The 55,740-nt window shown below is 75.3% G+C and carries 58 protein-coding genes (2 of these 58 cut by a window edge); 45 read left to right on the forward strand and 13 right to left on the reverse strand.

The window, feature by feature from the left end; genetic code table 11:
• The 3 genes in view from BLS67_RS23645 to BLS67_RS03425 are tightly spaced (at most 38 nt apart) and all read left to right on the forward strand, a layout consistent with a single transcriptional unit that may run on beyond the window.
• On the forward strand, positions 1-1,310 hold the 3' portion of the coding sequence (locus BLS67_RS23645; protein WP_165617454.1) for an AAA family ATPase. Its footprint begins 520 nt before the window's first position; the window shows 1,310 of its 1,830 coding nt (coding positions 521-1,830); its start codon lies beyond the left edge, outside the window; the stop codon is at positions 1,308-1,310.
• 38 nt (positions 1,311-1,348) lie between these two features.
• Complete coding sequence (locus BLS67_RS03420) at positions 1,349-2,056, forward strand: response regulator transcription factor (RefSeq protein WP_091239782.1); 708 nt, start codon at positions 1,349-1,351, stop codon at positions 2,054-2,056.
• The gene (locus BLS67_RS03425) at positions 2,056-2,976 is read left to right on the forward strand and encodes a sensor histidine kinase (protein WP_091239785.1); all 921 of its coding nucleotides are present in this window, start codon (positions 2,056-2,058) and stop codon (positions 2,974-2,976) included. The genes BLS67_RS03420 and BLS67_RS03425 overlap by 1 nt, the downstream gene beginning before the upstream one ends.
• Here BLS67_RS03425 and BLS67_RS03430 read toward each other — a convergent pair.
• Entirely contained in the window at positions 2,961-3,641 is a 681-nt protein-coding gene (locus BLS67_RS03430) for a DUF4232 domain-containing protein (RefSeq protein ID WP_165617455.1), read from the reverse strand. The genes BLS67_RS03425 and BLS67_RS03430 overlap by 16 nt on opposite strands.
• A gap of 150 nt (positions 3,642-3,791) precedes the next feature.
• The gene (locus BLS67_RS03435) at positions 3,792-4,058 is read right to left on the reverse strand and encodes a GlsB/YeaQ/YmgE family stress response membrane protein (protein WP_207500231.1); all 267 of its coding nucleotides are present in this window, start codon (positions 4,056-4,058) and stop codon (positions 3,792-3,794) included.
• A 197-nt stretch (positions 4,059-4,255) separates the two neighbouring features.
• Here BLS67_RS03435 and BLS67_RS03440 point away from each other — a divergent pair, with 197 nt between their 5' ends.
• The 16 genes from BLS67_RS03440 (at position 4,256) to BLS67_RS03515 (ending at position 18,204) form a co-directional block, all read left to right on the forward strand.
• Complete coding sequence (locus BLS67_RS03440; protein WP_091239792.1) at positions 4,256-6,430, forward strand: putative bifunctional diguanylate cyclase/phosphodiesterase; 2,175 nt, start codon at positions 4,256-4,258, stop codon at positions 6,428-6,430.
• A gap of 48 nt (positions 6,431-6,478) precedes the next feature.
• Positions 6,479-7,096: an RNA polymerase sigma factor gene (locus BLS67_RS03445; protein WP_207500233.1), complete on the forward strand. Its 618-nt coding sequence runs from the start codon at positions 6,479-6,481 to the stop codon at positions 7,094-7,096.
• Positions 7,093-7,542, forward strand: a complete 450-nt coding sequence (locus BLS67_RS03450) for an Asp23/Gls24 family envelope stress response protein (RefSeq protein ID WP_091239795.1) — start codon at positions 7,093-7,095, stop codon at positions 7,540-7,542. Before BLS67_RS03445 ends, BLS67_RS03450 begins: the two co-directional genes overlap by 4 nt.
• A 106-nt stretch (positions 7,543-7,648) precedes the next feature.
• Entirely contained in the window at positions 7,649-8,098 is a 450-nt protein-coding gene (locus tag BLS67_RS03455; protein ID WP_091239799.1) for an Asp23/Gls24 family envelope stress response protein, read from the forward strand.
• Complete coding sequence (locus BLS67_RS03460) at positions 8,095-8,409, forward strand: hypothetical protein (protein WP_091239802.1); 315 nt, start codon at positions 8,095-8,097, stop codon at positions 8,407-8,409. Before BLS67_RS03455 ends, BLS67_RS03460 begins: the two co-directional genes overlap by 4 nt.
• A 4-nt stretch (positions 8,410-8,413) precedes the next feature.
• A complete protein-coding gene (locus tag BLS67_RS23145) occupies positions 8,414-8,680 on the forward strand; it encodes a hypothetical protein (protein ID WP_207500234.1) in 267 nt (88 codons plus the stop codon).
• 24 nt (positions 8,681-8,704) lie between these two features.
• Positions 8,705-8,896 (forward strand): hypothetical protein, encoded by a 192-nt coding sequence (locus BLS67_RS03470; protein WP_091239806.1) that lies wholly within the window; start codon positions 8,705-8,707, stop codon positions 8,894-8,896.
• A complete protein-coding gene (locus tag BLS67_RS03475; protein WP_091239811.1) occupies positions 8,893-9,297 on the forward strand; it encodes an Asp23/Gls24 family envelope stress response protein in 405 nt (134 codons plus the stop codon). Before BLS67_RS03470 ends, BLS67_RS03475 begins: the two co-directional genes overlap by 4 nt.
• On the forward strand, positions 9,298-9,828 hold the full coding sequence (locus tag BLS67_RS03480; RefSeq protein ID WP_091239814.1) for a DUF6286 domain-containing protein: 531 nt from the start codon (positions 9,298-9,300) through the stop codon (positions 9,826-9,828).
• On the forward strand, positions 9,825-10,430 hold the full coding sequence (locus tag BLS67_RS03485; protein WP_091239820.1) for a hypothetical protein: 606 nt from the start codon (positions 9,825-9,827) through the stop codon (positions 10,428-10,430). Before BLS67_RS03480 ends, BLS67_RS03485 begins: the two co-directional genes overlap by 4 nt.
• Positions 10,431-10,519: 89 nt before the next feature.
• A complete protein-coding gene (locus BLS67_RS03490) occupies positions 10,520-11,722 on the forward strand; it encodes an iron-containing alcohol dehydrogenase (protein ID WP_091239823.1) in 1,203 nt (400 codons plus the stop codon).
• Complete coding sequence (locus tag BLS67_RS03495) at positions 11,719-13,014, forward strand: sensor histidine kinase (RefSeq protein ID WP_131801666.1); 1,296 nt, start codon at positions 11,719-11,721, stop codon at positions 13,012-13,014. Before BLS67_RS03490 ends, BLS67_RS03495 begins: the two co-directional genes overlap by 4 nt.
• Complete coding sequence (locus BLS67_RS03500; protein ID WP_091239830.1) at positions 13,007-13,654, forward strand: MadR family response regulator transcription factor; 648 nt, start codon at positions 13,007-13,009, stop codon at positions 13,652-13,654. The genes BLS67_RS03495 and BLS67_RS03500 overlap by 8 nt, the downstream gene beginning before the upstream one ends.
• A gap of 75 nt (positions 13,655-13,729) precedes the next feature.
• Positions 13,730-15,514 carry a SpoIIE family protein phosphatase gene (locus tag BLS67_RS03505; RefSeq protein WP_091239833.1) on the forward strand — a complete coding sequence of 595 codons (1,785 nt, stop codon included), beginning with the start codon at positions 13,730-13,732 and terminating at the stop codon, positions 15,512-15,514.
• Positions 15,511-16,869, forward strand: a complete 1,359-nt coding sequence (locus BLS67_RS03510) for an FAD-dependent oxidoreductase (protein WP_091239836.1) — start codon at positions 15,511-15,513, stop codon at positions 16,867-16,869. The genes BLS67_RS03505 and BLS67_RS03510 overlap by 4 nt, the downstream gene beginning before the upstream one ends.
• Before the next feature lie 120 nt (positions 16,870-16,989).
• On the forward strand, positions 16,990-18,204 hold the full coding sequence (locus tag BLS67_RS03515) for a cysteine desulfurase-like protein (RefSeq protein WP_091239838.1): 1,215 nt from the start codon (positions 16,990-16,992) through the stop codon (positions 18,202-18,204).
• Here BLS67_RS03515 and BLS67_RS03520 read toward each other — a convergent pair.
• From BLS67_RS03520 to mdo, 3 genes are all read right to left on the reverse strand, one after another.
• Positions 18,182-19,690, reverse strand: coding sequence for a VWA domain-containing protein (locus BLS67_RS03520; RefSeq protein WP_091239841.1), 1,509 nt, complete (start codon positions 19,688-19,690; stop codon positions 18,182-18,184). The two genes, BLS67_RS03515 and BLS67_RS03520, sit on opposite strands and share 23 nt — an antisense overlap.
• Positions 19,690-20,889: an AAA family ATPase gene (locus BLS67_RS03525; RefSeq protein WP_242653798.1), complete on the reverse strand. Its 1,200-nt coding sequence runs from the start codon at positions 20,887-20,889 to the stop codon at positions 19,690-19,692. Before BLS67_RS03525 ends, BLS67_RS03520 begins: the two co-directional genes overlap by 1 nt.
• Before the next feature lie 70 nt (positions 20,890-20,959).
• Complete coding sequence (gene mdo, locus BLS67_RS03530) at positions 20,960-22,252, reverse strand: NDMA-dependent methanol dehydrogenase (RefSeq protein WP_091239846.1); 1,293 nt, start codon at positions 22,250-22,252, stop codon at positions 20,960-20,962.
• Positions 22,253-22,423: 171 nt separating this feature from the next.
• Here mdo and BLS67_RS03535 point away from each other — a divergent pair, with 171 nt between their 5' ends.
• On the forward strand, positions 22,424-23,377 hold the full coding sequence (locus BLS67_RS03535; RefSeq protein ID WP_207500236.1) for a serine/threonine dehydratase: 954 nt from the start codon (positions 22,424-22,426) through the stop codon (positions 23,375-23,377).
• Positions 23,378-23,424: 47 nt separating this feature from the next.
• On the forward strand, positions 23,425-24,024 hold the full coding sequence (locus BLS67_RS03540; protein ID WP_091239852.1) for a class I SAM-dependent methyltransferase: 600 nt from the start codon (positions 23,425-23,427) through the stop codon (positions 24,022-24,024).
• Positions 24,025-24,147: 123 nt separating this feature from the next.
• Here BLS67_RS03540 and mftR read toward each other — a convergent pair whose 3' ends face one another.
• Positions 24,148-24,732 (reverse strand): mycofactocin system transcriptional regulator, encoded by a 585-nt coding sequence (gene mftR / locus BLS67_RS03545; protein WP_242653800.1) that lies wholly within the window; start codon positions 24,730-24,732, stop codon positions 24,148-24,150.
• A 96-nt stretch (positions 24,733-24,828) separates the two neighbouring features.
• On the opposite strand from mftR, the gene mftA reads away from it, so the two are divergent.
• The 9 genes from mftA to BLS67_RS03585 all read left to right on the forward strand — a co-directional run bounded on the left by mftA (position 24,829) and on the right by BLS67_RS03585 (position 32,236).
• Positions 24,829-24,942 carry a mycofactocin precursor MftA gene (mftA, locus tag BLS67_RS03550; protein WP_091239858.1) on the forward strand — a complete coding sequence of 38 codons (114 nt, stop codon included), beginning with the start codon at positions 24,829-24,831 and terminating at the stop codon, positions 24,940-24,942.
• Positions 24,943-24,946: 4 nt separating this feature from the next.
• Complete coding sequence (mftB, locus tag BLS67_RS03555) at positions 24,947-25,282, forward strand: mycofactocin biosynthesis chaperone MftB (RefSeq protein WP_242653802.1); 336 nt, start codon at positions 24,947-24,949, stop codon at positions 25,280-25,282.
• A complete protein-coding gene (gene mftC / locus BLS67_RS03560) occupies positions 25,279-26,511 on the forward strand; it encodes a mycofactocin radical SAM maturase (RefSeq protein ID WP_091239860.1) in 1,233 nt (410 codons plus the stop codon). The genes mftB and mftC overlap by 4 nt, the downstream gene beginning before the upstream one ends.
• A gap of 9 nt (positions 26,512-26,520) precedes the next feature.
• The gene (locus BLS67_RS03565; protein ID WP_242653804.1) at positions 26,521-28,368 is read left to right on the forward strand and encodes a mycofactocin system FadH/OYE family oxidoreductase 1; all 1,848 of its coding nucleotides are present in this window, start codon (positions 26,521-26,523) and stop codon (positions 28,366-28,368) included.
• Positions 28,365-28,511, forward strand: a complete 147-nt coding sequence (locus BLS67_RS23650; RefSeq protein ID WP_165617456.1) for a hypothetical protein — start codon at positions 28,365-28,367, stop codon at positions 28,509-28,511. Before BLS67_RS03565 ends, BLS67_RS23650 begins: the two co-directional genes overlap by 4 nt.
• A gap of 72 nt (positions 28,512-28,583) precedes the next feature.
• Positions 28,584-29,399 (forward strand): mycofactocin-coupled SDR family oxidoreductase, encoded by an 816-nt coding sequence (locus tag BLS67_RS03570; protein WP_091239867.1) that lies wholly within the window; start codon positions 28,584-28,586, stop codon positions 29,397-29,399.
• Positions 29,396-30,232, forward strand: coding sequence for a mycofactocin-coupled SDR family oxidoreductase (locus BLS67_RS03575; RefSeq protein ID WP_091239870.1), 837 nt, complete (start codon positions 29,396-29,398; stop codon positions 30,230-30,232). The genes BLS67_RS03570 and BLS67_RS03575 overlap by 4 nt, the downstream gene beginning before the upstream one ends.
• 51 nt (positions 30,233-30,283) lie before the next feature.
• Positions 30,284-31,246, forward strand: coding sequence for an AAA family ATPase (locus BLS67_RS03580; protein ID WP_091239874.1), 963 nt, complete (start codon positions 30,284-30,286; stop codon positions 31,244-31,246).
• 60 nt (positions 31,247-31,306) lie between these two features.
• Positions 31,307-32,236 carry a vWA domain-containing protein gene (locus BLS67_RS03585; protein WP_165617457.1) on the forward strand — a complete coding sequence of 310 codons (930 nt, stop codon included), beginning with the start codon at positions 31,307-31,309 and terminating at the stop codon, positions 32,234-32,236.
• A gap of 197 nt (positions 32,237-32,433) precedes the next feature.
• Here BLS67_RS03585 and BLS67_RS03590 read toward each other — a convergent pair whose 3' ends face one another.
• Positions 32,434-32,916 (reverse strand): pyridoxamine 5'-phosphate oxidase family protein, encoded by a 483-nt coding sequence (locus BLS67_RS03590; RefSeq protein ID WP_091239877.1) that lies wholly within the window; start codon positions 32,914-32,916, stop codon positions 32,434-32,436.
• A gap of 107 nt (positions 32,917-33,023) precedes the next feature.
• On the opposite strand from BLS67_RS03590, the gene BLS67_RS03595 reads away from it, so the two are divergent.
• On the forward strand, positions 33,024-33,248 hold the full coding sequence (locus tag BLS67_RS03595) for a hypothetical protein (protein WP_091239881.1): 225 nt from the start codon (positions 33,024-33,026) through the stop codon (positions 33,246-33,248).
• A gap of 44 nt (positions 33,249-33,292) precedes the next feature.
• Complete coding sequence (locus BLS67_RS03600) at positions 33,293-34,159, forward strand: alpha/beta fold hydrolase (RefSeq protein WP_091240636.1); 867 nt, start codon at positions 33,293-33,295, stop codon at positions 34,157-34,159.
• On the opposite strand, the gene BLS67_RS03605 is transcribed toward BLS67_RS03600, so the two are convergent.
• Positions 34,156-35,130, reverse strand: coding sequence for an ABC transporter substrate-binding protein (locus tag BLS67_RS03605; RefSeq protein WP_207500239.1), 975 nt, complete (start codon positions 35,128-35,130; stop codon positions 34,156-34,158). The genes BLS67_RS03600 and BLS67_RS03605 overlap by 4 nt on opposite strands.
• 53 nt (positions 35,131-35,183) lie before the next feature.
• Here BLS67_RS03605 and BLS67_RS03610 point away from each other — a divergent pair, with 53 nt between their 5' ends.
• The 10 genes from BLS67_RS03610 (at position 35,184) to BLS67_RS03655 (ending at position 48,229) form a co-directional block, all read left to right on the forward strand.
• Complete coding sequence (locus BLS67_RS03610) at positions 35,184-37,070, forward strand: oxidoreductase (RefSeq protein ID WP_091239886.1); 1,887 nt, start codon at positions 35,184-35,186, stop codon at positions 37,068-37,070.
• Between the two features lie 11 nt (positions 37,071-37,081).
• The gene (gene mftE / locus BLS67_RS03615) at positions 37,082-37,777 is read left to right on the forward strand and encodes a mycofactocin biosynthesis peptidyl-dipeptidase MftE (protein WP_242653806.1); all 696 of its coding nucleotides are present in this window, start codon (positions 37,082-37,084) and stop codon (positions 37,775-37,777) included.
• Positions 37,774-39,174 carry a mycofactocin biosynthesis glycosyltransferase MftF gene (mftF, locus tag BLS67_RS03620; protein ID WP_091239893.1) on the forward strand — a complete coding sequence of 467 codons (1,401 nt, stop codon included), beginning with the start codon at positions 37,774-37,776 and terminating at the stop codon, positions 39,172-39,174. The genes mftE and mftF overlap by 4 nt, the downstream gene beginning before the upstream one ends.
• A 7-nt stretch (positions 39,175-39,181) precedes the next feature.
• Positions 39,182-40,537 carry a multidrug effflux MFS transporter gene (locus tag BLS67_RS03625; RefSeq protein ID WP_242653807.1) on the forward strand — a complete coding sequence of 452 codons (1,356 nt, stop codon included), beginning with the start codon at positions 39,182-39,184 and terminating at the stop codon, positions 40,535-40,537.
• An 89-nt stretch (positions 40,538-40,626) separates the two neighbouring features.
• Positions 40,627-41,946, forward strand: a complete 1,320-nt coding sequence (locus BLS67_RS03630) for a sigma-54-dependent transcriptional regulator family protein (protein ID WP_242653808.1) — start codon at positions 40,627-40,629, stop codon at positions 41,944-41,946.
• A 43-nt stretch (positions 41,947-41,989) separates the two neighbouring features.
• Positions 41,990-43,192 (forward strand): MFS transporter, encoded by a 1,203-nt coding sequence (locus BLS67_RS03635; protein ID WP_242653809.1) that lies wholly within the window; start codon positions 41,990-41,992, stop codon positions 43,190-43,192.
• 219 nt (positions 43,193-43,411) lie between these two features.
• Positions 43,412-43,897 (forward strand): (2Fe-2S)-binding protein, encoded by a 486-nt coding sequence (locus tag BLS67_RS03640; protein WP_091239896.1) that lies wholly within the window; start codon positions 43,412-43,414, stop codon positions 43,895-43,897.
• Positions 43,894-46,365 carry a xanthine dehydrogenase family protein molybdopterin-binding subunit gene (locus BLS67_RS03645; protein ID WP_091239900.1) on the forward strand — a complete coding sequence of 824 codons (2,472 nt, stop codon included), beginning with the start codon at positions 43,894-43,896 and terminating at the stop codon, positions 46,363-46,365. Before BLS67_RS03640 ends, BLS67_RS03645 begins: the two co-directional genes overlap by 4 nt.
• On the forward strand, positions 46,362-47,222 hold the full coding sequence (locus BLS67_RS03650; protein ID WP_091239902.1) for an FAD binding domain-containing protein: 861 nt from the start codon (positions 46,362-46,364) through the stop codon (positions 47,220-47,222). Before BLS67_RS03645 ends, BLS67_RS03650 begins: the two co-directional genes overlap by 4 nt.
• Positions 47,223-47,320: 98 nt before the next feature.
• Entirely contained in the window at positions 47,321-48,229 is a 909-nt protein-coding gene (locus tag BLS67_RS03655; RefSeq protein ID WP_091240654.1) for an SRPBCC family protein, read from the forward strand.
• 112 nt (positions 48,230-48,341) lie between these two features.
• Here BLS67_RS03655 and BLS67_RS03660 read toward each other — a convergent pair whose 3' ends face one another.
• The 4 genes from BLS67_RS03660 to BLS67_RS03675 all read right to left on the reverse strand — a co-directional run bounded on the left by BLS67_RS03660 (position 48,342) and on the right by BLS67_RS03675 (position 52,086).
• Positions 48,342-48,956 carry an alpha/beta hydrolase family protein gene (locus tag BLS67_RS03660; RefSeq protein ID WP_091239905.1) on the reverse strand — a complete coding sequence of 205 codons (615 nt, stop codon included), beginning with the start codon at positions 48,954-48,956 and terminating at the stop codon, positions 48,342-48,344.
• Positions 48,953-50,626: a MinD/ParA family ATP-binding protein gene (locus BLS67_RS03665; protein ID WP_165617458.1), complete on the reverse strand. Its 1,674-nt coding sequence runs from the start codon at positions 50,624-50,626 to the stop codon at positions 48,953-48,955. Before BLS67_RS03665 ends, BLS67_RS03660 begins: the two co-directional genes overlap by 4 nt.
• 84 nt (positions 50,627-50,710) lie before the next feature.
• Positions 50,711-51,385 (reverse strand): HAD family hydrolase, encoded by a 675-nt coding sequence (locus BLS67_RS03670; protein WP_091239911.1) that lies wholly within the window; start codon positions 51,383-51,385, stop codon positions 50,711-50,713.
• Positions 51,382-52,086, reverse strand: coding sequence for a DedA family protein (locus BLS67_RS03675; RefSeq protein WP_091239914.1), 705 nt, complete (start codon positions 52,084-52,086; stop codon positions 51,382-51,384). Before BLS67_RS03675 ends, BLS67_RS03670 begins: the two co-directional genes overlap by 4 nt.
• 35 nt (positions 52,087-52,121) lie before the next feature.
• Between BLS67_RS03675 and BLS67_RS03680 the strand changes: the two genes are divergently transcribed.
• Entirely contained in the window at positions 52,122-53,420 is a 1,299-nt protein-coding gene (locus BLS67_RS03680) for an amidohydrolase family protein (protein WP_091239920.1), read from the forward strand.
• The gene (locus tag BLS67_RS03685; protein ID WP_091239924.1) at positions 53,417-53,791 is read left to right on the forward strand and encodes a hypothetical protein; all 375 of its coding nucleotides are present in this window, start codon (positions 53,417-53,419) and stop codon (positions 53,789-53,791) included. Before BLS67_RS03680 ends, BLS67_RS03685 begins: the two co-directional genes overlap by 4 nt.
• 6 nt (positions 53,792-53,797) lie before the next feature.
• On the opposite strand, the gene BLS67_RS03690 is transcribed toward BLS67_RS03685, so the two are convergent.
• A complete protein-coding gene (locus BLS67_RS03690) occupies positions 53,798-54,310 on the reverse strand; it encodes a low molecular weight protein-tyrosine-phosphatase (RefSeq protein ID WP_207500240.1) in 513 nt (170 codons plus the stop codon).
• Between the two features lie 44 nt (positions 54,311-54,354).
• Here BLS67_RS03690 and BLS67_RS03695 point away from each other — a divergent pair, with 44 nt between their 5' ends.
• Positions 54,355-55,740 carry the 5' portion of a TldD/PmbA family protein gene (locus BLS67_RS03695; protein WP_091239930.1) on the forward strand. It continues 129 nt past the right edge of the window, so 1,386 of the gene's 1,515 nt are visible here — the first part of the coding sequence; it begins with the start codon at positions 54,355-54,357; its stop codon lies beyond the right edge, outside the window.

Here is a 55,740-nt window from a genome sequence, read left to right on the forward strand (position 1 = left end):
GCGCCATCGTCAGCCAGGTGACCGGGGCCGACCCCCGGCTGGTCGTCCTGGCCGTGGCCCTCGTGCGGGCCACCCGCGAGCACCGCGACCTGCGCACCGGGTCCTCCGTCCGCGGGGCCAACGACCTGGTGCTCCTGCTCGACGGCCTGCTGCGCATGCGCGGCGAGGAGCTCGTGGACGGGCGCGGCACGGTGCGCGACGCCCTGCATGCGGCGCTGTCGGGCCGGGTCAAGGTCGTGGACGGCGTCGACCGCACCCCCGAGGCGGTGCTCGACCAGATCCTGGACGACCTCTGGCCGGCCGACGCCCCACCCCCCGAGGAGCAGGAGGACGAGGAGCGCGACCCGGGAAAAGCTGAGGGCCCGCAGGCGCAGCAGCCTGCGGGCCCCGACTCCCCGAGCTCGTCGAGCCGCGACCGCAAGAACGCCCAGCGCTCCCGGTCCACCCCGCGCCAGCAGCTGCGGCGCCAGCACGAGCAGTTCGACCAGGTCAGCCCCGAGGTCGGCGAGCTCGACGAGGGCGCCTTCTCCGCCCTGCTCGCCGAGCGCCCCGACGAGGCCGCCGCCCTGCTGGCCGACCTGGGCCGGGCCACCGACCGCGAGCTGCGGGCCGCCGCGCACCGGCTCGCGCGCCGGGTCTTCGTGCAGGTCGCCCGCGTGGGGACGACGCGCTCGCGCGGCACCCGCCGGCTGGTGCCCAACCGGCGGGCCGACGGCGACCTCGACCTGGACCGCACCCTCGACCGGTGGACCGGGCAGTGGCCGCCGGCCGCCGAGGACCTGGTCACCCGCACCTGGACCGGGCACCGCCGGGCCGTCTGCCTGGTGGTCGACGCGTCGGGCTCGATGCAGGGCCTCGGCGTGGCCATCGCCGCGGTGGCCGCCGCCGGGGTGGTGCTGGCCGCGGACGAGAAGCTGACCACCAGCGTGCTCAGCTTCGCCGGCGACGTCACCGAGCTGCAGCCGCTGGGCCGCCGGGTACCCCCCGAGGAGCTGGTCGGCCGCCTGGTCTCGCTGCGCGGCCACGGGATGACCGACCTGGCCGGCGCGCTGCGGGCCGCCCGGCTGCAGCTGGCCCCGGCCGTGGTGGACGAGCGGGTCGTCGTCCTCCTGTCGGACTGCCTGCACACCGCCGGCGCCCCGCCCGAGTCGGCGCTGACCGGCATCGACACGCTGCACGTGCTCTGCCCGCTGCCCACCGAGGAGGCCGAGGACGCCGCCCGCGCGCTGGCGGCCCGCGGCGCCGGGCGGGCCGAGATGGTGCGCACGGTGACCGACACCGGCCCGGCGCTCACCCGGCTGCTGGGCTGACCGGCCGGGCCGGGCCGGCGGGGTGAGAATCGGACACCGTGTCCACCATCCTGCTCGTCGACGACGAGACGGCGATCACCGACAACCTGCAGCCGTTCCTGGTGCGGTCCGGCTTCGAGGTGGTGGTGGCCGGGGACGGCGACACCGCCCTCGCGCGGATCGCCGACGCCGCGCCCGACCTGGTGGTGCTCGACGTGCTCATGCCCGGCCGGGACGGACGCTCGGTGCTGCGGGAGGTGCGGCAGAGCGGCGGGACCGTGCCGATCATCCTGCTGACCCAGATCGGCGAGTCCGGCGAGCGGGCGATGGCGCTCGAGGAAGGCGCGGACGACTACCTCAACAAGCCCTTCGACCCGCACGAGCTGGTCGCCCGGATCCGGGCGGTGCTGCGCCGGGGTGCCCCGCCGTCCGGTCCGTCGCTGGCCGGTGCCGACCGGCTGCGCAGCGGCCGGTTGGTCGTGGACCGCACCTCGCAACGGGTGCTCCGGGACGGCGCCGAGGTGGTGCTGACCCCGCGGGCCACCACCCTGCTGGCCTACCTGATGAGCCACCCCGGTGAGACGGTGTCCCGCGAGCGGCTGCTCGAGGAGGTCTGGGGCTGGTCGTTCCACACCAGCACCCGCACGGTCGACACCCGGGTCGCCGAGCTGCGCCGGGTGGTGGAGGTCGACTCGGCCGACCCGCAGCTGGTGGTCACCGTGCCCGGCGAGGGCTACCGCTTCGTCGGCCCGGTCGAGGCCGGCTGATGCGCCGGGTCGCGAGCTGGTCGCTCGCCCTGCTGCCGCTGGTGGCCGGGGTGGTGCTGGCCGTGCTGGGCCGCTCGGGCCGGCTGCCGGGTGACCGCTTGTTCCTCAGCGCGCTGCCGGGGGACTGGGCCCTGGCCGCCGGGGTGGCGGTCACGGTGGTCGCCGTCCTCGGCCTGCTGGTGGCCGGCGGGCGCGACCGGCGCTGGCGGCGCCGGCTGGCCGCGGTGTCGGCGTCGGCCGCGCAGGACCGCCGGCTGCTGCTGTCCCGCCTGGACCACGAGCTGAAGAACCCGCTGACGGCGATGCGTGCGGCGACGGCCAACGTCGCCGCGGGCTCGGACCCCTCCCAGGCCGCCGCGGTGGGCACCATCGAGGAGCAGGTGCTGAGGCTGAGCCGGCTGACCACCGACCTGCGCAAGATCGCCGACATCGAGAGCGCGCACCTCGACCGTCGTCCGGTGGACCTGACCGACCTCATCGAGGAGATGGTCGACGTCGCCCGGGACCTGCCCGGCGCGGCCGAGCGCGACCTGGTGCTGGACCTGCCACGTGCGCCGTGGCCGCTGCCGCCGGTGCCGGGGGACGCCGACCTGCTCTCCCTGGCCGTGGCCAACCTGCTGGACAACGCGCTGAAGTACACCCCGCCCGGCGGCCGGGTCGAGGTGCGGGCCCGGGAGTCGGCCGGCTCCGTGGTCGTGGAGGTGGCCGACACCGGTCAGGGCATCCCGCCCGACGAGCTGCCCCAGGTGTGGGAGGAGATGTACCGTTCGCCCTCGGCCCGGTCGGTCCCGGGCAGCGGCCTCGGGCTGCCGCTGGTCCGGGCCGTGGTCGAGCGGCACGGCGGCCGCGTGCACGCCGACAGCCGCGTCGGCGCAGGCACCGTCGTGCGCGTCGAGCTCCCCGTTCAGGCCGCCGCGTAGGGGGTCTGCTCGATGAGGCCCATGTCGCAGACGGGGCCGTAGGTCCACGTCACCGAGAGGCTGTCGGTCTCGTTGGGCGGGATCACCGTGAGCACCGCCGGGGTCGCCTCGCAGTCACCGGTGGTCGGTTCGGGACCGGTCGCGACCACCGTCCAGTGCAGGGTGGCCGCCACCGCCTGGCCGGGCTGCAGGGTCGTGCGGCTGCCGCCGGAGCCGTCCGGGCCGGCCACCCGCGACTGGCGGCTGGGCACCACGCTGCCGCCCTGGCCCACCAGGCCGAGGCCGCCGTAGCCGTAGACGGTGCAGACCTCGCCGCCGGTGTTCGTCAGGGTCAGCGTGGCGTACCGGTTCCCGGCCGCGCTGTCGCCCTGGGAGAGCGAGCCCGTGAGCTCGCTGGTGTGGCAGCGGTCCGGCCCCCCGGCGGTGGTCGGCTCGGGGTCGGCGGACTCGGGGGCAGGGGTCCCGCCCGACGCGGCGGAGGTCGCCGCCGCCGGCACCGTGGTGCTGGCCGGGGAGGTCGTCGCCGAGCTCGTGGTGGCCGACGGCGTGGTCGTGGTGGCGGGGCCCGCGGCGTCCTCGGTGCCACCGGTGAAGGAGCAGGCGCTCAGCGCGAGTCCACCGGCGAGCAGCACGGGCAGGGCCAACCGCTTCGTCAGGTTCGTCATGACCACCATGTTGCCCCGCGCAACCGTCGTCCTCACCTGCACGGACGTCACGGTCCGGTGGACCTCGTCACCGATCCGTGACACCCGGGTGCGGACGTGCGACGGCCCCGGATACCAGCACGCATCCGGGGCCGTCGGGTCGAGGGTGGCTCAGCTGCGCACGGACCGCTTGCCGGAGACGCCCTCGGCGACGCCGATCAGCAGCACGGCGGCGACGATCGCGACGATCGCACCCAGGATGTTCAGCTCGGTGAACGAGCCGGTGCCCAGCAGGGTGGCCACGACACCGCCGATCAGCGAGCCGACGACGCCCAGGCCGAGGGTGGCCAGGATCGAGAGGTTCTGCTTGCCGGGCTTGATGAGGCGTGCGACGGCGCCGACGACAAGCCCGAAGACGAGAAAGCCGATGATGCCCATGGTTGGTGCTCCTGACGTGGGGTGACCGCACATGCATGACGGCCACGGGTGGAGCACGGCTACCCGGCCGGGGTCGCCCCCAACCCTCGGCGGCCGGGCTCACCCGGTGGGGTCAGGCCGGTCGCGCGGGGTCAAGGGCAGACGTTCCTGTGCCGAAACCCCGTGCGAGGTGCCGAGGGGCACCGCACGGAGGCACCATGACGCAGCACGAGGACGCCGGACCGACCCCGCAGGGGTCGCCGTGGCGCATCCTGCTCACCGTGCTCGGCACCCTGGCCGTGATCGGGGTCGAGTTCGTCCTGCTCTACGGCGTGTACGCCCGGGCCACGCCCGTCGCGCAGCAGCGCGTGGTGGTCGCCGAGCTGGCCGGGACGCTGGACTCGGCACCCCGGGACCTGCCCGCCCTCCTGGACGCCGCGGCCGCCCGCCTGGCCGCCGCGGGCGCCGACGGCGACCAGGTGCAGGTGCTCCGCGCCGCCGCCGACGGCTCGGTCGACGAGGCGCGCGCGGACGTCGCGGCGCTGTCCGCCGACCTCGCCGACCACAGCTCGTCGCTGGACACCCAGGCCGCCCTCGCCTACACGGGCATGCTCGTCGTCGCCTCGGTGGGCTGGATGTTCTGGTTCCGCCGGTTGGTCTCGCGGCACCGCCGGCTGCAGGCCGAGGTCACCGAGCAGGCGGCGCTGGTGGCCAGCGAGGGCCGCCTGGCCAGCCTGGTCCGGCGCAGCGCCGACGTCATCGTCGTGCTGGGCACCGACGGTCGGGTCAGCTACGCCACGGACTCCGCCGCCGGCCTGTTCGGCGTCCCCGTCGCCGAGCTGCTGGGCACCGCCATCCACGACCGGGTGCGGCGGGCCGACGCCGAGCCGCTGGTGGCGCTGCTGGACGCCCGCCCCGAGGGCGACGCCGAGGTCGGGTTCCGGCTCACCCGGGACGACGGCCGCACGGTGCACGTGGAGGGCGTCTTCACCAACCTGCTCGCCGACCCCGGCGTGGCCGGTCTCGTGCTGACCCTGCGCGACGTCACCGCCCGCGTGGAGCTGGAGACGCAGCTGACCCACCAGGCCCTGCACGACCCGCTCACCGGCTTGTCCAACCGCCGGCTGCTGGGCGACCGCCTCGAGCACGCCCTGCGCCGTCGGGGGTCGCGCGACCTGACCGTGGTGCTCTGCGACCTGGACGACTTCAAGGACGTCAACGACCGGCTCGGGCACGCCGCGGGCGACCAGCTGCTGCTGGAGGTCGCGTCCCGGCTGCGGACGGTGGCCCGCGAGGGCGACACCGTGGCCCGGCTCGGCGGTGACGAGTTCGCCCTGCTGCTGGAGGACACCGGGCTGGCCGGTGCCCGCGAGGTCGCCGACCGCATCCACGAGTGGCTCGCGCAGCCGGTGGTCGTCGAGGGCGAGACGGTCTCGGTCAGCGCCAGCATCGGGCTGGCCGACGTCCTCGCCGAGGGCGTCACCGCCGAGGAGCTGCTGCAGCACGCCGACGTGGCGATGTACCTGGCCAAGGACGGCGGCAAGCGGGCCACCGCCGTCTACGAGGCGTCGCTGCACTCGGCCGCCCTGGAGCGGCTGCAGCTGCGGGCCGACCTGGAGCGCGCGCTGGGCGCGGGGGAGCTGGTGCTGCACTACCAGCCGACCATCACCCTCGGGCTGGACGACGGCCTCGCGCCCACCGTGCACGGCTTCGAGGCGCTGGTCCGCTGGCAGCACCCCGAGCGGGGGCTGCTGGCCCCGGTGCACTTCGTGCCGCTGGCCGAGGAGTCGGGGCTGATCGTGCCGCTGGGCACGTGGGTGCTGCAGGAGGCCTGCCGCTCGGCGGTGGCGCTGCAGCAGCCGGGCCGCCCGGACGTCGCCATGTCGGTGAACGTCGCGGTCGCCCAGCTCACCGCCCCGGGGTTCGTCGACCTGGTGCACGCGTCCCTGGCCGAGAGCGGGCTCGCCCCGCACCTGCTGGTCCTCGAGATCACCGAGACCGCGGTCCTCGCCGGTGCCGACGTGGTCGCCCCGCTGCTGGCGCAGCTGCGGGCCACCGGGATCCGGATCGCCATCGACGACTTCGGCACCGGCTACAGCTCGCTGTCCTACCTGCGCGACCTGCCGGTCGACGTCCTCAAGGTGGACAAGTCCTTCGTCGACCACGTGGTGCGCGACGAGCAGGGCGCCTCGTTGGCCGAGGCGATCATCGCCATGGGTCACTCGCTGCACCTGACGACGGTGGCCGAGGGGGTCGAGGACCGCGACCAGGCGACCTGGCTGACCTCGGCCGGCGCGACCTACGGCCAGGGGTACCTGTGGTCCCGGCCGGTGCCGCTGGTGCAGGCGGCTGCCCTGCTGAACGGCGCGGAGCGGGGGGTCCCCGCCCCCTGATCCCGCCCAGGGGGTTGACCACCCCGCCGCCGGGGCAGGGGTCGGGGCGTGACCGGGTGGGGTGCGTCGTCGCCCGGGAGGTCGCGCGGGACGGCCCTCCCGTCCGACGTCGACGCGGCCTTCTCCGACGGTCGCCACCTGGACGACGACTACCTCGTCCGGCGGGCCCAGGGCGGGTCGGTCGCGGCCTTCGAGGTGCTCGTCGCCCGGCACCAGCAGCAGGTCTTCCGGCTCGCCCACCGGTTGGTCGGCGAACGGGCCGCCGCCGAGGACGTCGCCCAGGACGCGCTGGTCTCGGCCTGGCGGGCGCTGCCCGGCTTCCGCGGGGAGGCCGGCTTCGCGACCTGGTTGCACCGGATCACCACCAACGCCGCCCGCCAGCTGCTGGCCCGGCGCCGGTCCACCGTCCCGCTGACCGGGGAGGAACCCGTGCCGGAGCACGAGCAACCCGAGGCCCGAGCCCTCACCACCGCCCGCACCGACGCCCTGCGGGTCGCCGTCCGGGAGCTGCCGTTCGAGCAGCGGGCCGCCCTGGTCCTGGTCCAGTTCGAGGGCCTGTCCTACGCCGAGGCCGCCCGCACCCTGGAGGTGTCCGAGCCCACCCTGCGCGGCCGGGTCGCCCGGGCCCGGCGGTCCCTGCTCGAGCAGCTGCGGGGCTGGCGATGACCGGCGACGCGCTCCGCCACGACGAGGAGGACCCCGTCGACGGGGCCGAGCTGGACGGCGCGCTGCGCGAGCTGGCCGCCGAGGCCGAGCCGGTGCCCTCCGGGCTGGCCGGCCGGGTCGTCGAGCGCGTCGACGGGCTGGCCGGCCACGACTGGCACGCCGTGCTGGTGCAGCCCGGCGGGCGTACCCGGGTGGCCGGCTGGGTGGTCGCACTGGTCGCCCGCCGGGCCGCCGCCGCGGTCGACGGCGTCGGCGGGGCGACCAGCCGGGCGTCGGCGGACGGCGTCGACGGGGTCGTCGTCGAGCTGGGGCTCACCGTCCGGGCCGGCGTCCCGCTGCCGTCGCTGGCCGAGCAGGTGCGCCGGTCGGTCGTCGGTGCGGTGCGGGAGCTGACCGGCGTCGAGGTGGTCGCGGTCGACGTCCACGTCGACGACCTGGTGGAGTGAGGCAGGTCACACCACGTCGGCGTGAGGAATGCCGCCCGGGCGACTCCAACCCATCGAGCACCCCTGAACCGGCCTGCGCTCGGGCCAGCAACCGAAGGGACCGACGATGACCGAGTCCACCAAGTCCGACGCCGCGAAGACCTCGACCGAGCTGGTCTCCAGCCAGGGCAAGACCACGATCGCCGACACCGTGGTGGCCAAGATCGCCGGCATGGCCGCGCGCGAGGTGCACGGCGTCTACCGGCTCGGCGGCGGCACCGCCCGCGCGTTCGGCGCCATCCGCGAGCGCATCCCGGGCTCCGGCGGCCCGAACGTCAGCCAGGGCGTCTCGGTCGAGGTCGGCGAGACCCAGGCCGCCGTCGACATCGACGTGGTCGTCGAGTACGGCGTGGCCATCGCCGACCTCGCCGCGGGCATCCGCCGCAACGTCATCCAGAGCCTGCAGCAGATGACCGGCCTGCAGGTGGTCGAGGTCAACATCGCCGTCGACGACATCCACCTGCCCTCCGACGAGTCCGGCGACGACGCCGAGCCCACGCCGAGCCGGGTCCAGTGACCTCCCCGGGCCGCGCCCTCGTCGCCGGCGTCGACCCGCAGGTCGTCGCCGCGGCGGTGCTCGCGTGCCCGGCCGTCGTCCGGCTCTCCGGCGGGCCGTTCGGCGCCGCCGGCACCTACCTGCCGGGCGGGCGGGTGACCGGGGTCGTGGTCCGCGAGGTGGCCGGCGGCGGAGCGCCCGACGTGGCCGTGCACCTGGTGGTCCGCGCCGGGGTGCCGGTCGCCGAGGCGGCCGAGCAGGTCCGGACCGCGCTGGTCGTGGTCGTCCCCGGCTCGCGGGTCGACGTGCACCTCGAGGACGTCGAGGACTGATCCCGTGACCACCCCCGGACCCGACCCCGCCGCCCTGCGTTCCCGGCGCGCGGCCGAGCGGGCCTTCGTCCGGGCGCACCACCCCGACGTCGGCGGCGACCCGGTGGCCTTCGCCGCCGGGCTCGCCGCCCTCCGGGCCGGCCGCACCCCGGCCTCGGCCCCGCCGGTCACCGTCGTCGCCACCCGGCGGCTGCGGACGGCACCGGTCCGGTTGCTGCGTCGCTGGCGCCGGGCCCGCCGGACGGCCTCCCGCTCCACCCGGCTCAGCTGAACCACCTACCTCCAGGAGACCCCCATGCGTCCCAGCACAGTCGGACTCGTCGTCGGGATGGTCCTCGGCATCGCCGGGGCCTTCGGCGGCTTCGGCGCCTTCGTCCTCGTCGCCGTCCTCGCCGCGCTCGGCTTCGTGGCCGGCAAGGTCGTCGAGGGCCAGCTCGACCTCTCCTCCCTGATGGGCTCCGGCGACCGCTCCCGCCGGGACCGGTGACCACGCCGACCGCAGCGGTCCCGGCCCCGGCCGCCGACCCGCTGCCGGAACCGGAGCACCGGGGTCGCACGACGATCGCCGACCGGGTGGTCGAGCGGATCGCCGCCGCGGCCGCCGCCGAGGTGGACGCCGCCACCGGCACCGCCCGGCGCGTGCTGGGGGTCGCGGTGAGCAGCGCCGACCGGCCCCGGGTGTCCGCCCGGGTGCACGGCGAGGAGGCCACCGTCGAGATCGACATGTCCGTGTCCTGGCCGGCTCCGGTCCGCCAGGTCACCCGCCGGGTCCGCGAGCACGTCGGCGAGCGGCTGGTCACCCTGGTCGGCCTGCGCAGCGCGCGGATCGACGTCCACGTGGCGGCGCTCGTCGTCGAGCGCGCCCCCGAGCAGAAGAGGGTGGTCTGAGTGCGCAGCGTCGACCGCGTCCTGGCCCTCGTCCTGGGCCTGGTCGGTCTCGCGGGCGGGATCCTGGTGGCCGCCGAGGTGGTGCAGGGCCTGCTCGGCCGGCCCGGCCACCTGCTCGTGCCCTACGAGGGCACCGCGTCCTGGCTGCGCGACCACACCTGGTCCAGCGGCGCCGTGCTGACCATCGGCGGCGTGCTCGCCGTCCTCGGCCTGCTGATGCTCGTGCTGGAGCTCAAGCCCCGCCGCAGGACCCTGCTGGTCGTGGCGACGGAGGACGACGACGTCGTCACCGCGGTCTCCCGCACCGGCGTGGGCCGGGCCCTCGAGCAGTCGGTGGCCGGCCTGTCCGGCGTCGACGGCACCCGGTCCTCGGTCGGCCGCCGCACGGCCACGTTGACCGTGCGCACGGCGCTGCGCGAGACCGGCGACCTGGAGTCCGTGGTGCGCGAGCGGGCCGGCGTCGCGCTGCAGTCCCTCGGGCTGGTCGCCGCCCCGAAGCTGGACGTCGACCTGCAGCGGGTGTCGGCATGAGCGGCCCCGCGGCCCTCGCGCCGGTCACGCGCACGCCCGGCGCCGTCCGGGTCAACCGCTCGGTGCTCACCGTGCTGGCCCTGCTCCTGCTCGCCGCGGGGGCCTTCACCCTGCTGGTCGGGCTGGGTGTGCTCGGTGCCGACCAGGCCGACCGCGCCGTGGTCGACCCACCGGTCGACGACGTCGCCCGCACGGGCTGGTTCTGGCCCGTGGTCGGGGTGGCCGCGCTGCTGGTCGCCGCGCTCTCGGCGTGGTGGCTGGTGGCGCAGGCCCGCACGGACCGGCTCGCCCGGCTCCGGCTGGACGACGACCCCGCCGGCGGCCGCACGCTGCTCGAGGGGACGGCGCTGACCCGGGCGGTCGAGGACGAGGTGGGCGACCTGGCCGGGGTCACCCGGGCGTCGGCGCACCTGTCGGGCACCTCCTCGGCGCCGCGGCTGCACCTGCGGGTGCGGCTGGACGGCCGGGTCGACCCCGCCCAGGTGCACCGGGCGATCAGCGGCGAGGTGCTGGCCCATGCCCGGCAGGCGCTCGAGGTCGAGCGGCTGCCCGCGCGGGTGGAGCTGGACCTGCCCCGCAGCACGGCCCGGGCCCTGGGCTGACGTTGCACGGACGTGACGGCGGTCACCACCGGCGGTCCTGACGGGATAGCCTCGGGGACCGCCGTCCGACCACGGTCTGGAGGTCCGCCATGACCGCCGTGCTGGGCACGTCCGGGCTGCCGGCCCCGCCGGTGTCGGCCGCCGGCCCGTTCAGCAAGTACCTGGTGCCCGAGGTCGTCTTCGGGTGGGGGGCCCTCTCGGAGGCCGGGCACGCCGCCCGTCGGCTGGGTGCCCGGCGTCCCTTCGTCGTCACCGACGACGGGCTGCTCGCGGCCGGGTGGTGGGGGGAGCTGGAGCAGCACCTGGCCGCCGCCGGCCTGGTGGGCACGGTCTGGCAGGACCTCACGCCCAACCCGAAGGACCACGAGGTGGCGGCCGGTGCCCGGGCCTACGCCGAGAGCGGCTGCGACGTCGTGGTCGGGCTGGGCGGCGGGTCGGTCATCGACGCGGCGAAGGCCATCGCCGTGGTGGCCAGCAACGGCGGCGCGATCGGCGACTACGAGGGCGTGGACAAGGTCGGTCTCGCCCTGCCGCCCACCCTCATGTGCCCGACGACCGCGGGCACCGGCGCCGACGTCTCGCAGTTCGCCGTCATCACCGACACCGCCCGGTTGGTCAAGGCAACGCTGATCGGCCGGGCCCTGGTGCCCGACATCTCCATCACCGACCCCCGGCTGCTCACCACCATGCCGGCCGACCTCGCCGCCGCGACCGGCCTGGACGCGCTCACCCACGCGGTCGAGGCCTACGTGTCCCGGGCGCACGGCCCGCTCACCGACGTGCACGCGCTGCACGCCGTCGAGCTGATCGCGGCCAACCTGCGCCGCACCCTGAGCCACCCCGACGACGCGGCCGCCCGCACCGCGATGGCCCAGGCCAGCCTCGAGGCGGGCCTGGCGTTCACCAACGCGATCCTGGGCGCGACGCACGCGATGAGCCACCAGGTCGGCGGCCTGCTGGACCTGCCGCACGGCGTGGTCAACGGGGTGCTGCTGCCGCACGTCATGCGCTTCAACGCCCGTACCGGCCCCGACCGGTTCGGCCCGGTCGCCGCGGCGCTGGGGGTCGACACCGCGGGGCTGTCCCCGGCCGCCGCGGCCGAGGCCGCCGCCGACGCGGTGGCGACGCTGGCCGCCGACCTCGGGTGCCCCGGCGGGCTGGCCGAGCTCGGCGTGCGCCCCGCCGACGTGGCCACCCTGTCGGTGACCACGCTGGCCGATGCGTGCCTGTCGACCAACCCGCGGGAAGCGGACGCCGACGACGTCGCCGAGCTCTTCCGGGCGGCGATGTGACCGCGCCGGGCATCAGCGAGCTCACCGGGCTGCGCTCGTCCAAGCCCTCCTGGTACGCCGAGTACCGGCACACCGCCGACAAGCTGACCCGCGCGCTGGGGTCGCTGGACCACATCGCCCAGGTGCTCAGCGCCACCGGCCGCGGCGCCGACGCGCTGTGCCGGGCCGTCGTCGACGCCACCGCCGAGCACCTCGGCGCCGCCTGGGTGGTGCTCGCGCTCGGCGAGCAGGCGCTGCCGTTGGCCCGACCCCGCCTGGTCGCCCGTGGCCCGTCCGGCGACCCGGTGCACGAGCTGGCCGAGCTGCCCGGCGGGGTGCGCCGTGCCGTCGCGGGGGCGCTGGCCGCCGGGGTGGTCGAGCCCTGGCAGGACGCCGACGGCGCGGTCGTCGTCCCCCTGGTGGTCGACGACGGGTCGACCGGCGCACTGGTCGCCTGGGTCGGGCCGCGGTCGCCGGCCTCCCCGGCGGACCTCGCCATCCTGCGGATCGTGGCCAACCAGTCGGCGGTGGCGCTGCTGAGCGACCACCTGCTCGCCGGGTCCGAGGCGCTGCGCCGGCAGACCGAGCAGCTCTACGCCGAGGCCGAGCAGCGGGCCCGGGACCTCGCCGAGCGGCACCGGCAGCTGGCCGAGGCCGAGCGTCGGCTGGACGACGCGGCCCGGCGCGAGGCGGTCGACGTCGAGCGGCACCGCATCGCGCGCGAGCTGCACGACAGCGTGGCCCAGCACGTGCTGTCGGCCGGCATGACCATCGAGTGGTGCCGGCCCGAGGTCGAGCACCACCGGGAGGTGCACGAGCGCCTGGGGCACGCCAAGGCGCTCACCCGGGAAGCGGTCGAGCGGCTGCGCGGGGCCATCCACGCGCTGTCCAGCGACCACGACGACCCCGGCCTGCCCACGCTGCTGGCCCGGCTCCCGGCCGAGCACCCCGAGCTGGCCGTCGCCGTGCGGGTGGAGGGCCGGCCGGTCGAGCTCACCGCGGCCGTCGTCGAGGCGATGTCGAAGATCGCCGCCGAGTGCCTGTTCAACGTCTCCCGGCACGCCGGGGCCACCCGGTGCACCGTGCGGTTGGCCCACCGCCCGGGGGAGCTGCGGCTCTCGGTCTCCGACGACGGCCACGGCTCGCCCGAGACCCTGCGCCGGGCCCTCCGCGAGGACGCCGGCCAGCACCGCGGACTGGTCAACATGGCCTCCCGGGCCCGCGAGGTCGGCGCCGTGCTGACCATCGCGCGGGCCCGCATGGGTGGCGTCCGGGTCGAGGTCCGGCTCCCGCTGGAGGTGGGCGGTGGCTGAGGCCATCCGGCTGGTCGTGGTCGACGACCACGCCATCGTGCGGCAGGGGCTGCGGTCGATCCTCGAGCGCGAGGCCGACATCCGGGTGGTCGGCGAGGCCGCCACCGCCGCCGAGGCGCTGGACCTGGTCGCCCGCGAGCGACCGCACATCGTGCTGCTGGACCTCAAGCTGTCCGCGGAGTCCGACGTCGCCGGCCTGGCCCTGTGCGGCGAGCTCACGAGCACCGTCCCGGCCCCCGGGGTGCTGGTGGTGACCACGTTCCTGGACCAGCGGCTGGTGCTGCAGGCCATCCAGGCCGGCGCCCGGGGGTACGTGCTCAAGGACGTCGACGCGGTCGCGCTGGTGGCCGCCATCCGGGCGGTCCGCCGCGGGGAGTCGGCCTTCGACAGCCACAGCGCGGCGGTGGTGGTGCGGTCGCTGGCCACGCCGTCGTCGGGTCCCGACGGGTCCGACCTCACCGGGCGGGAGAGGGAGGTGCTGGCGCTGCTGGCCCGGGGCCTGTCGAACGAGGGGATCGGCCGCGAGCTGTTCATCTCGGCGACCACGGCCAAGTTCCACGTGGGCAACGTGCTGCGCAAGCTCGCGGTGTCCCGCCGCGCCGAGGCGGTCTACGCGGGCTCCAAGCTGGGGCTCATCTGACGCGGCCTCCGGGCCGGTTGCCCTGTCGTGGGGCATGATCGAGGGGGTTCACCGGACCGGACGACGGGGGAGCAGGTGCCGGACCAGACCGCGACGCTGTTCACCCACGGGATCGACGACGAGATCCGTGAGCTCGTGCTGGCCACCGACTGGGAGCGCACGCCGCTCGGGCCGGTCAGCGGCTGGTCGGACTCGCTCCGGGCCGCGGTCGGGATCTGCCTCAACAACCCCTTCCCCATGCTCGTCATGTGGGGGCCCGAGCTGGTCATGGTCTACAACGCCGGCTACGCCCCGATCCTCGGCGACAAGCACCCGACCGCGATGGGCCGGCCGTGCGCCGAGGTCTGGGCCGAGCTCTGGCCGGTCCTCCGCGACCGACTCGAAGGCGTGCTGGCCGGCACCGCCACCTACGACGTCGACCTGCCGCTGCTCATGCACCGGCACGGGTTCGACGAGGCCACCTGGTTCACCTTCGCCTACTCGCCGATCGTCGAACCCGACGGCACGGTGGCCGGGGTGCTGAACACGACCACCGACACCACCGGCCGGGTCCTGGGGGCCCGTCGGATGACGGCGCTGCAGGGGTTCGCGGGCATCGCGGCGGGCCGGCACGGTGACCGCGACCTCGCGGCCCAGGCCGCGATGGCTTCGCTGGCCGGCGCGACCGAGGACGTCCCCTTCGGCCTGGTCTACCTGCTCGACCCCGACGGCCGCGCCGCCCACCTCGCGGCCACCACGTGGGGCTCCACACCGCCCCCGGTCCCGCTGGTCGACCGGCTGCCCTCGGGCACCGTCGCCGACTGGGCCTGGCGGGCGCTGACCAGCGGGTCACCGACGGTCGAGTCCGGGCTGGCCGAGCGCATGCCCGGGCTGGTGCCCCCCGGCCCCGACGCCCTGGGCTCGGCCGGGGTCGACACCGCTGTCGCCCTCCCGCTGACGGTGGCCGGGCAGTCCGCGCCGGTCGGCGTGCTGGTCGCCGGGATCGCCCCGAACCTGCGGTTGGACGAGCCCTACCTGGCCTTCCTCGAGCTGGTCGCCGGACAGGTGGCCGCGGTCGTCACCGACGCGCAGGCCTATGAGGCCGAGCGCCGCCGGGCTGCCGAGCGGGCCGAGGCCGAGCGCGAGGTCGCCCGGGCGGCCACCGAGGTGTCGGTGACGCTGCAGCGGTCGATCCTGGGCCGGGTCGAGCTGCCCGCCGGGTTCGCCGTCCGGTACGAGCCCGCGGCCAGCGCGCTGGAGGTCGGCGGCGACTGGTACGACGTCGTCGAGCTGGCCGACGGCGTCTTCGGCGTCGTCGTGGGCGACGTCGTCGGCCGTGGGTTGCCGGCCGCCGCCGTGATGGGGCAGCTGCGCAGCGCCGGTCGCGCGCTGCTGCTCGAGGCCAACGGGCCGGCGCAGGTGCTCTCGGCCCTCGACCGGTTCGCCGCGCTCGTGCCCGGCGCGACCTGCAGCACGGTGTTCTGCGCGATCGTCGACCGCACCGCCGGCACGCTCCGCTACAGCAGCGCAGGGCACCTGCCCGCCGTCCTGACCGGGGCCGGTGGCGACGTCGCGATGCTCGACGGCGCGCAGTCGCTGCCGCTGGCCGTGCTGCCGGGCCGGGTACGGCCCGAGGCGGAGGTCCCGCTGCGGGCCGGCGACAGCCTGCTGCTCTACACCGACGGCCTGGTCGAGCGCCGGGCCGAGGCGTTGGACGAGGGCATCGGACGGGCCGTGCGGGCGGTGGTCGACGGCCGGGCCCTGGCCCCGGACGTCCTGGCCGCGGTGCTGGTGGACCAGTTGCTGGCCGACGACCAGGATGACGACGTCGCCCTTCTGCTGTACCGGCACCCCGCCGAGGTGCCCGCGTCGACCCGGTGACCGTCGGTCGGGTGGTCGTCGTGGGGGCCGGGCCCGTCGGCCTCACCGCGGCCCTGCTGCTGGCCCACCGGGGGCACGAGGTGCAGGTGCTGGAGCGGCGGGCCGAGCCCTCGACGCTCCCGCGCGCGGTGCACCTGGACGCCGAGGCGCAGCGGGTGCTGGCCGACGCCGGCGTGGACTTCGCGCGGATCAGCGCCCCGGGTGCCGGGCTGCGGCTGCTGGACGCCGACCACCGGGTGCTGGCCGAGTTCCCCCGCGACCCCGGGGCGGCCGGGATGTTCCACCAGCCCGACCTCGAGGACCTGCTGCGGGCCGCGCTCGAGCGGTCGGGCGCGGAGCTCGTGACCGGTGTCGAGGTGCGCTCGGTGCGGCGCACCCGCCACGGTGCGCGGGTCGTGACGGACCGGTCCGAGCTGGTCGCCGACGCCGTGCTCGGGTGCGACGGCGCCCGCAGCACCGTGGCCCGCGCGGTGGGCCCGCGCCCCCGCCGGATCGCCCGCCCGGACCGGTGGCTCGTCGTCGACCTGCTGGCCGAGCAGCCGCTGCCCGTCTGGCCCGGGGTGCACCAGGTGTGCGGGCCCGGGCGGGCGGCCACCTTCATGCCGGTCGCGGGCCTGCGCTACCGGGCCGAGTTCCGGCTGGCCGACGGCCCGGTCGACCTGCCCGCCGAGCTGGCCCGGTTCGGGGCGTCGTCGTGCGAGGTCGTCCGGGCGGCGGAGTACACCTACGGCGCGCAGGTCGCCCGGCGGTGGCGGTCGGGCCGGGTCCTGCTGTGCGGGGACGCCGCCCACCTCACCCCGCCGTTCATCGGCCAGGGCCTGGGGCTGGGGCTGCGCGACGCGCACCAGCTGGCGTGGAAGGTCGACGCCGTCCTCGCCGGGGCGCCGGACTCCCTGCTGGACACCCACGGTGCCGAGCGCGCGGCGCACGCCCGGTCGCTGGTCCGGCTGGCCGCGCTGACCGGCTGGCTGATGACCGCCGGTGGCCCCCGGGCCGCCCGGCTGCGGCGGCTGGTGCTGCGGCTGCTGCCGCGCACGCTGCTGGCCGCCGGGTCCCCACCGCTGCGGCGCGGGCCGTGGGTCCGCCGTCCCCGCCTGGGCCCGGCGCACGGGGTGGGCCGGCTGGTGCCCGACGTGCCGCTGAAGCGGGGGCGCCGGCTGGACGACGTCCTCGGCCCGGGGTGGGCCTTGCTGGTCTGCTCCACGGAGGTGCCGGTGGTGCCGCCGCTGCCCGGTGGGGCGCGGCCACGGGTGCTGCACCGCGGCGCGCTCCCCGACCTGGGCCCGGCGCTGCGCGACCGCTGGGTGCTGGTCCGCCCGGACCGCGTCGTCGCCGCCGTCGGCCCCCGAGCCTGACCCCACCCTGCCCGTCCAGCGATGATCAGGGCCCCTGGTCCACCTCACGCCTCCGCCACCAGGTCTGGTGGCGGAGGACGGACTTCGGCGGGGGAGGACGGCGAGCGGGAGGATCGGCGCATGAGCTTCGACGTCGCCGTCCTCCGTGCGCAGTTCCCCGCCCTGCTCGGGGGTGCGGCGCACTTCGACGGGCCCGGCGGCACGCAGGTGCCCACCGCGGTGGCCGACGCCGTCCACGCCGCGCTGGTCCAGCCCACCGCCAACCGCGGGTCGACGACGCAGGCCGAGCGGAACGCCGACGACGTCGTGGTGGCCGCCCGCCGGGCGATCGCCGACCTGGTGGGCGGGGACGCCGGGGGCGTGGTCTTCGGCCGCAGCGCCACGCAGCTGACCTACGACCTCGCCCGGGTGCTGTCGGCCGGGTGGGGCCCCGGCGACGAGGTCGTGGTCACCCGGTTGGACCACGACGCGAACATCCGGCCATGGGTGCAGGCGGCGGAGCGGGTCGGGGCGACCGTGCGGTGGGCGGGGTTCGACCCCGCCACGGGCGAGCTGACCGCCGACGACGTCGCCGCCGTGGTCACCGACCGCACCCGGCTGGTGGCCGTCACCGGCGCCTCGAACCTGATCGGCACCCGGCCCCCGCTGCAGCGCATCGCCGGGGTGGCGCACGCCGCCGGGGCGCTGCTGCACGTGGACGGCGTGCACCTGACCGCGCACGCCCCCGTCGACCTGGCCGACCTGGGCTGCGACACCTTCGTCTGCTCGCCGTACAAGTTCCTGGGCCCGCACTGCGGTGTGCTGGTCGCCGACCCGGAGTTCCTGCGCACGCTGCACCCGGACAAGCTGCTGCCCTCCACCGACGCCGTGCCCGAGCGGTTCGAGCTGGGCACGCTGCCCTACGAGCTGCTGGCGGGGACGACGGCCGCGGTCGACGTCCTGGCCGGGATCGCCGGGCCGGACGGCACCCGCCGCGAGCGGCTGCTGGCCGCGATGCAGGCGGTCGAGGAGCACGAGGACGCGTTGCGGGTGTCGCTGGAGGCGGCGCTGCTCGCGCTGCCGGGGGTGACCGTGCGGTCGCGGGCCGAGCACCGGACGCCGACCCTGCTGGTCACCTTCGACGGTCTGGACTCCTCCGACGCATACCGCTACCTGGCCGCCCGGGGCGTGAACGCGCCGGCGGGGTCGTTCTACGCGCTGGAGTGCTCCCGCCACCTGGGCCTGGGCGACACCGGCGGTCTGCGGATCGGGCTGGCCCCCTACACCGACCAGGGGGACGTCGACCGCCTGCTGGACAACCTGCGCGGCTTCCTCAGCGAGCGTTCGCCCGGGTGACGACGTCGGTGGCGAAGCCCTCCAGGCCGGACATGTCGCGGATGACCTCGACCCGGTCGCACGAGTCGGCGTAGGCCGGCAGGTCGCAGCCGCCCAGCGCCCACGAGTACCTCGGCTCCGGGGTCAGCCAGATCGTCTCGCGCACCCGGCGGGCCAGGTCTGCGAAGACGTCGACCCGCGGGGCGTTGCCGTTGCCCCGGCCGTCGCCGAGCACGAGCAGCGTCGTCCGGCGGGTGAAGGCGCCGCTGTGCTCGCCGGCGAGCTTCGCGAACACGGTGCCGTAGTCGCTGGTGGCGTCCACGTCGATGACGTCGCCGCCGAACACCAGGCCCAGGGCGTGCTCCAGCGGGTGCTCGTCGAACAGGTCGGTGATCTCGACGACGTCGTCGACGAACGCGAAGGTGCGCACCTGGGCGAAGAGGTCCTGCAGGGCGTGCACGACGTGCAGGGTGAACCGGGCCGTCGTGCGCACCGACAGCGAGACGTCGGCGACGACGACCAGCCGCGGCTTGTCCTCGCCCAGCCGGGTGGTGACCGGCCGGAACGGGACGCCGTCGTAGCGCATGTTCGACCGCATCGTGCGGCTGACGTTGATCCGGCCCCGGCTCGAGCGCTGCTTCTTGTGCGTCAGCCCGCCGTGCAAGGAGGTGGCCAGCCGGCGCAGCGACTCCTCGATCCTGGCCCGCTCGGCCTCGGTCACCCGCTGCACCGGGGCGGCCCGCAGCTCGCGCTCCTCGATGGCCAGGTCGGTCATCTCGGCCAGCTTCTGCAGGTGGGCGGCCAGCAGCTCGGGCAGGTCGTCGATGACCCCGGCCAGCTGGCGGCGCAGGGCCTCGGCCACCTCGGGGTCCAGGTCGTCGACCGGGTTCGCCAGCCAGTCCCGCAGCGCCTGCTGCTGGGCGACCGACAGCTCGACGTCCAGCTGGGTGCCGCCGGCCCGCACCAGGTCGCCGGGCAGCCCCGGGTCGTGCAGCCGGCCGACCTCGACCTGCACGTTCTCCTGGCCGTCGGCGCTGCCGACCGGCTCGCTGCTCAGCACGATCTGCTGGGTGAGCGAGGCCAGGTCGACCTTGTTGGCCTCCTGGTGCAGGTTGTACTGCTGGGTGAGGTCCTCGGCGTCGAAGTAGTCGCGGATGTCCATCGGCTTGCCGTGGCTGTGGCCCTGCTCGGGCTCGGCCCCGGGCTCCTGGGACCAGGTCATGCGGGTCAGCTCGCCCTCGTCGACCAGGTCGTCGTGGGCGTGGCTGTGGCCCTCGTCGTCCTCGGTCACCTTCCGCAGGGTGAAGAACCTCGCGAAGGTGTCGGCGAAGACCTCGGTGTCCCGGCGGTCCTTGAGCAGCGCGGCACCCAGCGCGGCCTCCAGCGCCGCCCGGTCGCTGACCTCCACCGCGGCGGCCGCGGCGAACGCGTCGACGGCCTCGGCGGTCGAGATCCGCATGCCGCGCAGCCGGAGCAGCCGGACGAACCGGTGCAGCGCGCCCTCCATCAGACCGGACGGCGGCGGGCGCTGCCGCGGAAGGACCGGGAACCCTGGGACGACGTGACCCCGCGGGTGGTCGGCGGGATCTCCCGGGCACCGCCGGCCTTGTCGTCGCCCGACCCGCTGGCCCGCTGCCCGTAGTACTCGTCGTCGTGCCGGCCGGGCTGGTCCTTGGCGGCTCGCCGGGCGGGGCCCTCGTCGTCGTCCCCGTGGCTGTGTTCCCCGTGGCTGTGGGAGTGCGCCCCGTGGTCGTGCCGGTGCTCCGGGACGACCGCGTTGGGGTCCAGCAGCTTCGGCAGCGCGGCGCGGGAGCGCTCGACGTCCCGCTCGTACTTGGCGACGACGGAGACGGTGTCGGCCAGGACGCCGGCCTCCAGCTCGGTCACCCCGAGGACGGCGAGCGTGCGCGCCCAGTCGATGGTCTCCGAGATGCTCGGCGACTTGCGCAGGTCCAACCCACGCAGCCCGCGGACGATGTCGACCAGCGTCGTGGCCGCGGCGTCGTCCAGGCCGGTCTTCTTGGAGCGCAGGATCTCCAGCTCGCGCTCGGCGTCGGGGTACTCGAGGAACAGGTGCAGGCAGCGGCGCTTGAGCGCGGCCGACAGGTCGCGGGTGTTGTTGCTGGTCAGGATCACGTAGGGCGCGTGCTCGGCGACGAAGGTGCCGATCTCGGGCACCGACACCTGGTACTCGGCGAGCATCTCCAGCAGCACCGCCTCCAGCGCCTCGTCGGCCCGGTCCACCTCGTCGATGAGCAGGACGACGGGCTCGGGGGAGCGCACCGCCTCCAGCAGCGGGCGGGCGGCGAGGAACCGCTCGGAGAAGAAGGCGCTGTCCTGCTCGGCGACCCGGTCCACGGCCTCGGCCATCGACGCGGTGTCGACCAGCAGCTCGGCGGCCTTGTCCCGCAGGATCTGGGTGTAGAGCAGCTGCTTGCCGTAGTCCCACTCGTAGAGCGCCTTGGTCTCGTCCTGGCCCTCGTAGCACTGCAGGCGCAGCAGCTTCCGGCCCGTGGCGCGGGCCAGCGTCTTGGCCAGCTCGGTCTTGCCCACCCCGGCCGGGCCCTCCAGCAGCAGCGGCTTGCCCAGCCGGCTCATGACGAACGTGGTGGTGGCCAGCCGGCGGTCGGTGACGTAGCCGTGCTCGGCGAAGGCGCGGGCGACGTCGTCGACGTCGGTGAAGTCGTCGGGGCGGGGGTCGGGCACGGGCGCTCCAAGGGGTTGGTGGAGTCCCAGCGCATCGTTCCCCGAGCGCTGGGACTCCATCAGGGGTGGGTCAGGAGAGGAGGTCGTCCAGGTCGCCGTTCATGCAGTGCTCGACCACCGGGCGCACCGTCTCGAACGTGCACTCCTTGGGGTTGCCGGGGGTGCAGGCGTCGCCGAGGACGTGGTTGGTGATGCGGTCGACGTCGGCGGCGTCCCCGGCGATGACCCCGGTGTTCTCGTAGAACTTCGTGGGGCCGGTGCCCAGCCGGTTCTTCGAGTAGCTGTCCTTGGTGACCTCGGTGAACTTCTCGGTGATGCCGACGTCGCGGAGCAGCCGGATGGCCGCGGCCAGGGCGGCGTCGGCGGCCTGGACGTCGGTCATGCCGTAGGTGTCCACGCCCATCGCGGCGCCCATCTCGGCGAACCGCTTGTACTGGGTGGGCATGTTGAACGCCCAGACGCGGGGCAGCGCGATGGCGTTGTTCAGGCCGTGGTGGGTGTCGTAGAAGGCGCTCACCGCGTGGCTGATCGAGTGGATGATCCCCAGCCCGCCCGAGTTGAAGGCCTGGGCGGCGATGTACTGGGCGTGCATCATGCCCTCGCGGCCCTTGAGGTCCTGGCCGTTCCAGACCGCTGCCCGCAGGTTCTCGGCGGTCAGCTTCACGGCGTACAGCGCGTTGCCCATGGACGGCGGGAAGTTCAGCCGGCTCACGTAGGGCTCCGACGCGTGCGCCAGGACGTCGAACCCGCACTGGGCCGTGTAGTCGACCGGGCAGTCGTAGTAGAGGACCGGGTCGTCGATGGCCAGCGTGGTCACCGAGGTGTCGTCGAAGGCGACGTACTTGTGCGGGTTGTCCGGGTCGGTGGTGGTGTCGGTGATGACGTAGGCCCAGGACGTCTCCGAGCCGGTGCCGGCCGTGGTCGAGACGGCGATGTGCGGCGGGTTCTTCGGGTTCTCGCTCTGGTTGAAGCCCTCGAACTCGTTGACGCTGCGGCCGTCGTGGGCCACCGAGATGCGGGCGCCCTTGCAGGCGTCGTGGCTGGAGCCGCCACCGATGGAGACGAAGCTGTCGCAGGAGTTCTCCTGGTAGAGCTTCACGGCGTCCATGACGTTGTAGTCCTTGGGGTTGGACTCCACCTGGTCGTAGACCACGACGTCGAGGCCGTGCCACTTCATGGACTCGCTGATCTTCTCCACGATGTTCGTGCCGCGCAGGCCCGAGGTCATGATCAGCGTCTTCTTGAAGCCCAGCTTGAGGGCCTCGGGGCCGATCAGCTCGTGCGCACCCGGCCCGAGCATGGCCCGGGGGAACGGGTGGAACTCCTTGATCGGGAACGGCTTGAGCAGTTCTTCGACCTGCATGGGTGGATCCCTCCTCGAACGGCGGCGGTGCCGGGTCGGGCGGACCGTATGGCCCAGCTCACACCGCCGGGGAGGGGTCGGAGGTGCCTACCGGCCGGTCGGAGCCCGAGGTCCGCCCGGTCGGGCAGGTGCACCTGCCCGACCGGGCAGCTCCCCGGGCATGCTGGGCCGGTGCCGATCACCACCGACGACGTCGACGCCGCGGCGACCCGGATCGCCGGGGTGGTCCGACCCGTGGCGCTGCTCCCCGCCGACCGGCCCGACCGGTGGTTCGCCGCCGAGCACCTGCAGCACACCGGCACGTTCAAGGCCCGGGGCGCGGCCAACCTGGTCGCCGCGCACCTGGCCGCCGGGACCCTGCCCGACGCCGGGGTGGTCATCGCCTCCGGCGGCAACGCCGGGCTGGCCTGCGCCTGGTCCGCGGCCCGGCACGGCGTCCCGGCCACCGTCTTCGTCCCGGAGACCGCGCCCGCCGTGAAGGTGGACCGGCTGCGCGGCTACGGGGCCCGCGTCGTGCAGGTCGGCACCGAGTACGCGCACGCCGCCGAGGCGGCCGCCGAGCACGTCGCGGCCAGCGGCGCCCTGGCCTCGCACGCCTACGACCACCCCCTGATCGCCGCGGGCGCGGGCACCCTGCTGACCGAGGTGCTCGCGACGACGCCCGGCGGGGTCGACACCGTGGTGGTGGCCGTCGGCGGCGGGGGTCTGCTCGCCGGGGTCGCCACGGTGGCCGCCGCGGCCGGGGTGCGGGTGGTGGCCGTCGAGCCGGTCGGCTGCCAGGCGTTCGCCGCCGCGCTGACGGCGGGACGACCGGTGGACGTCCCGGTGCGGTCGGTCGCCGCGGACTCCCTGGGCGCCCGTCGGGTGACCCCGTTGGCGCTGGCCGCCGCGGCCGCGGCCGACGTCGTCCCGGTGCTGGTCGACGACGACGCGGTCGTGGCCGCCCGCCTGCACCTGTGGGAGGAGCACCGGTTGGCCGTCGAGCACGCGGCCGCGGCCGCGGTGGCCGCCCTGGCGACCGGTGGCTACCGGCCGGCCCAGGGCGAACGGGTGGTGACGATCCTGTGCGGCGCGAACACCGACCCCGCCACCCTGGCGCCGAACGCCCCGGGCATGCCCGGCTGAGCGCCGGGGGCCGGGCACCGGAGCCGTCAGCGGCGCGTTGACCGGCCATGGCGCGCTACGACGGGCACGCGGACTGGTACGACGCCTGGTGGACCGGCGCCGGCGCCGGGGCCATGGCGGCGGCCGGGGAGGTGCTGGCCGAGCTGCTGCCGGACCGGGTCGGGACGGCGCTGGACGTCGGCTGCGGCACCGGGCGCCAGGTGGCCGTGCTGGCAGACCGCGCCGAGCGGGTGGTGGGTGTCGACCTGAGCGCCGACCAGCTCCGCCACGCCCGCGGACGGTTGCCGGTCGCCCTGGCCGATGCGACGGCGCTGCCGGTCACCGACGGCGGCGTCGACCTGGTCGCCACGGTGCTCACCCACACCGACGTCCCCGACCTGCCCGGGCTGGTCCGCGAGGCGGCCCGGGTGCTGCGGCCGGGCGGACGGTTCGTGCTGGTCGGGGTGCACCCCTGCTTCGTGCACCCGTTCGCCGAGCCGCGCGAGGACGGCGTGCTGGTGCGACCGGGCTACGCGCGCAGCGGGTGGGCCGAGCGGACGGCGCACACCGGGGACGCCGTCCGCGCGCGGGTGGGCGTGCACCACCGCACCCTGGCCGACCTCCCCGAGTTCCTCGGCCTCGCCCTCGACCGCACACGATCGAGGTGACCCCTGGGGACTCGCGACGACGGGGGGCCGGAGGCTCCCCGGAGGAGCGAGCGGATCGGCTCGGCGTGGTCGGGAACGGCTCCTGGCCGCGGTCGGAGCCCGAAGGGCGACCGTGTGCACCGCCTACCTCAGCGTCGGGAAGCCACCCGCCAACTGGTCGAAAGCGGCGTGCAGGTCGTCGGCCAGGGAGCCGTCGCCGGCCAGCCAGGTCTCGAAGGCGGTGGTGGCGGCGGCGCGGGTGGACAGCGCGACCAGGCGGGGGACCAGCGACTCGGGGCGGCACCCGGTGCGGCGGGCGACGTGCTCGGCGACCACCTGGTCGACGTCGGCGTAGCGCACCTGCGAGTGGGCCTGCAGCGCCGGCTCGGTGAGGATGAGCCGCATGCGCTCGCGCAGCAGCGGGAGGTCGGCGCCGGGGTAGTCGTTGACCTCGACGTAGGCGGCGCAGATGGAGGCCAGCACGGGCTGGTCGTCCGAGGTCGCGGCCAGCAGCTCCTCGAGCCGGACGACGTGGGCGTGGAAGTCGCCCCACACGGCGTCGGCCTTGGTGGCGAAGTGCCGGAAGAACGTGCGGCGGCTGATGCCGGCGGCGTCGGCGACCTCGTCGGCGGTGACGGTCTCGAAGTCCCGGCTGGTGAACAGGTCGAGGGCGGCTGCCTCGATGCGGGCGCGGGTGGCCTCGCGGGCATCGACGGCGGACTCGGTCACGGCGCCGATCATCCTCCCGCCGCCCCCACTTGTGGCGTGGCACTCGGTGCCACTAGCGTCCTGGTGGTCCGTGACCCAGCTCACCAGGAGGCACCCGTGCCCGAGCAGACGCAGGCCGCCGAGACCCCCGCCCCCACCGCCGAGGAGGTCCTCGTCGAGGAGTCCCTGGTGGAGGAGGTCTCCATCGACGGCATGTGCGGCGTGTACTGAGCCGTTGGCCGACACCCTCGTGACCGGGCCCGACACGGGCCCGGTCACGATCCCCGCGGATGAACTCCCCTTCGACCCGTCCCTGCCGTGGCAGAAGTCGCCGTCGGTGGCGCTGCGCCCGGAGCCGTTCGGCGCGCTGGTCTACCACTTCGGCAACCGCAAGCTGTCGTTCCTGAAGTCCCAGCCGCTGGTGGCGGTGGTGAAGGCGCTCGGCGAGCACCCCGACGTCCCCAGCACCCTGCGCGCCTGCGACGTCCCCGAGGCCCAGCACCCGGCCTACGTCACCGCGCTGGCCACCTTGTCCCGCTCGCAGATGATCACCAGGAGGGACCCGTCGTGACCGCTGTCCTGCCCACCCGCGCCCCGACCCAGCGGCCGACCGGCGGCAAGTTGATCGACCAGTTCGAGTACGGCCTGGACGCCCCGATCTGCCTGACCTGGGAGCTCACCTACGCCTGCAACCTGGCGTGCGCGCACTGCCTGTCCTCCTCGGGGCGCCGTGACCCGCGCGAGCTGTCCACCGCCGAGGCCGAGGCGGTCATCGACGAGCTGCAGCGCATGCAGGTCTTCTACGTCAACGTCGGCGGTGGCGAGCCGACCGTGCGGCCGGACTTCTGGCACCTGCTGGACTACGCCATCGGCCACGACGTCGGGGTCAAGTTCTCCACCAACGGCGTGAAGCTGAACAAGGCCCGCGCCGCCCAGCTGGCCCGCACCGACTACGTCGACGTGCAGATCTCCCTGGACGGCGCCACCGCAGCGGTCAACGACCGGGTGCGCGGCGTCGGCTCCTACGCCACGGCGATCACCGCGCTGGAGAACCTGGCCGAGGCCGGGATGAAGGACTTCAAGGTCTCCGTCGTCGTCACCCGCGAGAACGCCGGCCAGCTCGACGCGTTCAAGGCCCTCACCGACTCCTTCGGCGCCCAGCTGCGCATCACCCGGCTGCGACCCAGTGGCCGCGGGGCCGACGTGTGGGACGAGCTGCACCCCACCATGGCCCAGCAGAAGGACCTGTACCAGTGGCTGCTGGCCAACGGCGACGGCGTGCTCACCGGGGACTCGTTCTTCCACCTCTCGGCGTTCGGTGAGGCCCTGCCGGGGCTGAACCTGTGCGGCGCCGGGCGCGTGGTGTGCCTGATCGACCCGGTCGGGGACGTCTACGCCTGCCCGTTCGCCATCCACGAGAACTTCCTGGCCGGCAACGTGCGCAGCCCCGGCGGCTTCCAGACCGTGTGGCAGCAGAGCGAGCTGTTCGCCGACCTGCGCAACCCGCAGACCGGCGGCGCCTGCACCAAGTGCCAGCACTTCGACTCCTGCCGGGGTGGCTGCATGGCGGCCAAGTTCTTCACCGGCCTGCCGCTGGACGGGCCCGACCCCGAGTGCGTGCAGGGCTACGGCGAGAGCGCCCTGGCCGCCCGCGACCTGGAGCTCGTCACCCCCAAGTCGCACATCGACCACTCGCACAAGGGCCCCGTCCGCGGCCAGCCCACGCTGCTCGGGATGCCGGCGATCCCGCCGGCGAAGATCTGCGACGAGTCGCCGCTGGCCGGGCTGGACCTGCGCTAGCCCGTGCGGTTGACCGAACCCCTCCTGCTGGCCGGCAGGAGTGCGCCCTCCCGGGTGCTGTTCGGTCCGCACGAGACCAACCTCGGCGCCGGCCGGGCGCTGTCCCCGCGGCACGTCGCGTACTACGCGCGCCGTGCCGCGGGCGGCGCCGGGGTGGTCGTGGTCGAGGGCGCGTCGGTGCACCCCTCCGACCACCCGTACGAACGCGCCCCGCTGGCCGCCGACTGCGGGCCGGGGTGGGCCGCCGTCGGCGACGCCTGCCGGCCGCACGGCACGCTGGTGCTGGCCGGGCTGACGCACACCGGTGGACAGGGCTCGTCGGCCTGGACCCAGGCGCCGCCGTGGGGGCCCTCGCGGGTCCCGGACGTCGTCACCCGCGAGGTGCCGGTCCCGCTGGACGGCGGCCGCATCGCCGAGCTGACCGCGGGCTTCGCCGGGGCCGCGGCCACCGCGGTCGCCGCCGGGCTGGACGGGGTGGAGGTCGACGCCGGCCCGCGTTCGCTGCTGCGCCAGTTCCTGTCGGGGCTGACCAACCACCGGGACGACGGCCACGGCACCGACCGCGCCCGGCTGCTGCGGGAGGTGCTGGCCGCCGTGCGCACCGCGCAGGGTCCGGACCGGCTGCTCGCCCTCCGGCTGAGCGTGGACGAGTCGGCGCCGTGGGCCGGGCTCACCCCCAAGGGCAGCGCCGCGCTGGTCGGCGTACTGGCTCCGCTGGTCGACCTGCTCACCCTGGTCCGCGGCAGCGCCCTCGACGTGGCCGCGTACCGCCCCACCGCACACCGGACGCCGACGTTCCACGTGGAACTGCTGGCCGCGGCCGGCGGCACCCCGGTGGTGGCGCAGGGGTCGGTCGTCGAGGCGGCGCACGCGGAGGAGCTGCTGGACGCCGGGTTCGCGGCCGTCGAGATGACCCGCGCGCAGATCGCCGACGCCGGGTTCGTGGCCACCGTGCGCGCCGGTCGCCGTCCCCGGCCGTGCCTGCTGTGCAACCAGGCCTGCCAGGTGCTCGACACCCGCAACCCCCCGGTGAGCTGCGTGGTCGACCCCCGCAGCGGCCACGAGCTGACCGAGCCCGACACCGATGTCCCCGTCCCCGGCGGGGGACGCCGCGTGGTCGTGGCCGGTGCCGGGCCGGCGGGGCTGGAGGCGGCCCGGGTGCTGGCGCTGCGCGGGCACGACGTCGAGGTGGTCGCCCCGGCGGTCGGCGGCCTGCTGCCGCTCGTCGCGGCCGCGCCGGGCCGGGAGCGCTTCGGGTCGTTCGCCGACTGGCTGGTCGCCGAGTGCACCCGGCTGGGGGTCGCGTTCACCCCGGGCCGGGTCGAGGACGCCGACGTCGTCGCCACCGGGGGGCGGGCGGCGGTGCCCGTCGTCCCCGGGGCGGTGCCGGCGGCCGACGTGCTGGCCGGTCGAGAGCTGCCACCCGGGCCGGTGCTCGTGCACGACCCGGTGGGTGGGCCGGTCGGGGTGGGGGTTGCCGAGCTGCTCGCCGCGGCCGGCCGCACGGTCACCCTCGCCACCCCGGACGACCTCGTCGGCGCCCGGCTCGGGCCCACCGGCGACCTGGTCGAGGCCAACCGCCGGCTCGCCGTCGCCGGGGTCCGCCGGGTGACCGCGGTCGTGCTGACCGGCTGGGCCGGAGGCCGGGCGGTGCTCGAGCACCGGTGGAGCGGGGAGCGCACCGAGGTGACCTGCGCCGTCGTCGTCGACGCGGGGCACCGACTGCCCGGTCGGGTGCTGCCCGACGAGGGCCGTGAGCGGTTCGCCGGGGACGTCGTCGCGCCGCGGACGGTGCTGGACGCCGTCCTCGAGGGCCGCCGCGCCGCCCTCGCCGTCGCCGCGGCGGTGCCCGCGTGACCGCCCGGCTGGCGGTGCGGTGGCGCTCGGTGCGCCCGGCGCTGGCGTCCCTGCTGGTCAGCAAGCCCTGGTACCTGCGCGGCCCGGCGGCCTGGAGGCCGCGAACCGGGCGGCCGATGGCCGCGGCCCCGCGAGGGCCCTGACGACCCGACGCACCGATGCGTCGGGTCGCGCACCGCCACCCCAGCGGGGGACTCGACGAGGAGGAACCACAGATGGGCAAGCTCGAGGGCAAGGTCGCCTTCATCACCGGTGCGGCTCGAGGTCAGGGCCGTAGCCACGCCGTACGGCTGGCGCAGGAGGGCGCGGACATCATCGCGGTCGACCTGTGCGCGCAGATCGACTCGGTCGCCTACCCCATGGCGACCCCGGACGACCTGGCGGAGACCGTGCGCCAGGTGGAGGCGTTGGACCGGCGGATCGTGGCCAGCCAGGCCGACGTCCGGAGCCTGGAAGCGCTGCAGGGCGCCGTCCGGGACGGCGTGGCGCAGCTCGGCCGGGTGGACATCGTGCTGGCCAACGCCGGCATCGCACCGATGGGCGAGGGAAGCGAGACACCGCAGGCCTGGCAGGACGTGCTCGACATCAACCTGACCGGCGTCTGGAACACCGTGCACGCCGCGGTGCCGACCATGGTCGAGCAGGGCGATGGCGGCGCGATCGTGCTGACCAGCTCGACGGCCGGGCTCAAGGGCATCGGCGGGGACTCCCCTGGTGGGGAGGGCTACACCGCGGCCAAGCACGGCGTGGTGGGCCTGATGCGCACCTTCGCGAACACGTTGGCCAAGCACCGGATCCGGGTGAACACCGTGCACCCGACGGGGGTCAACACCCCGATGGTGGTCAACGCGGTGATGGAGAAGTTCCTGGCCGAGGACCCCTCGATCGCCAACGCGATCTCCAACCTGCTGCCGGTGGACATGATCGAGGCCGTCGACATCTCCAACGCGATCCTGTTCCTCGTCTCCGACGACGGCAGGTACGTCACCGGGACCACGCTGCCCGTCGACGCAGGGATCCTGGCCAAGTGACCGGCCGGGTCGAGGGCAAGGTCGCGTTCATCACCGGCGCGGCCCGGTCCCAGGGCCGCAGCCACGCGCTGCGGCTGGCCCAGGAGGGCGCCGACATCATCGCCGTCGACGTCTGCGGGCCGATCGAGAGCATCGGCATGTACCCGCCGGCCACCGACGAGGACCTCGCCGAGACCGTCCGTCAGGTCGAGGCGCTGGACCGGCGGATCGTGGCGACGAAGGCCGACGTCCGCGACACCGCGGCGATGAAGGCCGCTGTCGACGAGGGGGTCGCGCAGCTGGGCCGGCTGGACATCGTGCTGGGCAACGCCGGGGTGTTCGAGATCCAGCCCGCGCTGGAGCTCTCGGACGAGGCCTGGCGGGAGATGATCGACATCAACCTGACCGGCGTCTGGAACACCTGCAAGGTCGCCCTGCCGCACCTCATCGAGGGCGGTCGGGGCGGGTCGATCGTGCTGACCAGCTCGACCGCGGGCCTCAAGGGGACGCCGAACACCATCCACTACACGGCGGCCAAGCACGGCGTCGTCGGCGTGATGCGCACCCTGGCCAACGAGTTCGCCCAGCACTCGATCCGGGTCAACAGCGTGCACCCGACCGGGGTGGACACGGTGATGATCCAGAACCAGAAGACCTGGGGGCTGTTCGCGCCCGACGACCCGAACCCGTCCCGGGAGAAGGCCGCGCCGATCTTCGAGTCGACCAACGCGCTGCCGATCCCGTGGGTGGAGCCGGTCGACATCTCCAACGCGATCCTCTTCCTGGTCAGTGACGAGGCGCGGTACATCACCGGCGTGACCCTCCCGGTCGACGCCGGCTACACGGTCAAGTGATCACCGGGGCGGCCGGGGACCACCCCGGCCGCCCCCTCACGACGGGACACCATGGACCAGATCCACCGGACGACGGCGTCTGCCGCCGCCGACGTGCGCGCCGTCCGTCAGCGCGTCGCCACCCACCTGGTCGGCCGCGAGCGCGAGACCGACCTGCTGCTGGCCGCCGTCGCGGCCGGCCGCGACGTGCTCATCGAGGGACCACCCGGGACGTCGAAGTCCACCCTGCTGCGGGCGATCACCGCCGAGTGGGGCATCCCGCTGCTGTTCGTCGAGGGCAACGCCGACCTCACGCCGACCCGGCTGGTCGGGCACCACAACCCGGCCCGGGTGCTGCGCGAGGACTACACGGCCGAGAACTTCGTGGCCGGTCCGCTGGTCGAGGCCATGCGCAGCGGCGGCTTCCTCTACGTCGAGGAGTTCAACCGGGCCCCCGAGGACACCCTGAACACGCTGCTCACGGCCATGGCCGAGCGGTCGATCACGGTGCCGACCGTGGGCACCGTGCAGGCCGCCGACACCTTCCGGGTGGTCGCCTCGATGAACCCGTACGACGCGGTCGGCACCACCCGCATGCCCACCTCGGTCGCCGACCGGATGTGCCGGCTGGCCGTGGGCTACCAGGACGAGGACGCCGAGCGCGGCATCGTGGCCCGCCGCACCGGGCTGACCTCGGCGCGGTTGGTCGCCGACGCCGTCGCGCTGACCCGGGCGACGCGGGAGCGGGACGACGTCCGGCAGGGCAGCAGCGTGCGCGGCGCGATCGACGTCGCGCTCGTCGCCGCCCAGCTCGCCGCCATGCGCGGCACCGAGATCCCAGGAGCCGCGGGTTCCGGGATGCCGCCGCGGGACCTGCCGGCGGACTACACGGGCGTGGTGTGGGACGCGATGGTGGTGGCACTGAGCGGCCGGGTGCACCTGGACGAGATCGCCGAGCAGACCGCCGAGGGCGTGCTGCGCGAGATCTGGGAGGACCACTTCCTGCTCCGGCCCGCCGCGGCCGCCCCCGGTTGAAGAGCCGTCGAGGCCGACTCGCCGGTCACCCGCCGCGACCGGTCGGGGGCGCCGCGGGGGATGCGGCCGCTGCGTCGCCGTCCCAAGCAGCTGACCGAGCAGCCGAGCACCTACGAGCCGTCGCGGGGTGGTGGCGGTCTCGCGCTGTCCTCGGGTGACCGGCGCCGGCAGCGCGCGAAGGCGCAGGGCGGCGGTTCGACCCCCGGGACGACGGACGAGCCGGCCGACCTGATCGCGCTGGCCGACCTGGGCGCCCTGGCCGAGTCCGACGCGGTGACCCGGCAGCGGGCGCGGCAGATCGCCCGCCGGCTCGCCGTCCCCCGTCCGCCGCGGGACCGCCGCGCCCGCCGCGGGGTGGGGGAGCTGGCCAGCGTGCGCTGGTCCGGCGGCTCCGACGAGCTCGACCTGGAGCGCACCGTCGACGCGCTGGCCGGCAAACCCTGGCCCGAGGACGACGACGTCGTGGTGCGCGAGCGGCTGCGCCGGCGGCGGTCGGTGGTGCTGGTGGTCGACGTCTCGGGCTCGATGAAGGGCGAACGCCTGCGGACGGCGGCCGCCACGGTGGGCGCGCTGGCCAGGGAGCTGGGCCGCGACTACCTGGCCGTCGTCGCGTTCTGGTCCGACGCCGCGGTGCTGGTGCCGCTGGGCGCACCGGTCGAGCCGCTCGGCGTCGTCGACCTGCTGCTGCGTGTGCCCACCCAGGGCCTGACCAACGTCTCGTTCGCGCTCGAGACCGCGGGCCGGCTGCTGGTCGGGGTGCCGCCGCGGGACGCCCGGGTGCTGCTGCTCAGCGACTGCGTGCACAACGCCGGCCCCGACCCCCGGATCGCGGCGGCCCGGCTGCCCCGGCTGGACGTGCTGCTGGACACCAGCGGCGAGCAGGACGTCGACCTGGGCCGCGACCTCGCCCAGTTGGGCCGCGGCCGGATCCGCCTGGTCCGCGACCACGCCGACGTCGCCCGCGCCCTCACCGCCGTGTTCGCGGACTGAGCGCCGCCGCGCCCCGGGTCAGCGGCGGGGGGCGACCAGGCCGGGGGCGCCGGCGGGGGAGTGCGCGAACTCCACCGCGGTGAGCAGCGCGAAGAACGTGGCGAGCAGCGTGACGGCGATCATCGGGGCACCTCCTGGTGTGGTGCCCCCACGATCACCCCCGTCCCTGCACGTCGGCAGTGCTCTCCCTGTGCGACTCAGGTGAGCGTGACCTTCTCGTTCTCGCCGCCGCTGTAGGGCTCACCGGTCACCTTGGCCTTGGCGAAGCTCAGCACCGTGGAGATCCGCCCGCCCGGGGTGTCCCAGTACTCGGCGGAGTCGCCCTCGACCTTGATCAGCACGATCTCGTCGTCGTCGGGGCCGTCGGGGAACCAGGCGGCGACGCCGGAGTTCCACAGCTCCTTCTTCTTGGCCTCGTCGGTGACGACGGCGGCCCGCCCGGTGAGCGAGATCCAGGTGCCACCGGACCCGGCCACCACGTTGACCTGCGGGTCGGCGGTGAGGTGGGTGACCTTGCGGGAGTCGCGCGCGGCGAAGAACCAGAGGTCGCCGTCGAACTCGACCTCCTGCAGCGCCATCGGCCGGCTGGTCAGCGTGCCGTCGGCGGCGTGGGTGGTGAACATGCCGAGGCGCTGGTCGGACAGCAGCTCGGCGACCTTGCGGGTCGGGTCGTCGGTCATGGGCCCTGGGTGCCCGCTGGCCCGGGGTACGAACCACGCGGCGTACGGCTGGAGGTCGTCGTTCGGGTGTCGATGATCGTGGGGCAGACCCCCGACCGAGGAGCCCCGTGTCCACCGACATCGCGGCGTTGCAGAAGTCCGTGACCGCGGCCGAGGCCGCACTGCGCCGGCTGGAGCGGGACGGCGCCGACGCCCAGGCCCTGCAGGGTGCCCGGCAGCAGGTCACGGTGGCCTCGGTCGCCCTGGCCGACGCCCTGGCCGCGCGGGCCCAGCGGGCCCAGGACGCCGCCGCCGCGGCTGCTGCGACGGGAGCGGTCGACCTCTACGTCTGACGGTGCGCTGGCTGCGTGCCGGACCGCCCGGGCAGGATGCCGGCATGCCGACGACCTTCCCGTCCCCCGCCGACGGTCTGCCGATCGCCACGTACACCTGGGACGACGTCCCGGGCGAGCCCGTCGGGGTGGTGCAGCTCGTGCACGGGCTGGCCGAGCACGGCCCGCGCTACGACCGCTTCGCCCGCGCGCTGGTCGCCGCCGGGTTCGTGGTGTCCGCCGCCGACAACCGGGGCCACGGCGCCTCGGTGTCCGACGAGGTACCGCTGGGCAGCTTCGGGGCGGCGGGCACCGCGGGCTTCCTGGCCGACGTCGCGCAGCACTCCCGAGAGCTGGTGCAGACGCACCCCGACCTGCCGCTGTTCGCCTTCGCCCACTCGCTGGGCTCGATGGGCATGCAGAGCGTGCTGCTGGACGAACCGGTCCGCTACGCCGGCGTGGTGCTCAGCGGCTCGACGACCCTCGACGGCCTCGGCGGGGTGCTCGCCGGGCTGCCCGCCGACCAGCCCGGTCTCGCGGCGTTCAACGCCGGCTTCGAGCCGCGCACCGGGTTCGAGTGGCTCAGCCGCGACCCCGCCGAGGTCGACGCGTACATGGCCGACCCGCTGTGCGGCTTCCTCACCGAGGACGCGATCATCGGCGGGGTGCTGGCCACCGCCGAGCGCACCGCCGACCCGTCCGGTGTCCGGGCCGACCTGCCGCTGCTGCTCGTCTCGGGCGACCGCGACCCGGTCGGTGGGCCGGGTGGTGCGAACGTGACCGCGCTGGCCGACCGGTACCGGGCCGCGGGCGTCGCCGACGTGACGCTCTCGCTGTACCCGGACGCCCGGCACGAGCTGGTCAACGAGACCAACCGCGACGAGGTCACCGCCGACGTCGTGGCCTGGCTGACCGCCCACCTGCCGGGCTAGCCGGCGGCCAGCTGGTCCAGCACCACCCGGGCGGCGGCGGGGCCGGCGTTGAGGAACCACGCCTCGTCGTCCACCTGCACGGCGGTGCCGTCGGCCACGGCGGGCAACCCGGTCCACAGCGGGCTGGACAGCGCCGTGGCCTGCTCGGCCCCGGCCTGCACGCCGTAGAACAGCCGGTCGCCGCCGGCCCGCTGCAGCTCCTCGTCGGAGAGGTCCTGCGAGGTCCCGGTGAACTGCTGGTCGGCCGGCCGGGCGACGTCCGCGGCGGCGAGCAGGCTGCCCACGAAGGAGCCGACGCCCCAGATCCGGGTGCGGTCCGAGCCGATCCGCACGACGCTCACCGTGGCGCCGGCGAACTGCGCACCCACCTGGGCCGCGTCGCCGAGCAGGCCGCCGAGCAGCTGCTCGGCGTCGGCGGTGCGGCCCAGCGCCGCGGCGACCAGCAGCAGGTCCTGCTGCCAGTTCACGCCGGTGCCCTCGGTGACGACCGTCGGGGCGATGCCGGCGAGGGCGGCGCCCACGGTCTCCGCGCCCACCGAGTTGACCAGCACGAGGTCGGGGCGCAGCGCGGCGATCGCCTCGAGGTCCGGTTCCAGCCGCAGCCCGACCGAGGTCAGGCCGGACAGGTCGGCGTCGGGGAAGGCCGCGGTCAGGTAGTCGGGCACGAGCCCGGCGCCGCTGGCCTGGGTGGCGCCGACCGGGACGACGCCCAGGGAGAGCACGTCGTCGAGCTGGCCGGTGCTGATCACCACCACGCGCTCGGGCGCCGCGGGGATCGTCGTCGTCCCGCCGAAGTGGACGACGTCCCGGGGGAAGACGCCGTCGGCCGCGGTGGACCCGAAGCCGTCGGGCAGCGCGTCGGGGGCGACACCGGACGCGGGTGCTGCGGAGGCCGCGGCGTCCTCCGTGGTCGGGGCGGCGCAGCCGGCCAGGACGAGGAGGCCGAGGACGGCGGAGACGGCACGGATCACCCGAGCAGGGTAAGGGTGCCCTAACCCAGCAGTGCGGGTGGGACAGTGCGGGCGTGCAGATCCTGGAGCCGCTGGTGGTCCGGGGCCGCACGCTGCCCAGCCGGGTCGTCTCGTGCGCGCACCTCACCAACCTGGCCGTGGACCGGCTGCCCTCGCCCGCGCAGACCAGCTACTACGCGGCCCGGGCCGCCGGGGGTGCCGGGCTGGTCATCACCGAGGAGCAGGCGGTGGACCCGGCCGACCAGCCCTACGAGAAGGTCGTCGACGGCACCGACCCGGCCGTCGCCCCCCGGTACCGCGAGATCGCGGACGCCGTGCACGGGCACGGCGGGCTGGTGGTCGCCCAGCTCAACCACAACGGCGGCCAGGGCAGCTCGCTGCACCCGCGGGTGCCGCTGGTCGCGCCCTCGCCGCTGGCCGACCCGCTGTTCGGCGAGGTGCCCCGGCAGGCGACCGCCGCCGACCTGGCCGGGGTCGTCGCCGGGTTCGCCCTCGTCGCCGGGCACGTGCGCGCCGGCGGTCTGGACGGCGTCGAGCTGCAGGCCTCGCAGTCCTCGCTGCTGCGGGCGTTCCTCTCCCGGCGGGCCAACCGCCGCGCCGACGGGTACGGGCGCGACCGGGACCGGCTGCTGCTGGAGGTGGTGGCCGCCGTCCGCGCGGCGCTGGGCCCGGACCTGCTGCTCGGCGTCCGGCTCGCCGTCCACGAACCGGACGGGACGACGACCGAGGACGCCGTCGCCACCGCCCACCGGCTGGCCGTGACCGGCGCGGTGGACTGGCTGTCGACGACGGTCGGGGTGGCCACCGAGTCGCTGTTCCTGGTCGAGCCCTCGATGGCGACGGCGCACGGCTACGCGCTGCCGCTGGCCGCGCGGCTCCGGGAGGCGGGGCTGCCGGTGATCGGGGTCGGCCGGGTGACCACCCCCGAGCAGGCCGAGGCGGCGTTGGCCCACTGCGACCTGGTCGGGGTGGTGCGCGGCCAGGTCGCCGACCCCGACTTCGTGGCGAAGGCCCGGCGGGGCGAACCGGTGCGGGCCTGCACGGGCTGCAACGAGTGCGCCGCGGGCATCGGCGCCGGGCGGCCGATGCGCTGCGTGCAGACCCTGGGCCCGGTGCCCGTGCCCCTGCGGGGTCCGGGGCGCCGCGTGGTGGTCGTGGGCGGTGGGCCGGCGGGGCTGCGGACGGCTGCGCTGGCCGCCGCGCACGGGCACCGGGTGACCCTGGTGGAGGCCGCCGACCGGCTCGGCGGGCAGCTGCTCCTGGCCGCGGCCGCCCCCGGTCGCGGCGAGCTGGCGGGGGTGGTCGACGCCGACACCCGGGAGTGCGCCCGGTCGGGCGTCGAGGTGCGCACCGGCACCCGGGCCACCCCGGAGCTGCTCGCCGACCTGCGGCCCGACGTCGTCGTGCTGGCCATCGGCGCGGTGCCGGCCCGCCCCGCCTGGGCCGGCGACGACCCGCGGGTGGTCCCCGCGGCCGACGTGCTGGCGGGGCGGGCGCACCCGGCCGGTGCGGTGCTGGTGGTCGACGAGCTGGGCGGACCGCACGCGTCGTCCACCGCGGAGCTGTTGGCCGCTCGCGGGTGCGCCGTCGAGGTGGTCACCGGCGCCCTCGTGGCCGCGCAGGCGCTGGGCCCGACGCTGGACCGCGAGCTGTGGCACCGCCGCGCCGCCGCGGCCGGGATCGCGCAGACCGTCGAGCGGGTGCCGCTGTCGGCCACGACGGGGGACGACGGACGGCGGACGGTCACGCTGCTCCACCACCTCACCGGCGCCGTCGAGACCCGGGTGGTGGACTGGGTCGTGACCGCCGCCCACCCGACCCCGGTCGAGGCCCCCGCGGCGCCGCCCGGCATCCCGGTGCACCGGGTCGGCGACTGCCTCGCCCCGGCCGGCGTCCCCGGCGCGGTGGCCTCGGCGCACCGGGTCGTCACGACGTGGTGAGCCTGGCGGGGGTGCGGTCGCCGGAGCTGGGCGGCCGGCCCACGGTCGTCGTCCCCCTCGGGTCGGTCGAGCAGCACGGGGCGCACCTGCCGCTGGGCACCGACACGACCGTCGCGGCCGCCGTCGCGGCCGGGTTGGTGGCCCGGCGGCCCGGGCTGCTGCTGGCCCCCGCCGTGCCCTACGGGGCCAGCGGCGAGCACGAGGGCTTCCCGGGCACGGTGTCGATCGGCACACCGGCGCTGACCACGCTGCTGGTGGAGCTGGGCCGGTCGGCCGGGCTGTGGGCCGGGCGGCTGCTGGTGGTCAACGGGCACGGCGGCAACCTCGAGGCGCTGCGGGCCGCCGTCCCGCTGCTGCGGCACGAGGGTCGGGACGTCGCCTGGTTCCCCTGCGGTGTGCCCGGCGGCGACGCGCACGCCGGCCGCACCGAGACCTCCCTGCTGCTCCACGTGGAACCGGAGGCCGTGCGGGCCGAGCTGGCCGAGGCGGGGGAGACCGCACCGATCGCCGAGCTGCTGCCCCGCCTGCGGGCCGGGGGTGTGGCCGCGGTCAGCCCGAACGGCGTCCTCGGCGATCCGACGGGTGCCACCGCGGACGAGGGGGCGCGGTTCCTCGCCGGCATGCTCGACCGGGCCGTCGCAGCGGTCGACCGCTGGCAGGTCGACCCGTCCGGCCGGCTGCTCCCCGCGGCGCCGGTGCCCGGGTGACGCCGCCGGGCGGGCGGTTGCCCGACGGGTTCCGGGTGGTCCTGGACCCCCGCACCGGGCGGCGGGACGGCGGGGCCGCGCTGCTGGGCGGGTCGCCGCTGCGGCTGCTCCGGCTGGCCCCACGCGCCCGCGCGTTGCTGACCGGCGACGAGCTGGTCGTCGCCGACCCGACCACGGCGGTGCTGGCCGCCCGGCTGCTGGACACCGGCCTGGCCCACCCGCGGCTGGACCCCGTCGTCCCCGGTGACGTCACGGTCGTCGTCCCGGTCAAGGACCGCACCGCCGAGCTGAACCGGCTGCTGGCCGCCGTCCGGGCCGACCTGCCCGACGTCCCGGTGCTGGTCGTGGACGACGGCTCGGCCGACCCCGCGGTGACGGCCGCGGTCTGCGTCCGGCACGACGCCCGGGTGCTGCGGCACGACACCGCGCGCGGGCCGTCGGCCGCCCGCAACGCCGGCCTGCGCGCGGCCACCACCGGTGCCGTCGCGTTCGTGGACTCCGACTGCGTCCCGCGCCCGGGCTGGCTGGGGGTGCTGGCCGCGCACCTCGCCGACCCCCGGCTGGCGGTGGTCGCGCCGCGGATCGTCGCGCTGCCCGCGGGCCGCCCGGGCTGGGTGAGCGGCTACGAGGACGCCGTCAGCGCGCTGGACATGGGTGCGCACCCCGCGCCGGTGGCCCCGCTGACCGGGGTCTCCTACGTGCCCAGCGCCGCCCTGCTGGTCCGTCGGGCCGCGCTCGCCGCGGGCTTCGACGAGACCATGCAGGTCGCCGAGGACGTCGACCTGGTCTGGCGGCTGGCCGCCGCGGGTTGGCGGGTGCGCTACGAGCCCGGCGCCCAGGTCGCCCACGAGCACCCCGTGCGGACGACGGACTGGCTGCGCCGCCGCGCCTTCTACGGCACCGGCGCGGCGCTGCTGGCCCGCCGGCACGGCCCGGCGGTCGCCCCGGTGGTGATGTCCCCGTGGTCGGCGGCGGCCTGGGCCCTGCTGCTCCTGGGTGGCCGCCCCGGTGGCCTGGCCGCCGCGGGTGTGCTGACCGTGGCCACGCAGAAGCTGGCCGCCCGGCTGGGCGACCCGCCGCCGACCGGGCTGGCCGCCACGCTCGTCGTCCGCGGGTCGTGGTCGGCCGGCCGCACGCTGGCCCGGTCGGTCACCCGGCACCACTGGCCGCTGGTCGTCCCGCTGCTGGGCGTGCAGCGGGTGCGCCGGCTGGTCGCGCTGGTCGCCGTCGCCGACGCCGCGGTGGCCTGGTGGCCGCACCGGCACGAGGTCGGCCCGCTGCGGTTCGCCGCCGGCCGCCGGCTCGAGGACCTCGCCTACGGCGCGGGCCTCTGGCGCGGCGCGCTGCGGGCCCGCGACCCCCGCGCGCTGCTGCCGGCGCGGCCGCCCCGTACGTGAACAGCGGGTGACACCACGCCGGTCGGGGAACACCTCCGGCCGGCCGCGCCTTGGCCCCACCTGTGCAGCTCCTGCGGGAGCCACCCGCACGACGACGCCGAGGAGCTCCGCCATCAGCACCACCACCGTCAAGCCCACCACCGCGACCGCGACCGCGACCCCGGCGCCCGGCCGGGCCAAGCTCGCCCTGACCCTCGGCGCCTTCGTGGCGCTGGGTCCGCTGACCATCGACATGTACCTGCCGGCGCTGCCCACCATCGCCGATGACCTCATGACCACGTCGGCCACCGTGCAGCTCACCCTCACCGGCACCCTGCTGGGGCTGGCCGTCGGTCAGCTGGTGCTCGGCCCGCTCTCGGACCGGTTCGGCCGCAAGCGCCCGCTGATCGCCGGCACCGCGCTGCACGTGGTGGCCTCGCTGCTGGTGCTCGTCGCCCCGAACATCGCCGTCCTCGGCGCGCTGCGCGTGCTGCAGGGCGTGGGGACGGCGGCCGGCGCGGTCATCGCCCTCGCCGTGGTGCGGGACCTCTACACCGGGCGGGCCGCCGCGACCCTGCTCTCCCGGCTGTTCCTGGTGCTCGGTGCCGCGCCCGTGCTCGCGCCGACCCTGGGCGGCGAGCTGCTGCGCTACACCTCCTGGCGCGGGGTGTTCGTGGCGCTGGCGGTCTACGGGCTGCTGCTCGTGCTCGTCGTCGGCTCCGCCCTGCCCGAGACGCTGCCGCCCGAGCGTCGGGCCAGCAGCGGGCTGCGCGGCACCGCGCGGGCCTACGCCGGGTTGTTCCGCGACCGGGTGTTCGTCGGCCTGGTGGTCGTCGCCGGGCTGACCATGGCCGGGCTGTTCAGCTACGTCTCGGGCGCCACCTTCGTCTACCAGGACGAGTTCGGCCTCGACGAGCAGCAGTTCGGCCTGCTCTTCGGCGCCGGTGCGGTCTGGCTGATCGCGGCCACCCAGCTCAACCCGGTGCTGCTGCGCCGGTTCCAGCCGCAGGCGATCCTGGTCGGCGGCCTGTCGCTGGCCGGGGCGGCGGGGGTCGTGCTGCTCCTGCTGGCCTCCACGGGCACCGGCGGGCTGTTCGGCGTCGCCGTCCCGATCTGGGTCGTGCTCGCCGGCAGCGGGCTCGCGCTGCCCAACGCCCCGGCCATCGCGCTGTCCCGGCACGGCGAGTCCGCCGGCACCGCGGCCGCGATGCTGGGCGCCGTCCAGTTCGGCGTGGGTGCGGTCGTGGCCCCGGTGGTCGGTGTGCTCGGCAACGACGGTGCAGCCATCGGCACGGTCGTGGTGATCGCGTTCGCCCTGGCCGGGGTCGTGCTGGCCGCCGTCGTCCGGCCCTGGCAGCTGCCCCGGTGGGAAGCCGAGGACTGATCCGACGCCGGAGTGGTGGCGCATTCGGGCCGCACCGGTCACCATGGCGGTGACATGAGCCACTGGGCAGCGGAGCCACGGGTGAGCGCGTGACCACGGTGAACCCCTGGCTCGCGCTGCCCGACGGCGCGCCCACCCCGATCGTGACCCGCCGGCTGCGCGCTGCGCACGAGGCGCTGGTGACCCGCGGCGGGCGGCCGGTGGTGGGTCACCACGTCCGCCCCGTGGTCTGGGACTCCTGGCGGCGCAGCCTGGGCAACGGCGTGGACCCCGACGGCGTCCCGGCCCCGGTCGACCTGCTCGACGACGACCTGGTCGCCTACCGCGAGGCGCACCCGCTGGCCGCCGTGATGCCGGTGATCCGCCGGCTGCTGGTCGCCGACGCCGAGGCCGACAAGATGATCGTGGCGGTCACCGACGCCGCCGGCCGCATGCTCTGGGTCGAGGGCGACCGGCAGCTGCGCAGCCAGGCCGAGCGCATGCACTTCGTCGCCGGCTCCCGCTGGGGCGAGGACGTCGTCGGCACCAACGCCCCGGGCACCGCCCTGGCCCTGGACACCCCGGTGCAGATCTACGGCAGCGAGCACTACAGCCGCACGGTGCAGCCGTGGAGCTGCTCGGCCGCCCCGGTGCACGACCCGGTCACCGGGGTGCTGCTCGGGGCCATCGACGTCACCGGCGGCGACCACGTGGCCAGCCCGCACGTGCTCACCCTGGTCCGCGCGACGGTCGCGGCCGCCGAGTCCGAGCTGCGCTGGCTGCACCGCGAGCAGCTGTCCGGCGTGCCCGCGCTGCCACCCCGCCGCCGGCCGGCCACCCCGCTGCTCGAGGTGCTCGGGCGCGAGCGCGCCCGGCTGACCACGCCCACCGGCCGCACCGAGCTCTCGCTGCGGCACTCCGAGCTCGTGCTGCTGCTCGCCGAGGCCGCCGTCACCGGCGAGGGCCGCAGCGCCGAGCAGCTGGCCGCCGAGGTGCACGTCGGCGACGCGGCCGCCGTGACGGTGCGGGCCGAGCTGTCCCGCCTGCGCAAGCTGCTGGGCGAGGACCTCGTCGGGTCCCGGCCCTACCGGCTGACCGCACCGCTGGACACCGACCTGGACCAGGTCCGGCGGCTGCTGGCCCGCGGCGCGGTGGCCACCGCGCTCGAGCGGTACCCGGGCCCGGTGCTGCCGCGCTCCGAGGCGCCCGGGGTGCGGGCCGCCCGCGCCCGGCTGACCGGTTCGCTGCGCGCCGCCGTCCTGCGTGCACCCCGCCCCGACCTGCTGCTGCGCTGGAGCCGGCTCCCCGAGGCCGCCGACGACGCCGCGGTCTGGCAGGCCCTGCTCGACGTGCTGCCGCTCAGCTCGCCCCGCCGGGCCGCCGCGGCCAACCAGCTGCTGCGGCTGCGCCGCACCCCGCGCCCGCGCTGAACCCGCCGGGGCGCCGGCTGGGGCGCTGGCATGCTTGTGCCACGTGACCGTCACCGCCCCGCCCGTCGTCGTCCCCGACACCCGGCGGGCGGTGCTGGCGATCGTCGCCCTGGGCCTGGGTGCGTTCGGCATCGGGGTCAGCGAGTTCGTCACGATGGGCCTGCTGCCCGAGATCGCCCGCGGCGTCGGCGTCTCCATCCCCAGCGCGGGGCACCTGGTCAGCGCCTACGCGCTCGGCGTCGTCGTCGGGGCGCCGGTCATCGCCGCCACTGCCGCCCGGCTGCCCCGCAAGGGCCTGCTGCTGGGCCTGCTCGGTGCGTTCCTCGCCGGCACCGTGCTCACCGTCGCCGCCCCGGGCCAGGGCACGCTGCTGCTGGCGCGCTTCGTCGCCGGCCTGCCGCACGGGGCCTACTTCGGGGTCGCCTCGCTGGTCGCCGCCTCCCTGGTGCGCACCGAGCTGAAGGGCCGCGCCGTCAGCTCGGTGATGCTGGGGCTGGCCGCGGCGAACCTGGTCGGGGTGCCGGCGGCCACCTGGCTGGGGCAGCACCTGGGCTGGCGCAGCGCGTTCGTCTCGGTGGTCGTCGTCGCGCTGCTGACCGCGGTCGCCGTCCTGGTGCTGGTGCCGCGCACCCCGGGGAACCCGACGGCGACCATCAGCTCCGAGCTCGGCGCCCTGCGCCGGCCGCAGGTCTGGCTCACCCTCGGGGTCGCGGTGGTCGGCTTCGGCGGCGTCTTCGCGCTCTACGCCTACATCGCGCCCATCACCACCGAGGTGACCGGCATGCCGGCGGGCTTCGTGCCGGTGGTGCTGCTGGCCTTCGGCATCGGCGGCGTGGTCGGCACGGTGCTCGGCGGCAAGCTGGCCGACGTCGCGCTGTTCCGCTCGCTGGTCGGTGCCATGGTGGGCACCGGCGTGCTGCTCGGGTCGGTGCTGGTCGCCGCCCGGCACCCGGTCTCGCTGCTGGTCGTCGCCTTCCTGGTCTCGGTCGTGACGTCGGTGCTGGTCGTCACGCTGCAGCTGCGCCTCATGGAGGTGGCCGGCGACGCCGAGCTGCTCGGCGCGGCGGCCAACCACTCCGCGCTGAACGCGGCCAACGGCCTGGGCGCGTACCTGGGCGGCGTGGTCATCGCGGCCGGCTGGGGCTACCCGGCGACGTCGGTGGTCGGCGTCGGGTTGGCGGTGCTGGGCCTGGTGGTCCTGGCCTGCTCGGCGGTGCTGCGCCGTCGGGAGCTCCGCACGGCCTGAGCTGCAACGCCGCTGCAACGTTGCCGACCGCCCGCGGTGCGTGACCACAGGTCCCCGGTCCCGGCTTCTGCGGAGCCCACCGGCACGAGGTTCCGCATCCGCGGAGGGGGCTCCCCGGCGCGCGGCAGGTAAGCGTGGCCTAAGGAGTGTGTCCGTCGGCACACTCGGGTCCGGTGGCGGGAGACCGCTGTCACACGACCCTGCAACGAGGCGGAGGACATGACGCAGATCAACGTGCGGGTCGACGGGGCGTCCTACTCGGACGACGTCGAGCCCAGAACACTCCTGGTCCACTACCTGCGGGAGCAGCTCGGCAAGGTCGGCACCGTGGTCGGCTGCGACACCAGCAACTGCGGTGCCTGCACCGTCCACCTGGACGGCGAGAGCGTGAAGAGCTGCACCGTGCTGGCCGTGCAGGCCGACGGCAGCGAGGTCACCACGATCGAGGGCATCGCCGACGGCAAGACCCTGCACCCGATGCAGAAGGCCTTCCACGAGCAGCACGGGTTGCAGTGCGGCTACTGCACCCCGGGGATGATCATGGCCTCGATCGACCTGCTGAAGAACAACCCGAACCCCAGCGAGCACGAGATCCGTGAGGGCATCGAGGGCAACCTCTGCCGCTGCACGGGCTACGTCAACATCGTCCGCGCGGTGCAGCAGGCCGCCGGCGAGATGAGCAGCACCGCGGGAGCGCAGGCATGACCCTCACCGACGAACCCACCACCGCCGAGACCCCCGTCAAGGAGGTCGGCAACGCCCGCCTCCGCAAGGAGGACGCCCGGCTGATCACCGGCAAGACCAGCTGGACCGACAACATGGTCCTGCCCGGGATGCTGCACATGGCGTTCCTGCGCTCCCCGGTCGCGCACGGCACGATCAGCCACCTCGACGTCAGCGCCGCGAAGGACCGCCCGAACGTGGTCGCGGTCTTCACCGGGCAGGACTTCAAGGACGAGCAGGGCAGCATCCCCTGCGCGTGGCCGGTCACCCCGGACATGGTCAACCCCGGTCACCCCTCGATCGCCGTCGACACCGTGAACCACGTGGGCGAGGCCGTCGCGATCGTGGTGGCCCGCACGCGCACCGCCGCCGTGGACGCCGTCGAGGCCATCGACGTCGACTACGAGACCCTCCCGGTCGTGCTCGACATGGAGCAGGCGGTCGAGGACGGCGCCGACCTGGTGCACGCCTCGACCAGCTCCAACACCAGCTACCACTTCGTGTTCGACGCCGGCGAGGCCGGCACGGGCACCGACACCGACGCCGCGTTCGCCGACGCCGAGGTCACCGTCTCCCGCCGCTTCGTGCAGCAGCGCCTCATCCCGGCGTTCATGGAGCCCCGCTCGGCCGTGGTCGGCGTGCAGGGCGACAACTACACGCTGTGGTCGGCCACCCAGATCCCGCACATCCTGCGGGTCATGGGCGCCCTGACCACCGGCATCCCCGAGCACAAGCTGCGCGTGGTGGCCCCCGACGTCGGGGGTGGCTTCGGCGGCAAGCTGCAGGTCTGCCCCGAGGAGATCCTGGCGCTGCTCGTGGCCCGCCGCCTCGGCAAGCCGGTGAAGTGGACCGAGACCCGCTCGGAGTCCCTGATGACCGCCCACCACGGGCGCGACCAGGTCCAGTTCATCGACGTCGCGGCGAAGAAGGACGGCACCGTCACCGGCCTGCGGGTGCGCCTGCTGGCCGACATGGGTGCCTACCTGCGGCTGATCACCCCGGGCGTGCCGGCGCTGGGCGCCTTCATGTTCCCGGGCATCTACAAGTTCCCGGCCTACCGCTTCGAGTGCGACGGCGTGTTCACGAACAAGGTGCCCACCGACGCCTACCGCGGCGCCGGTCGGCCGGAGGCCACGTTCGCGATCGAGCGGATCATGGACGAGCTGGCCGTCGAGCTGGCCATGGACCCGATGGAGCTGCGCCGCAAGAACTGGATCAACGCCGAGGAGTTCCCGTTCACCACGGTGGCGGGCCTGCAGTACGACTCCGGCGACTACGAGCAGGCCACCCAGGCCGCGCTCGAGCTGCTCGGCTACGACGAGCTGCGCGCGGAGCAGAAGCAGCGCCGGGAGTCGAACGACCCGGTGCAGCTGGGCATCGGCATCTCGACGTTCACCGAGATGTGCGGGCTGGCCCCCTCCCGGGTGCTCGGCTCGCTCTCGTTCGGCGCCGGCGGCTGGGAGCAGGCGTCCATCCGGATGCTGCCCACCGGCAAGGTCGAGGTCGTCACCGGCTCCACGCCGCACGGCCAGGGCCACGAGACGGCCTGGAGCCAGATCGTCGCCGACGAGCTGGGCGTGCCCTTCGACGACGTCGAGGTGCTGCACGGCGACACCGCCATCAGCAGCCGCGGCCTGGACACCTACGGCTCGCGCTCGCTGGTCGTCGGTGGCACCGCGGTGGTCAAGGCCGCCGAGAAGGTGGTCGCCAAGGCCCGCAAGATCGCCGCGCACCTGCTCGAGGCCAGCGAGGACGACCTGGAGTTCTCCGGCGGCAAGTTCTCCGTCAAGGGGACGCCGGGCGCGGGCCTGGGCATCCAGGAGATCGCCCTGGCGATCTTCGCCGCGCACGACTACCCGGAGGGCATCGAGCCCTCGATCGACGCCGAGGCGGCGTTCGACCCGGTGAACTTCTCCTTCCCGCACGGCACGCACCTGTGCGCGATGGAGGTAGACACCGAGACCGGGTTCGTGAAGATCCGCAAGTACGCCTGCGTCGACGACATCGGGAACATCGTCAACCCGATCATCGTCGAGGGCCAGATGCACGGCGGGCTCGCCCAGGGCATCAGCCAGGCCCTGTACGAGGAGGCGATCTACGACGCCGACGGCAACCTGACCACCGGCACCTTCGTCGACTACCTGGTGCCCTCGGCCGCCGACCTGCCGACGTTCCACACCGGCAACACCACGCACGCGGCGACCAGCAACCCGCTGGGCGCCAAGGGCGTCGGCGAGGCCGGCTGCATCGCCAGCACCCCGGCCGTGGTCAACGCCGCGCTGGACGCCGTCCGGCACCTGGGTGTCTCCGACATCCTCATGCCGCTCACGCCCGAGCGGGTCTGGCGGGCCATCCACCAGGGCGGCGACGGCGGCGCCCGGGTCGCCGAGGGCAGCAACGCCTACGGCGGCGCGACCACCACCGAGACCGGTTACGAGGAGGCGAAGTGATCCCCGCAGCGTTCGCGTACGCCCGGCCCACCACCGTCGACGAGGCCCTGCAGGCCATCGCCGCCGGCGGCGAGGACGTCAAGATCATGGCCGGTGGGCAGTCGCTCATCCCGGTCATGCGGTTGCGGCTGGCCGCACCCGAGACCGTGGTGGACCTGACGAAGGTGGCCGAGCTGCGCGGCGTCCGCGAGGACGGCGACAGCCTGGTCATCGGGGCCATGACCACCCACTCCGACATCCTCCGCGACCCGCTGATCGCCCAGTACGGGAAGCTGATCGCCGAGGCCACCGAGACGGTGGCCGACCCCGCCGTCCGGCACCGCGGCACCTTCGGCGGCGCCCTGGCGCACGCCGACCCGGCCGGTGACCTGCCGGCGGTGGCCCTGGCGCTGGACGCCGAGTTCGTCATCGCCGGTCCCGGCGGTGCGCGGCGCTCGGTCCCGGCCGCGGCGTTCTTCGTCGACTACCTGACGACGGCGCTGGAGGACGGCGAGCTCCTCGTGGAGATCCGGGTGCCCAAGCTCGGCGAGGGCTGGGGGGTGCGCTACGAGAAGTTCAACCGGGTGGCCCAGGCCTGGTCGATCGTGGCCGTGGCCGCCACCGTCCGCCGCGAGGGCTCGACGATCGCCGAGGCCCGCATCGGGCTGACCAACATGGGGTCCACCCCGCTGCGGGCGACCGCCGTGGAGCAGGCCCTGGTCGGCGCCGACGTCAGCCTGGAGACGGTCACCGCGGCGGCCGCCCAGGCCGCCGAGGGCACCGAGCCCAGCAGCGACCTCAACGCCCAGGCCGACTACCGGCAGCACCTGGCCCGGGTGCTCACCGGACGAGCGGTGCGGGCGGCCGCTGGGCTGTAGCGTCGCCAGCAGGCTCCAGCAGTTCCCCCGGACCCGGCCGGCCCACCCTGCAACGGGTGGGCCGGCCGTCGTCCGCACCCACCATCTTGGAGGTCCCCGTGCAGTTGGAGAACTCGTTCCTCGTCCCCGTGCCGATCGACGACGCGTGGAAGGTGCTGCTCGACATCGAGCGCATCGCCCCGTGCATGCCGGGCGCGGCGCTCGACTCGGTCGACGGCGACGACTTCACCGGCCGGGTGAAGGTCAAGCTCGGCCCGATCAACCTCACCTACGCCGGCAAGGCCTCCTTCGTCGAGAAGGACGAGGCCGCCCACAAGGCCGTCATCGACGCCCGCGGCAAGGACCAGCGCGGCAACGGCACCGCCGCCGCCGTGGTCACCGCGCAGCTCAAGAGCGAGGGCGACTCCACCCGGGTCGACGTCCTCACCGACCTCAACATCACCGGCCGCCCGGCCCAGTTCGGCCGCGGCGTCATGACCGACGTCGGCAACAAGCTGCTGGGCCAGTTCGCCGACAAGCTGGCCGCGCAGCTGGGCACCAGCGACGAGCAGCACGCCCTGGACGTCGAGGCCGCCGCGCAGCAGCAGGAGCCCACGGTGAAGGGCACGGTCGCCGAGGCGGCCGCGACGGTGGCCGGGGCCGTCGGCGAGGTCGCGGAGTCCGTGGCCAGCACCGACGCCGACACCCCCATCGCCGAGGCCGCCCGCAAGGCCGGCGCGGCCACCGCGGCCGCCGCCGACCAGGCTGCCGACGCCGCGCAGGAGGCGGCCAAGCCCGCCAAGAAGGCACCCTCCAAGCCGCCGACCGGCACCACCGGCCCCGCCAACAAGCCGGGGTCCTCGGGTCCGGCGGCGTCCCGCCCCCGCGCGGTCCAGGCCGAGCCCGAGCCGATCGACCTGCTCGAGGTCGCCGGCGGCGCGGCGTTCACCCAGTTCGCCAAGCCCGCCGCGATCGGCGTCGGCGTCCTGGTCCTGGTCGCCCTGGTGGTCCGCCGCCGCCGCAGGTAGCCCGCCCCGCAGCGTTGATCAGGGGGGTGCACGGTTGTCCGTCCTCCTCCGCCAGATCTGGTGGAGGAGGACAGAACTTCGTGCACCCCCCTGATCGTTGCTGGCCGGGGGGTCAGGCGAACGCGGCGAGCCAGGTGTCGACGGCGGTGCGGACGGCGGGCGGGTCGGCCTTGAGCGCGTGGTCGCCGCGCACCGCCACGACCTGCGCCGGGTGATCGCCCAGCGCGACCTGCACCTCCGTGGGTCCGCCGAACGCGTCGCTGTCGCCCTGCACCACCAGCACCGGGACGTCGACCCCGGTCACCTCCGCCGCCCGGCTCTTCTCCGGCTTGCCCGGCGGGTGCAGCGGGAAGGCCAGGCACAGCACGCCGACGGCGCCCAGCGGGCCGGCCGTGCGGCAGGCGACCCGGGCACCGGCACTGCGCCCGCCGAACACCACGGGGCCGGTGAGCAGGTCGGTGACCCCGGCGTGGATCGCCGTCCAGCCCTCGTCCAACCGCGGGGGAGCGGCGGCGACCCGCTTGCCGGCCACCCGCCAGGGCTGCTCGACCCGCAGCACCCGCCAACCGCGGCCGACGGCGGCGTCGGTCGCGGCCAGCAGGTCGGGTGCCTCGATGCCGCCGCCGGCGCCGTGGCCCAGCAGCAGCGTGCCCACGGGCGGACCGGCCGGGTCGTCGACGGTGACCCGGGCCGGCCCCAGCGGGGTGTCGACGTCGCGGGGGGTCACGCCGTGGCGGGCCGGCGGGTGAGCGGCGGGAGGGCGAAGCCGTCGGCCACGTGCGCGGCCAGCTCCAGGTAGGCCTGCCGGGCCGGCGCCCCGACCCGCTCGAGGTCGATCAGCCCACCGGTGACCAGGTGCGCGTCGTAGGGGATCTCGACCACGGCGCGGCAGCGGGCCTCGAAGTGGGCGCGCACCATGCCCATGTCGACGTCGCCGGTGTTGGGCCGCACGCTGGAGATCACTGCCACGGAGCGCTGCACCAGCTCCTCGTGCCCGTGCGCGATCAGCCAGTCGAGGGTCTTGCTGGCCCGGCTGGCACCGTCGACCGAGGGCGCCCCGACGACGACGAGGGAGTCGGCGATCGCCAGCGTGCCCGACATCGCCGAGTGCAGCAGGCCGGTGCCCGAGTCGGTGAGGATGATGTTGAAGTACCGCGCCAGGATGTCGGCGACGGTCGTGTACTCCTCCTCGCTGAACGCCTCCGACAGCGCGGGGTCCTGGTCGCTGGCCAGCACCTGCAGCCGCCCGGCCAGCGAGGTGAACGCCGAGACGTCGGTGAAGGACCGGATGCGGTCGACGGCGGCGAGCAGGTCGCGCACGGTCACGTCGGTGACGTTGGTCAGCCGCTCGGCCAGCGTGCCGGCGTCGGGGTTGGCGTCGACGGCCACCACCCGGTCGCCGCGGTGGTGGGCCAGGGTCAGGCCCAGGCAGCAGGTGGTGGTGGTCTTGCCGATGCCGCCCTTGAGCGACACCACGGCGATGCGGTTGCTGCCGCGCACCGGGGTGGTGACCCGCTGCACCAGCGCGCGGTGGGTGATCTCGGCCTGGGAGAGGCCGGGGTTCACCGTGCCGCCGCTGGCCTTGTGCAGGAACCGCCGCCAGCCCCGGGTGGGGGTGTCGGCGGTCTGCCGCAGCAGGGACTGCGAGGTCAGCGACGGGGGCTGGCCGGGCTGCTGCTCGGGGCTCCAGGTGGCGCTGCCCTGGCTGCCCCACCCGCCGGGGGCGACCGGCTGCCCCCACGACTGCTGGGGCGGTGCGTTCTCCGGGGCGGGGGCCTGCTGCGCCTGCGGGGCCTGCGGGGCCTGGTGCGCCGGCGGCTGCTCGGGCCGCGGGGTCTCCTCCCACGGGCGGGCGCCGGGCGGGGGCTCCCAGGTGCGCGGCTGCTCGGTCTGCGGCGCCTGCGGGGCGGGCTGCTCCCACGACCTCGGCTGCTGCCACGCGGGCTGCTGCTCCCAGGACGCCTGCTGGCCGACGGGCTGGTCGGCCGGGCGCCAGGTGGGCTCGGCCACCGGTGCGTCGGGTGCGGCCTCGGCGCGGGGGCGCTCGGCGTCGGCGGCCTGCTGCCAGGACGGCGGCTGCTGCCAGGCGGCGATCTGCTCCTGCGACTGCTGCTCCCACGAGCGTTCGTCCGGCGGCGTGCTGGGCTGCTGGGCGGTCTGCTCCCACGAGTCGGCCACGGCCGGGGCGCCCCCGGCGGGCGGGGTCAGCCGGATCTCCTGCGTGCCGCGGGGCTCGTCACCGGCGGTGCCCGTGCCCGACCCCGTGCCGACGGTGGACCAGCTGTCCAGCGACGCCTGCCAACGGTCGCCGTCGGTCCGGCGCTGGGCCTCCTCCGACGGCGTGCCCGCGTCGTGCGCGGCGTCGTCGGGCGTCGGGTCGGCTGGGCGGTCGGACACGGATGGGCCCCCGTCGGGAGTCGTCGTCGGGCGTGCGCAGGTCGGGCCCAAGGTAGTGCAGGGCGGCGACCCCGGCTCGTCCGATCACCCGTCCGTGGGCAGGTCGAGCAGACCCCGGACCACCTCCACCAGGTCGGCGCCGGACACGTGCGGTGGGTCCAGGACCGCCGCGTACCGGTGCTCGGCGCGGGCCGACCACCCACCGGTCAGCCCGGCCCGCTGGGCACCGTGCACGTCCCAGCCGTGGACGGCGACGAGGGCCAGGTCCGCGGGGACGACGTCGCACACCCCGGCGGCCCACAGGTAGACCTCCCGGGCGGGCTTCCAGGCCCGGATCGCCTCGGAGGACAGCGAGCGCTCGACCAGGTGGGCCACCCCGCCGCGGTCGAGCCCGGCCTCGGCGACACCGGGGGCGCCGTGGGTGAGCGTGATCGCCCGCACCCCGGCGTCGGCCAGCAGCTGCAGCGCGGGGGCGACGTCCGGGTACGGCGAGGTCTGCGCGAACTTGTCGGCGACCGCGGACCGGTCGGCCGCGGAGAGGTCGGTGAGCTGCACCAGCGCGGTGTCGAAGGCGTCGCGGAAGCGGCACCAGCTCCCCGTCACGGTCCCGGCGAAGCCGGTGCCCAGCGTGCGGGAGAAGACCGCCGGGAACAGCTCGGCGGACACCCCGCGGTCGACGAGCGACTCCCGGACCGGCGAGAGGTCCAGCAACGTCTCGTTGACGTCGAAGGCGACGACGGCCGGTCGGGTGCGGGTCACCGCTCCTCGTCCTCCCGGCGGCGGTCGGCCTCGAGCAGCCGGTCGGCCGCGCTGCGGTCGGGCTCGGCGTCCCCCTGGTGGATCCGCTCGCGGACCCCGCGGACGACGAACCAGACCACGGCGGCGACCACCGCGACGTAGATGACGTAGTCGAAGTACTGCAGGTAGTCGTTCACCACGTCGCCCAGGGCGACCCCGAGGCCGATGAGCAACGAGTTCCAGATCAGCGAGCCCAGGGTCGTGTAGGCCAGGAACTGGGCCCAGGGCATCTTCACGACGCCGGCGGGCACCGAGACGAAGCTGCGCACGATCGGCACCATGCGGCCGAAGAAGACGGCGGGGCGGTCGTGCCGCTCGAACCACTCGAAGGTGCGGTCGACGTCCGCCGTCTTCACCAGGGGCAACCGGTCGAGGAACGCGTGCGACCGGCGGGGGCCCAGGGAGCGGCCCACCTGGTAGAGCACCGCAGCGCCGAGCACCGACCCCAGCGTGGCGAACAGGATGGTCGGGACCAGCGCCATGCGGCCGTCGTTGATCAGCACGCCGGCGGCGCTGAGCACCACCTCGCTGGGGATCGGCGGGACGACGGTCTCGATGAAGATGGTCAGCCCGACCCCGACCGGGCCCAGGGTCTCGATCAGGTCGAGCAGGAAACCGGTGATGCCACCCTGGTCGGACGTGGTCGCGGCGAGAGCAGACATGGTGTCCACGGTATCGGCGGCTAGCGTCCGGGGGCATGACGCAGCGTTTCACCGCCCGGGCCGTCGTCGTCGGGGACCGGGCCGGCACCGTCGTCCCCGATGCCGTGCTGGACGTCGAGGACGGGCTGATCAGCTGGGTCGGCCCCGCGGCCGACGCGCCGGCCTCGGACGCCGAGGTCACCCGGCTGCCCGGTGTGCTGACCCCCGGCATGGTCAACACGCACTCGCACGCGCCGATGGTGCTCTTCCGCGGCCAGGGCGAGGGGCTGCCGCTGGACCGGTGGCTGCGCGAGGTCATGTGGCCCCGGGAGGCGCGGTTGACGCCCGAGGACATCGAGGTGGCGATGACCGCCGCGTCGGCGGAGATGCTGCGCCACGGGGTCACCACCAGCGTCGAGATGTACTTCCAGCCCGAGCGGATCGCCGCCGCGGTGCGGGCGACCGGGGCGCGCAGCATCGTGGCCAACCCGCTGATCGGGCTGCCTGGGTACGGCACCTTCGACGAGCAGCTGCAGACGGCGGTCGGGCTGGCGTCGTCCTCCGACGCGCAGGTCGAGTTCGGCATCGGCCCGCACTCGGCCTACACCGTGCCGCTGCCGGTGCTGCGCGACGCCGGCCTCGCCGCCCGTGAGCACGGCCTGCTGCTGACCGTGCACGTCGCCGAGACCGCGTCGGAGGGTGCCGACCTGCTCGCCGAGCACGGGCTGAGCGTGCCCTCGCTGCTGGCCGCGCACGACGTCCTGGGCGGGCGGGTGCTGGGCAACCACTGCGTGCACATGGACGACGCCGACCTCGAGCTGTGGCGGGAGTACGACGTGGCCGTGGCGCACTGCCCCGGGTCCAACGCCAAGCTGGCCAGCGGCACGGCGCGGCTGCGCGACATGCTCGACCTCGGCATCCGGGTGGGCATGGGCACCGACGGCCCGGCGTCCAACGACAACCTGGACCTCTTCGAGGACCTCCGGCTGGCCGCCCAGCTGGCCCGGCTGCGCGAGCGCGACGCCCTCGCGCTGACCGCCCCGGAGGCGTTCTGGCTGGCCACCGGTGCCGCCGCCGACGCGGTCGACCGCCCCGACCTCGGCCAGCTCGTGGCCGGCCGGCGGGCCGACCTGGTGCACGTGGACACCGAGGACATCGCGTTCACCCCGGTCGGCGACCTGACCGACCTGGTCACCCACCTGGTGTGGTCGGTCGGCTCCCGGCACGTGCGGGACACCTGGGTCGCCGGCCGCCGGGTGGTGCAGGACGGCGTCTCCACCACCGTCGACGAGGCCGCGCTGCGGGCCCAGGTGCAGGAGCGCGCCCTCCGGTTGGCGGCCGAGGCGCGCGGGTGAGGGCCGCGCTGGTGCTGACCGGGGTCCTCCTGCTGGCCGCGTGCGGGGAGACCGTCGACGGCTTCGCGTCCCCGGTCCCGGCGTGCCCGGACGGCAGCGACCCGGGGGAGCTGGTGGACGGCGCCACCCTCGAGGTGGGCGGGTGCGTGCTCCTCGAGGGCTACGACGTGCCCACGAACAGGCTGGGCGGGACCGAGTCGTCGGACGAGTCGGTGCTGGCACGCGACGGCGCCGACCGGCGGCTGTTCACCGGGCAGGCACCCGGCGACGCCGTCGTCACGGTGTCCAGCTACTCCGCCGACTGCAGCGGGGGCCAGTCGTGCGCGATGCCCAACGACGACGTCGAGCTGTCGGTGACCGTCACCGGCTGACCGCCCTCAGCGCTCCCGCACGAGGTCCGGCAGCCGGGCGACCAGCCCGGCGCAGGCCGCCTCCACCTGGGCGTACACGGTGGCGAAGCCCTCGGGACCACCGCCGTAGGGGTCCGGTACGGACCGGTCCGGGTCGCCGTCGGGGTCTGTGTCCGTGTCCGTGTCGAAGTCGCGCAGCAGCACGACCCGGGGACGACGGCGGTCGCCCACCATCTCCTCCAGGTCGGCCAGGTTCGACCGGTCCATGGCCACCAGCAGGTCGAACTCCTCGACCCGGTCGGCGGTCATCTGCTGCGCGACGTGCCGCGTGGGGTCCAGGCCGTGCTCGGCCAGGACGGCCGCCGAGCCCGGGTCCATCGGCCCGCCGACGTGCCAGGAGCTGGTGCCGGCCGAGGTGACGACGACGTCCAGACCCTCCTGCTCGACCATCTCCCGCAGCACGACCTCCGCGATGGGGGAGCGGCAGATGTTGCCCAGGCAGACCATCGAGACGCGGTACGGGTCCTCAGCAGTGCTCACGAACTCCAGTGTTCCTGTCGGCGCTGGCTGGTAGACAGGGACCCGTGGCAGAACCCCGTTCCGTCGATGCGTCCTTCCTGGCCCTCCCGCTGTCCGCCCTCACCGACGCCGCCCTCACCCGGGCGCTCGACCTGGGCTGCGAGCACGCCGACATCCGGGTCGAGCGCATCCGCACCCAGACCATCCGGCTGCGCGACGCCCGGGTCGAGGCCGCCGCCGACGGCGAGGACCTCGGCCTGGCCGTGCGGGTGGTGCACGAGGGCACCTGGGGGTTCGCCGCCGGTGTCGTGCTCACCGCGGCCGAGGCGGTCCGGCTGGCCGAGGAGGCCGTCGCGGTCGCGCAGGTCTCCGCCGCGCTGAACACCGACCGGGTCGAGCTCGCCCCCGAGCCGGTGTACCCCGACCACGAGTGGGTGTCGGCCTACGAGGTCGACCCGTTCGCCGTCCCCGAGGCGGAGAAGACCGGGCTGATGGTCGAGCTGTCCGAGCAGCTGCTGGCCGCCGACGGCGTCGAGCACGTGCAGTCCGACGTGATGCACGTGAAGGAGCAGAAGTACTACGCCGACACCGCCGGCACCCGCACCCGCCAGCAGCGGGTCCGCATCCACCCCACCTTCACCGCGCTCACCGTCGACCGGTCCACCGGCGCCTTCGAGTCCATGCGCACGCTGGCCCCGCCGGCCGGCCGCGGGTGGGAGTACCTGACGGGTTCCACGTGGAACTGGGCGGCCGAGCTGGCCGAGATCCCCGAGCACCTCCGCGAGAAGACCAAGGCCCCGAGCGTCGAGCCCGGCCGCTACGACCTTGTGGTCGACCCCTCGAACCTGTTCCTCACCATCCACGAGTCGATCGGGCACGCCACCGAGCTCGACCGGGCGCTGGGCTACGAGGCCGCCTACGCCGGCACGTCGTTCGCGACCGTCGACAAGCTCGGCAGCCTGCAGTACGGCTCGGCGCTGATGAACGTCACCGGCGACCGCACCGCCGAGCACGGCCTGTCGACCATCGGCTGGGACGACGAGGGCGTCGCCGGTCAGCAGTGGGACATCGTGAAGGACGGCGTGCTGGTCGGCTACCAGGTCGACCGCAACATGGCCCGGCTGCGCGGCATGGACCGCAGCAACGGGTGCGCGTTCGCCGACTCCGCCGGGCACGTGCCGGTGCAGCGCATGGCGAACGTCTCGCTGCAGCCGGCGCCCGAGGGCCCCAGCACCGAGGAGATCATCGCCGGCGTCGACCGCGGCATCTACGTCGTCGGCGACAAGAGCTGGTCGATCGACATGCAGCGCTACAACTTCCAGTTCACCGGCCAGCGGTTCTACAAGATCGAGGGCGGGCAGCTGGCCGGCCAGCTCAAGGACGTCGCCTACCAGGCCACCACCACCGACTTCTGGGGCTCCATGACCCGGGTCGGCGGGCCGCAGACCTAC

This window comes from Klenkia soli, from assembly GCF_900103975.1.
Taxonomy (GTDB): domain Bacteria; phylum Actinomycetota; class Actinomycetes; order Mycobacteriales; family Geodermatophilaceae; genus Klenkia; species Klenkia soli.

What these genes read in the sequence shown, in the direction of transcription:
- BLS67_RS03590 (WP_091239877.1), bottom strand. Translation starts at nt 32,916, where the DNA reads ATGACCGACGACCCGACCCGCAAGGTCGCCGAGCTGCTGTCCGACCAG.
- BLS67_RS03450 (WP_091239795.1), top strand. Translation starts at nt 7,093, where the DNA reads ATGACCGGCGACGCGCTCCGCCACGACGAGGAGGACCCCGTCGACGGG.
- BLS67_RS03585 (WP_165617457.1), top strand. Translation starts at nt 31,307, where the DNA reads ATGCGGCCGCTGCGTCGCCGTCCCAAGCAGCTGACCGAGCAGCCGAGC.
- BLS67_RS03435 (WP_207500231.1), bottom strand. Translation starts at nt 4,058, where the DNA reads ATGGGCATCATCGGCTTTCTCGTCTTCGGGCTTGTCGTCGGCGCCGTC.
- BLS67_RS03455 (WP_091239799.1), top strand. Translation starts at nt 7,649, where the DNA reads ATGACCGAGTCCACCAAGTCCGACGCCGCGAAGACCTCGACCGAGCTG.
- BLS67_RS03540 (WP_091239852.1), top strand. Translation starts at nt 23,425, where the DNA reads ATGGCGCGCTACGACGGGCACGCGGACTGGTACGACGCCTGGTGGACC.
- BLS67_RS03425 (WP_091239785.1), top strand. Translation starts at nt 2,056, where the DNA reads ATGCGCCGGGTCGCGAGCTGGTCGCTCGCCCTGCTGCCGCTGGTGGCC.
- BLS67_RS03470 (WP_091239806.1), top strand. Translation starts at nt 8,705, where the DNA reads ATGCGTCCCAGCACAGTCGGACTCGTCGTCGGGATGGTCCTCGGCATC.
- mdo (WP_091239846.1), bottom strand. Translation starts at nt 22,252, where the DNA reads ATGCAGGTCGAAGAACTGCTCAAGCCGTTCCCGATCAAGGAGTTCCAC.
- BLS67_RS03570 (WP_091239867.1), top strand. Translation starts at nt 28,584, where the DNA reads ATGGGCAAGCTCGAGGGCAAGGTCGCCTTCATCACCGGTGCGGCTCGA.
- BLS67_RS03640 (WP_091239896.1), top strand. Translation starts at nt 43,412, where the DNA reads ATGACGCAGATCAACGTGCGGGTCGACGGGGCGTCCTACTCGGACGAC.
- BLS67_RS03485 (WP_091239820.1), top strand. Translation starts at nt 9,825, where the DNA reads ATGAGCGGCCCCGCGGCCCTCGCGCCGGTCACGCGCACGCCCGGCGCC.
- BLS67_RS03580 (WP_091239874.1), top strand. Translation starts at nt 30,284, where the DNA reads ATGGACCAGATCCACCGGACGACGGCGTCTGCCGCCGCCGACGTGCGC.
- BLS67_RS03600 (WP_091240636.1), top strand. Translation starts at nt 33,293, where the DNA reads ATGCCGACGACCTTCCCGTCCCCCGCCGACGGTCTGCCGATCGCCACG.
- BLS67_RS03675 (WP_091239914.1), bottom strand. Translation starts at nt 52,086, where the DNA reads ATGTCTGCTCTCGCCGCGACCACGTCCGACCAGGGTGGCATCACCGGT.
- BLS67_RS03430 (WP_165617455.1), bottom strand. Translation starts at nt 3,641, where the DNA reads ATGACGAACCTGACGAAGCGGTTGGCCCTGCCCGTGCTGCTCGCCGGT.
- BLS67_RS03645 (WP_091239900.1), top strand. Translation starts at nt 43,894, where the DNA reads ATGACCCTCACCGACGAACCCACCACCGCCGAGACCCCCGTCAAGGAG.
- BLS67_RS03520 (WP_091239841.1), bottom strand. Translation starts at nt 19,690, where the DNA reads ATGGAGGGCGCGCTGCACCGGTTCGTCCGGCTGCTCCGGCTGCGCGGC.
- BLS67_RS03680 (WP_091239920.1), top strand. Translation starts at nt 52,122, where the DNA reads ATGACGCAGCGTTTCACCGCCCGGGCCGTCGTCGTCGGGGACCGGGCC.
- BLS67_RS03440 (WP_091239792.1), top strand. Translation starts at nt 4,256, where the DNA reads ATGACGCAGCACGAGGACGCCGGACCGACCCCGCAGGGGTCGCCGTGG.
- BLS67_RS03490 (WP_091239823.1), top strand. Translation starts at nt 10,520, where the DNA reads ATGACCGCCGTGCTGGGCACGTCCGGGCTGCCGGCCCCGCCGGTGTCG.
- BLS67_RS03515 (WP_091239838.1), top strand. Translation starts at nt 16,990, where the DNA reads ATGAGCTTCGACGTCGCCGTCCTCCGTGCGCAGTTCCCCGCCCTGCTC.